Here is a 56,967-nt window from a genome sequence, read left to right on the forward strand (position 1 = left end):
ACGACACCACGATGAGCGGAACGGTCGGGAGGAATAATCCCGGCCGTTCACAGCGTCCTCGCTGATGTTTTCTTCAAAGGAACCTCGTCCCAGCCAATGAAGGCCGGAGACGGGGTATCAACATATCTGGCGTTGACTTTTAGCACGCTGTTGAGTTCTCAAGGAACGGACGCTTCCTTTGTACTCACCCTCTCGGGCTTTCCTCCGGGCGCTTCCCTTCGGTGTTTCTTTTGTACTGTGTTTCTGTGTTTCGTTCTTGCGTTTCCGACTCTATCAGACTCTTTCGTGTCCGATTTCCTCGGTGCCTTTCCGGTTCCTGCTCCGGCCTTTCGGCTTTCGCGTTTCCCTTTCCGGCGAGTCCGACTTTATCAGAAGTTTTCCGCCGGGCTGACCGGCTCAAAGTTCCGATTTATCGGGAGTGGCTTCTTGGTAAATGAAATTCAAGAAGCAGGCAGATATTAACTGCCGCCACTGGACTTGTCCAGCTCTAGGCAACTGTTTGAATCTACCTCCCCCGTCCTGCCGTGTCAACGGTTTTCTTGGGGCGTCGAGGAGACTAGCAGCTCAGCGGGGCCGTACGCACATCACGCTGCTGTCGGGACAGTGGCGCTGCGTTCCGTGGGGTCCAGGTCGCCTGTGGCGCCGGCGCGTGCCGCTCTGCCGCCCAGGACATAGACGTACACGAGGAATGCCAGCTCAGCGGCGATTCCGATGCCGATGCGGGCCCATGTCGGCAGGCCGGAGGGGGTGACGAAGCCTTCGATGGCTCCGGAGATGAACAGGACAAGGGCTAGGCCGACCGCCATACCGAGGGCCGCTCTGCCCTCCTCGGCGAGGGCTGTTCGGCGAGAGCGCGGGCCTGGGTCGATGACGGTCCAGCCGAGGCGCAGGCCCGTTCCGGCGGCTACGAAGACCGCGGTCAGTTCCAGGAGGCCGTGTGGCAGGACCAGGCCGAGGAAGGTGTCGAGGCGGTCGGCGGAGGACATCAGGCCGATGCCCACGCCTAGGTTCAGCATGTTCTGGAAGAGGATCCAGATGACCGGGAAGCAGAGGAAGGCGCCGAGGACCAGGCACATTGCCGCCGCCTGGGCGTTGTTCGTCCATACCTGGGCGGCGAACGATGCCGCTGGGTGGCTCGAGTAGTACGTCTCGTACTCGCCGCCGGGGCGGGTGAGGTCGCGCAGTTCGCTGGGGGCCGCGATGGAGGACTGGACCTCGGGGTGCGTGGCTATCCACCAGCCGATGATGGCCGCGAGGACCGTCGAGAGGAGAGCTGTGGGGACCCACCAGTGGCGGGAGCGGTAGACCGCTGCCGGGAAACCGTGGGTCAGGAAGTGCGTGACGTCCCGCCAGGAAGCGCGTCGGGTGCCTGTCACCGCACTACGCGCGCGTGCCACCAGGTGGGTGAGGCGGCCGGTGAGCTGTGGGTCGGGGGCGCTGGACTGGATCAGGGAGAGGTGGGTGGCGGTGCGTTGGTAGAGGGCGACGAGTTCGTCGGTCTCGGCTCCGTTGAGGCGGCGCTGGCGGCGCAGCAAGGCGTCGAGTCGGTCCCACTCGGCTCGGTGGGCGGACACGAAGACGTCGAGGTCCATCAGGTGGCTGCTCCTCGTACTGCGGCACGATGCTGCCTCAGCTTGGCAGACTGGCCGTTCCGAAGGCAGGGCAGGGAAGGGCGGCTGGCGTGAGTGAGCTTGTGACGGGCGAGGCGGTGGCACTCGAGCTGCGCCCCGCGAAGTTGCCGAGCCGGGCGCTCGCCATATTGATCGACCTGGTGGTGGCCTTCGCTGTCTATCTGGCGGTCACGGTGGGGGTCGTGGCCTCCACCTCATCGTTGGATGACGCCGCGGCCGCGGCGGTCGCCGTCGCCAGTTTCGTACTGATCCTGGTCGGTGGGCCGATCGCGGTGGAGACCCTCAGTCATGGGCGGTCGCTGGGGAAGCTGGCATGCGGGCTGCGGGTGGTGCGGGACGACGGGGGGCCGATCCGCTTTCGGCACGCGCTGGTGCGGGGTGCGGTGGGGGTCGTCGAGATCCTGCTGACGTTCGGGGTCGTCGCGTGCATCGCTTCGCTGGTGTCTGCGCGGGGGCGCCGTCTTGGGGATGTCTTCGCGGGGACGCTTGTCGTGCGGGAGCGGGTGCCCAGCGGGCAGACGGCTTTCGTTCCTCCGCCGCCGCCCTGGCTGGCGGGGCGGTTCTCCGGGCTCGATCTGTCCGGGGTGCCTGAGGGCCTTTGGCTGGCTATACGGCAATACCTGACGCGGATGGGGCAGTTGGATCCGCAGGTCGGCTGGGCGATGGCTGAGCGGCTTGCCGGGGATCTCGCGGAACGTACTGGGGTGCCGGCTCCGCAGGGTGTTCCACCGGCTGCGTATCTCGCCGCCGTCGTGCAGGAGCGGCAGGCGCGGGATGCTCGGCGGGCGTTCGGCGGGGCTGGGGCGCCGGCCGGGGGTGGAACTGGGGCTGGAACTGGGGCTGGGGCTGGGTATTCGGTGCCTGGTGCCGCCTATCCGGCTGCCGCGGCTGCTCCCTCGTACCCGGTGGTCCCGGTGTCCCCGGCCGCCCCGCAGGCGCCGCGCGATGCACCGCGGCCGGTGAGGCAGGAAGGTGCGGAGGCCCCGCCTCCCCGCAGCGGGTTCGTGCCGCCCGCGTAGGGCGGGGTCAGGGGAATGTCGAGGGCGGGGACTCGAGGTTCTCGAGCTCAATGCCGGGGGCGGAGAGGACTACGTCGCCAGTGATGTGGATGGCGTGCTGTTCGCCGGTGTCCAGGGCTGTGACCTGGTATTCGTCCACGGGCAAGGGGCCGTTGTCAGTGGCGTGTGCTTCTCTTTTCAGCAGGGCCCAGGACTGGTCAAGAGTGCGGGGGGCGAGGACCGGGTCCGTGAAGGCGACGAGGCGGACGCGGGTCGCGGGGGCAGCGGGGGTGAGGCGTAGGAGGCGTGAGAGCGCGATGAGGAAAGCGGGGGATGTGCCGGTGAAGGCGTGGGCGGGGGCGTTGTCTTCTGTGGCGTGAGTACCGGTGGGGTCGGTGCGGACCCAGGTGACTCCATCGATCGCCGCGGCGCGGATCTGCCAGTCCCTCGCGTGCAGTTCGAGTCGGATGGGGCGGCCCAGTTCGTCGAGGGCGAGGTCGACGGAGCCGGTGGGGTCGCCGGAGGGAGCGGTTCGCTGGGAGACGTAGCGCCAGCCGGAGGGGCCGGGGGCGCAGTGGAAGTGTTCTTCACCTAGGGGGGTGCGATCGTGCGGGTCGTGAAGCGAATAGTGGCCGCGGGGCATAGGGGCTCGGTCCTCGTCGGGGGCTGATGCTTGGCCTGGGCCAAGTCGGGGCAGCCCTGTTGGCTGTCGGCACCATGGTGGCAGTGGCAGGGGCAGTAGCGATGCCGGGGACGGCGGTGGAGGCAGCCCTGGTCCCGGGCTGGGCTGGGCTGAGGAGTTGGTCTGGCTCGCGGTGGGGTGAGCTGGACCAGGCGGGGCGGAACACGGCGGAACCTGCACTGCGCAGGTGGCGCGACCTGCACAGTGCGGGGGTACTTCCGGGCAGTGCGGGGGTACTTCCGGCCCGGTCCGTTCCGGCCTTGGCTCGGGCAGGCCAGGTCCGGGACAGGCATATCGCCTCTCGTGCGCCACCCGAGACTGCCATCGGGGCCCGCGGTCGCCGACGAGTCCGTTGGGTGGGCCGACGGGCGCAGGCCCCCGCCCGGTGGGCGAGGGCCTGCGGATGAGCGATTGCCGGGGCGGAGCCCCACGCGGCTCGGTCAGTAGCGGTAGTGGTCCGGCTTGTACGGGCCGTCCACCTCTACGCCGATGTACGAGGCCTGCTCGGGGCGGAGCGTCGTGAGCTTCACGCCGAGCGCGTCGAGGTGGAGGCGGGCGACCTTCTCGTCGAGGTGCTTGGGGAGCACGTAGACGTCGGTCGGGTACTCGTCCTGCTTGGTGAACAGCTCGATCTGGGCCAGGGTCTGGTCCGCGAAGGAGTTGGACATCACGAAGGACGGGTGGCCCGTCGCGTTGCCCAGGTTCAGCAGGCGGCCCTCGGAAAGGACGATGAGGACCTTGCCGTCGGGGAACGTCCAGGTGTGGACCTGCGGCTTGACCTCGTCCTTGACGATGCCGGGGACCTTCGCGAGGCCGGCCATGTCGAGCTCGTTGTCGAAGTGGCCGATGTTGCCGATGATCGCCTGGTGCTTCATCTTGGCCATGTCCGAGGCCATGATGATGTCCTTGTTGCCGGTCGTCGTGACGAAGATGTCGACCTTGTCGACGACCTCGTCAAGGGTCGCGACCTGGAACCCGTCCATCGCCGCCTGCAGCGCGCAGATCGGGTCGATCTCGGTGATGATCACGCGGGCGCCCTGGCCGCGCAGGGACTCGGCACAGCCCTTGCCGACATCTCCGTAACCGCAGACGAGAGCGGTCTTGCCGCCGATGAGGACGTCCGTGGCGCGGTTGATGCCGTCGATCAGGGAGTGGCGGCAGCCGTACTTGTTGTCGAACTTCGACTTCGTGACGGCGTCGTTCACGTTGATCGCCGGGAAGAGGAGGGTGCCGTCGCGGTGCATCTCGTACAGGCGGTGGACGCCCGTCGTGGTCTCCTCCGTCACGCCGCGGATCTCCGAGGCGAGCTGGGTCCACTTCTGCGAGCCATCGGTGATGGTGCGGTTGAGGAGCTGGAGGATGACGCGGTGCTCGTCGGACTCGGCGGTGTCCTCGGACGGGACCTTGCCGTCCTTCTCGTACTCAACGCCCTTGTGGACGAGGAGGGTGGCGTCGCCACCGTCGTCCAGGATCATGTTCGGGCCGCCGGTGGGGGTGTTCGGCCAGGTCAGCGCCTGCTCCGTGCACCACCAGTACTCCTCGAGGGTCTCGCCCTTCCAGGCGAAGACCGGGATGCCCTGCGGGTTGTCCGGGGTGCCGTTCGGGCCGACGGCGATGGCCGCTGCCGCGTGGTCCTGGGTCGAGAAGATGTTGCAGGACACCCAGCGGACCTCGGCGCCGAGGGCGACCAGGGTCTCGATGAGGACGGCGGTCTGCACGGTCATGTGCAGCGAACCCATGATGCGGGCGCCGGCCAGCGGCTTGGTGGCGGCGAACTCCTTGCGGATCGACATCAGGCCGGGCATCTCGTGCTCGGCGAGGGTGATCTCCTTGCGGCCGAACGCGGCCAGGGAGAGATCGGCGACCTTGAAGTCCTGGCCGGTGGTGAGAGTCGTCATTGGCGAGCTGCTCCTCGTGGGATTGATCGAGGGTGGGTGGGCATGGCTGGCTGACCTGCGACGACGGCACAGAGGTGCACCGGCGCGCAGCAGCGCAGTCCGTCGGAGGCCCTCTCTCCCTCGGCCGGTGCCCGTGCAGGCACCGCCCGACCGCCATCAGCAGCGACGTCTGGCTCGGTCACAAAGCTACACCGATTGGCCCAGCGAGCCCCAGCCCGCCTCTGCCTGCCCTTGCCCACCTCTTGCCCGTCCCTTGCTCGCCCCGGCCCGCCTCCAGGGGCGGCGGGCCGGGCGGGAGGCCCGGAACAGGACGGGCAGGGACCACGGACAGGGCCACAGACCTGCCCATTCGGGACCTTTGCGCTTTTGAACCTGCACTTATGTGTTGCAGGATGCCTTGAGATCGGGAACATTTGCGCGATCTTGTGTGACGAAGGTGTTAGGAGATCCACGTGACCCATCCGGCCGATCCCCCCATAGGCGGAGGCGACGGTGAGCAGCAGAAGAAGCTCAAGCTGCTCGCGGTGACCGCCTGTCCGACCGGTATCGCCCACACGTACATGGCCGCGGAGAAGCTCTCGCAGGCCGCGGAGCGCCTCGGCATCGACATGAAGGTGGAGACGCAGGGCTCCATCGGGGCCGAGAACGTCCTGACTGACAACGATGTCAGAGAAGCGGACGGCATCATTATCGCCGCCGACAAGGACGTCGACCGCGGCCGTTTCGCGGGCAAGCGCGTGCTGTCCGTCGGAGTGTCCGAGGGCATCAGCAACCCCGAGCGGCTGATCGAGCAGGTGCGGAGCGCGCCCGTGCACGGGGGCGGTGGCGGCGGTGCCGCTGATCCGATCTCGGGTGGCGGTGGCGGGCGTGAGCGCAGCGTCGCGTACAAGGCGCTGATGAACGGCGTCTCGTACATGATCCCGTTCGTCGTGGTCGGCGGCCTGCTGATCGCGATCTCGCTCTCGCTCGGCGGGCACACCGACCCCCAGGGCGGGCTCGTCATCCCCGACGGCTCGTTCTGGAAGCACGTCAACGACATCGGTGTCATCGGCTTCACGCTGATGGTGCCGATCCTCTCCGGCTATATCGCGTACGCGATCGGGGACCGGCCCGCGCTCGTGCCGGGCATGATCGGCGGCTGGATCGCCAACACCGGTGATCTGTACGACTCCAAGGCGGGCGCCGGCTTCATCGGGGCCATCGTGACCGGCTTCCTCGCCGGCTATCTGGTGCTGTGGATCAAGAAGGTCAAGGTCCCGAAGTTCGCCCAGCCGATCATGCCGATCATCGTGATCCCCATCGTCGCGACGACGGCACTCGGCCTCTTCTTCATCTACGTCATCGGCAAACCGATCTCGTGGGTCTTCGAGCATCTGACCGACTGGCTCAGCGGCATGACCGGGACCAGCGCGATCCTGCTCGGCGCGATCCTGGGTCTGATGATTGCCTTCGACATGGGCGGGCCCGTCAACAAGACGGCGTTCCTGTTCGGCGCGGGACTCATCGCGACCGGCAACCAGACCGTCATGGGCATGTGCGCCGCCGCGATCCCCGTCATGCCGCTCGGGCAGGGGCTCGCGACGCTCGTCCGCAAGCGCCTCTACAGCGAGCAGGAACGGGAAACCGGTCTTGCCGCCTTGTTCATGGGCTTCTTCGGGATCTCGGAGGGTGCGATTCCGTTCGCCGCCGCGAGGCCCGCTCAGGTCATCCCCGCGAACATGCTCGGTGGCGCGGTCGCCGGTGCGATCGCCGGCCAAGCAGGCGTCGAGGACGCGGTGCCGCACGGCGGGCCGATCGTGGCGGTCCTGGGTGCCGTCGGCGGCGTACCGATGTTCTTCATCGCGATCGCCATCGGCACCGTCGTCACCGCGCTTACCACCGTCACGCTGGTCGACCTCAGCGAGCGCAAGCGGCGCGGGCAGGCGATCGTCGATGTGCCGGGCGCTCCCGAGCCGGTGTTGGTGGGTGTGGGAGCAGGAGCCGTCGGCACGAGTGGTGCCGGGGCCCCGCAGAAGGCGCCCGCGCCTGCTGCGGCCTTCTCCTCCCCCACGGCCGAGGACGAAGTCCTCTCCGGCTATCTCACCGAGCAGACCGTGAAGGTCCAGCTGGACTCCGCCGACAAAGACTCCGCGATCCGCGAGATGGCGAACCTCCTCGCCTCCACCGGCAAGGTGAACGACGTCGAGGAACTCGTGCGGACCGCTCTGCGCCGCGAGGCCCAGGGCACCACCGGGCTCGGCGAGGAGATCGCCATCCCGCACGCGAAGACCGATGCGGTGACCTCTCCGGTCGTCGGGTTCGCGCGGTCGTCCGAAGGCATCGAGTGGGGTGCCATCGACGGTACGAAGGCGAAGCTCATCTTCATGATCTCCGTGCCGGAGGCGGCCGCCGGGGACGAGCACCTGCGGATCCTCGCGCTGCTCTCGCGCAAGCTGATGGACACCGGCTTCCGGGAGCGTCTTGAGGCGGCGCCCGACGAGGCGGCCATCCTTGAGGTGCTGCGCGAGGTGCGGTGAGCGGTCCGTTGGGGGCCGGTTACTAGGCTGCGGGCCGGCTGTGGCTGGTCGCGCAGTTCCCCCGCCCCTTACGTACGTCGATGGGCCCCGCACCTTCCCGGTGCGGGGCCCATCGACGTACGTACTGACCAAACGGTTACTTCGCCGGGTTCGTGCCCTCGGCCGCTGCCGTCTCGCTGTAGATGTCGGGCTCCAGGTAGATCACGCGGGCGATCGGGACCGCCGCGCGGATGCGCTCCTCGGCGGCGTTGATCGCGGAGGCGACCTCGGCGGCCGTGTCGTCGTGCTGCACGGCGACCTTGGCGGCGACGAGGAGCTCCTCGGGGCCGAGGTGGAGCGTGCGCATGTGGATGACGCGGGTGACCGTGTCGCCGTCGACGAGGGCCTTCTCGATCTTTTCGACCTCGTCCGTGCCCGCGGCCTCGCCCAGGAGCAGGGACTTGGTCTCCGCGGCGAGGACGATCGCGATCACGATGAGCAGGATGCCGATGCAGAGCGTGCCGATGCCGTCCCAGACGCCGTCGCCGGTGCCGAGCGCCAGGCCGACGCCGATCAGGGCAAGGACAAGACCGACGAGCGCGCCCAGGTCCTCCAGGAGCACGACCGGCAGCTCGGGGGCCTTCGCGCGGCGGACGAACTGCGTCCAGGTGAGGTTGCCGCGCGTGTGGTTCGACTCCTTGATGGCCGTACGGAAGGAGAAGCTCTCCGCGATGATCGCGAACACCAGGACGCCGACCGGCCAGTACCAGTACTCGATCTCGTGCGGGTGCTTGATCTTCTCGTAGCCCTCGTAGATCGCGAACATGCCGCCGACCGAGAAGAGCACGATGGAGACCAGGAAGGCGTAGATGTAGCGCTCGCGGCCGTAGCCGAAGGGGTGTTGGGGGGTCGCCTCGCGCTGCGCCTTCTTGCCGCCGAGGAGCAGCAGCCCCTGGTTGCCCGAGTCCGCGAGCGAGTGCACGCTCTCGGCGAGCATCGATGACGAGCCACTGAAGAGGAACGCGACGAACTTCGCCACCGCGATCGCGAGGTTCGCGGCGAGTGCCGCGACAATCGCCTTTGTTCCGCCTGACGCGCTCATGTGTGCCCGTTGTCCCTTCGCCTGCGTACGTTCATCGTCCACTGCCGCTTTTTGCCCGGCCTTTGCGGTGGGTCATTGTTGCAGCACGAGGCGCTGGTGGTGAGTCAGGCCATCACAGTGGCGCGGAAGACCGTGCCTTCTCCGGACACTTCGGCCTTTTCGTCCGCGGGGACGAACACGGACTGTCCGGGCGTGAGTTCCCCGGCGTCGCCGACGCGGACCGAGCCGGACACGCAGAGCAGGATCTGCGGCGTGGCAGTGGTGAGGGCGTGCGGTGCCGCGCCCTCGGGCAGGACGAAGCGGGAGAGGCGGAACTCGTCGATCGGGGTGTCGTAGACCTCTTCGCCGTCGGGTGACGCCTCTGGGCGCAGGATGCCGGGGTCGGTCGCCTCGAAGCGGACGATGCGCAGGAGTTCGGGTACGTCGACGTGCTTGGGGGTCAGGCCGCAGCGCAGCACGTTGTCCGAGTTGGCCATGATCTCGACGCCGAGGCCGTCGAGGTAGGCGTGCGGGACTCCGGCGCCGAGGAACAGGGCCTCGCCGGGCTGCAGTCGTACGTGGTTGAGGAGCATCGCGGCGATGACACCGGGGTCGCCGGGGTAGTGGTGCGCGATTCCCGCGTACGGGGCGTAGGCGCCGCCCAGGCGCTCGGCCGCGGCGGTCGTCTCGGTGACGGTCGCGGCCATACGCTCGGGGTCGGCGGTCAGGACGGCCGTCAGGACCTCGCGCAGGGCGGCCTCTTCGGGCTTGGCGTGCAGCAGATCGACGTACGGCTTCAAGGAGTCGACACCAAGACCGGCAAGGAGATCCGCGGCCTCGACCGGCGCACGGAAGCCGCAGAGGCCGTCGAACTCCGTGAGCGCGCAGATCAGTTCGGGCTTGTGGTTGGCGTCCTTGTAGTTGCGGTGCGGGGCGTCGATCGGGACGCCCCGGCTCTCCTCGTCCTCGTAACCCTCCCTCGCCTGCTCCAGGTCGGGGTGCACCTGGAGGGAGAGCGGTGCTCCCGCGGCGAGGATCTTGAGGAGGAAGGGCAGGCGCGGGCCGAACTTGGCGACCGTCGCCCTGCCTAGCTCGTGTCCCGGGTCCTCGTCGATCACCTCGTCGAGCGGGCCGCGCTCGGTGCGCGATGGCGCGCCGGGGTGGGCGCCCATCCACATCTCGGCCTGCGGCTCACCGGTCGGCTCGACGCCGATGAGCTCCGCGATGGCGGTGGTGGAACCCCAGGCGTAGGGGCGGATGGTGTTGGTGAGGCGGTCCACGGAGGGGGTCTCCCTTACGTATGTACGTGCGTACGCGCGAAGCGGGGTCTCAGGTCATGACCTGGCTGGGGTCATGATCCGTCCCTCGGGGCGAGCGCCAGGTAAACGGCGGCGAAATCCGTGACGGCGATCAGCTCCGCGAGGGTCTCCAGATCGTCGCCGTCCTCCGGCTCCAGCTCGCTGAGCGCGATGTCGTGGCCGTGGGCGAGCTCGCGGGCCGCGGGCGCGGCGCTGAGGCCTCCCGCGTCCACCGGGCGGTCGCGGAGCAGGACGACTCGGGCGCGCAGCGCCTGGGGCTCGTCCACGCGGTCGCGGAAGAAGTCGTCGCCGTCGGCGCTGGGTGCGAAGTGGCCGGCGAGCAGCGCGCCGTGCGCGGGCAGCGACTCGGGCAGCTCACCCGCGACCGCCGGGTGTCCGGCGAGCTCGGCGAGCGTGGCGGCGAAGCGTCGGCCCACGGGGCCCGCGAACTGGCCCTCGGTCCAGATCACCGGGAGAGCGTCGGCGAGCTCGGCGGCGAGTGTCTTGGCGGGGTTGCTGTACGTCGCGATGACGGGGCCGCAGCGTTCCGCGACGTGGTCGAGGCGGTCGGCGATCTTCTCCAGGGTCTCGGCCGGTGCGGTGATCAGGCCGGTGCGGTCCAGGAGGATGAGCAGGGGGGTGAGCAGGGCCCAGAGGGTGGCGGGGGCGGACGCGGCGGCCTCGTCGTCCACGCGGCGCGCCTCGTAGGCCTCGGAGGCTCTCTCGCCGTCGTGCGGGGCTTCGTACTCCCCGTACGGAGAGGTGGCCATCGCGACCGTGAGGCCGTGCGTGCCCTCGACGCCCTCGGCGAGCGGGGAGCGGGCGGGGGCGACCGCGACGACCGTGCAGCCGCGGCGGTACGCCTGCTCCGCGAGGAGTTCCAGGCCTGGTTCCGTGCCGTCCGGGGTGGCGATGAGCAGCAGGTCCACCGAGCCTGCCCAGCCCGGCAGCGCCCAGCGCAGGGCGCCTGCGGCGGGGGCTACGCCGGTGGGGGCGAGGCGGACCACGGGGCAGCTTGCCCCTGCGAGGGTGTCGAGCAGGTCGGCCACGCAGGTGGCGGCGGTGCCGGGGCCCGCGATCATGATGGCGCGGGGGCGGCCGTCCGGTTTGAGCTGCGTGAGCCCCGCCTCGGTGGCGTGCCGTACCGCGGTGCGTACGCGGGCGCCTGCCTCTGCGGCGCCGCGGAGGAGGCCGCGGCGGTCGGCCACGGCGAGAGCCTCGGGGGCGTCAAGCAGCGATTCGTCGAGCATGGGAGTCGGGCCTCCGATTCGCCGGGCCTTGTGGTCTTTGCGCCGGGCCTTACGCGGGGCGGCGGGCCTCGTCCACGAGGAGGACGGGGATGCCGTCCCTGACCGGGTAGGCGAGGCCGCAGTCCTTGCCGTCAGCGGTGCAGACCAGCTCCGCGTCCGCCTCCTTGAGGGGGGCGTGGCAGGCCGGGCAGGCGAGGATCTCCAGGAGGCCGGCTTCGAGCGGCATGGGGTGGGTCCCTTCGGGTGGTGTTGGGGTGTGCTGTGGGATGTGGCCTGGTCAGCGTACCGCTGGGCTCGGGGCCTTGGCTGTGTGTACGGGCAGGGCTTCGCCCCATGGCCCCCGGTGAGACCTACGGTCGTTGGTCATCTGCGGGCCGGTGGACGCGACCTGGGTGGGTAGGAGCGTCGGGACGGCTGCCCGTCGGCCCTGCGGGCGGGCCGGGAAGGTGGGAGTGCCTGCCCACCGTCCGGCCGTCGCCTCGGCTCAGGCCCTGATGATCGCCAGGGCCTCGTCGCGAGTCTTCTTCATCGTCGCTTCGTCCCTCGCCTCTACGTTCAGGCGCAGGAGGGGTTCCGTGTTGGAGGCTCGGACGTTGAACCACCAGTCCGTGGCCGTCACCGTGAGGCCGTCCAGTTCGTCGAGGGTGATGCCCTCCTGGTCTCCGTACGTCGCCTTGATGGCCGCCAGGCGGGCCTTCTGGTCGTCGACCGTGGAGTTGATCTCGCCGGAGCCCGCATAGCGGTCGTACTGGGCGACGAGGCCCGACAGCGGGCCGTCCTGGCCGCCGAGGGCCGCGAGGACGTGGAGCGCGGCCAACATGCCCGTGTCCGCGTTCCAGAAGTCGCGGAAGTAGTAGTGCGCCGAGTGCTCGCCGCCGAAGATGGCGCCCGTCTTGGCCATCTCCTCCTTGATGAAGGAGTGGCCCACACGGGTGCGGACGGGCATGCCGCCGTTCTCCCGCACGACCTCGGGGACCGACCACGAAGTGATGAGGTTGTGGATGATCGTGCCCTTGCCGCCGTTGCGCGCGAGCTCGCGCGAGGCGACCAGGGCGGTGACCGCCGACGGGGAGACCGGGTCGCCGTTCTGGTCGACGACGAAGCAGCGGTCCGCGTCGCCGTCGAAGGCGATGCCGAGGTCGGCGCCCTCGTCGCGCACCCGCTTCTGCAGGTCCACGATGTTCTTGGGGTCGAGGGGGTTGGCCTCGTGGTTGGGGAAGGTGCCGTCCAGCTCGAAGTACATCGGTACGACGGTGAGCGGCAGGCCTTCGAAGACCGTCGGGACGGTGTGCCCGCCCATGCCGTTGCCCGCGTCGACGACGACCTTGAGCGGGCGGATGGACGTCAGGTCCACCAGGCCGCGCAGATGTGCCGCGTAGTCCGTGAGGGTGTCGCGTTGGGAGAGCGTGCCCGGCGTCTCGGCGGCCGCCGGGGCGCCCGAGTCGGCCCAGTCCTCCACCAGGGCGCGGATATCGGCGAGGCCGGTGTCCTGGCCGACCGGGGCGGCGCCCGCGCGGCACATCTTGATGCCGTTGTACTGCGCGGGGTTGTGCGAGGCCGTGAACATCGCGCCCGGCAGGTTCAGGGCGCCCGACGCGTAGTAGAGCTGGTCCGTCGAGCAGAGGCCGATCTCCGTGACGTCGACGCCGAGCGCCGCGGCACCGCGCGCGAAGGCGCGCGAGAGGCCCGGCGACGACGGCCGCATGTCGTGCCCGGTCACGATCGCGTCCGCGCCCGTCACCTTCGCGAAGGCCGCCCCGAACAGCTCGGCCAGTGACTCGTCCCACTGGTCCGGGACGACCCCGCGCACGTCGTACGCCTTCACGATCTGGGACAGATCAGCAGTCACGGCCAACCCTCTCTGCAGGTTCTGCGAGTTCAGCGGTATCGGATGTCGGATAGCACTCGACGAGTACTCGTCGGTCACCCAAACTACCCGCAACAACTGACAACCAGCCGTGAGCCGCTCAGGCTCCCCTCACGGCAGCATCCAGCCGAGCACCACCGTGCTCTGTCCCAGCACGATCAGACACATCACCAGCAACAGGCCGATGCTCCACGGCAGCACCTTGCGCAGCAGGTCGCCTTCCTTGCCCGCGAGTCCGACCGCCGCGCACGCGATCGTCAGGTTCTGCGGGGAGATCATCTTGCCGAGTACGCCGCCCGAACTGTTGGCGGCGGCGAGCAGTTCGGGCGAGAGTCCCGACTGCTGGGCCGCCGTCACCTGGAGCGCGCCGAAGAGCGCGTTGGCCGAGGTGTCGGAGCCGGAGACCGCGACGCCGAACCAGCCGAGGATCGGCGAGAGGAAGGCGAGCCCCGCTCCCGCCGCCGCCACGTAGTTGCCGATCGTGGCCGCCTGCCCGGACAGGTTCATCACGTACGCGAGAGCGAGGACGGAGGTCACGGTGAGGATCGCGAACCGCAGTTCGTGCGCGGTCGCCGCCCATTCCCGTACCGCCACGCGCGCGTGCACCCCGATGATGGCCGCCGTGCCCACACCGGCGAGCAGTACGAGGGTCCCGCCCGTCGCCACCAGCGGCAGCGAGAAGAGATTGCCGCCGACCGGGTCCCCGTCCGGGTTGCCGACGTTCAGGAAGGGCCAGTCGAAGGTCTGTGTCGCCTTGGCCAGAAGGTCCTTCACGGGCGGGATCTGGGCGATCGAGAAGATGGCGACGATGAGGGCGTACGGGGCGTAGGCGCGCAGGATCTCGGGCCGCCGGTCGTCCTGGTCCAGGTCTTCGCTGCGTACGCCGGTGAGGACCGCGACGCGTACGGGCTCCTCGGCGGGCCTGCGCGCGCTCGGCACCGCCACCAGCGCGCCCGCGCCCGCCAACGCCGCCCCGATGTCGGCCAGCTGGGCGGAGACGTAGTTGGACGCGGCGAACTGCGCGGCGGCGAAGGCGAATCCGCACACCAGGGCGGGCACCCACGTCTCCCGGATGCCGCGCCGCCCGTCCACCAGGCCGACCAGGAGCAGCGGCACGACCAGGGCAAGCAGCGGTGTCTGGCGGCCGACGACCGTGGCGACGGTGTCCAGGGGCAGCCCGGTGACCTGCGCGAGCGTCACTACGGGGGTGCCCATGGCGCCGAAGGCGACGGGTGCGGTGTTGGCCACCAGGGCGACGACCGCGGCCTTCACGGGGTCGAAGCCGAGCGCGACCAGCATCACCGCGCAGATCGCGACGGGCGCCCCGAAGCCCGCGAGGGCCTCCAGGAGCGCCCCGAAACAGAAGGCCACGACGAGTGCCTGGATGCGGGGATCGTCGGAGAGCCGTCCGAAGGAGCGGCGCAGGATGTCGAAGTGCCGGGTGCGGACCGTCATCCGGTACACCCACAGGGCGTTGACGACGATCCACAGGATGGGGAAGAGCCCGAAGAGGGCACCTTGCGCGGCGCCAGAGGCTGTCTGGCCGAGCGGCATCCCGTATACGAGCCAGGCGACGAGGGTGGCGACGCCGAGGCCGATGAGGCCTGCCAGATGCGCCTTCATACGGACGGCACCGAGCAGGACCAGGACGGTGAGGAGGGGCAGGGTCGCGATGAGCGCGGACAGGCCGAGCGAATCGGCCACGGGTTCCAGCTGCTGCACGTACACGGGCGCTCCCCGGTTTCCGTGATGCGGAAAGTGATCTCTCACGAGTGGGGGAATGGTCGTGTCGACGACATGGGCACGTCAATGGGTTGCACAAGAGAAGTTGTTCAGCAGTAAACGACAGGGGTCCAGCGGCATATGGCCTACGGAGAGTGACGGTTCAGGAGTCCGGGTGCAACCGTCAGGAGTCCGGTGAACGCAGCACCCGCAGATGGCCGCGGCGTGCGACCTCCATCGGGTCCGCCGTGCGCCGGCCCGAACCGCCTGCCTCCGCCACGCGCTCCTGCGGGCGGGCCGCCTCGCGCACGGCGTTGGCGAGCGCTTCGAGATCGTCACCGCTGGGGCGGGCGGGACCGGAGGCGTCGGCGAGCCGGACGACCTCCCAGCCGCGGGGCGCGGTGAGGCGCTCGGAGTGCTCGGCGCACAGGTCGTAACAGTGGGGTTCGGCGTAGGTGGCGAGGGGGCCGAGGACCGCGGTCGAGTCGGCATAGACGTACGTCAGTGTCGCGACGGCAGGACGGCCGCAAGCGGTGCGCGAACAGCGACGTACAGGGCTCACGATGTTGGACGGTACCGCACTCTTGAGCGGGCCGCGACGACTCTCCGCGAGGTCACCCCACCGTGTCGTGCCGTGCTCCCCGGCCCGGCCCGCTCTCGCGGCGCCGCACTGACCTGCGGTGACGCAAAGGCCCAAGGTGGCGAGCGGTATTGAAACCGGTCACCACTTGGCGCAAATCCCGTCATTCGTCGCGAGATCGCCGGTCCTGGAGGGACCTGGAATCGAGCCCGAGGTTGGCCGGAACGGTCATCGGGCGACATGCCGTGCCCCGGACGGAAGCCGTGCGGAAAGGTCGATCTCGAGGACTACTCTTCGTCAGTGATGGACGACCCCGTACAGCCCCACACCGCAGAGCCGAGGCCCCGCCGCCGCGACCGCCATGGCAGGGGGATGCGCGGCCCCGTGGCGCCACCCCAGGTGCCGCTGTCCGCGAGCCGCGCCGAGGTCTTCACCGACCTGGTGCAGGACTCTGTGGAGCGGCTCGAGCGGCGGTGGCCGCAGCTCAGCGAGATCGAGTTCCTGGTGCTCGAGGTTCCGGCGCTCGGCCGGAGCGGGGCCGGAAGCAACGGCGACGACGACTGGAGCGAAGACGTCGTGCCCCTGGGGGGCACGATCGAGGCCGCCGACGGGCGGCCCGCCAGGGTCGTCATCTACCGGCGGCCCGTGGAGATCCGGACCAAGGGCCGGGAGGATCGCGCCGCGCTCGTCCACGAAGTGGTGGTCGAGCAGGTCGCCGAACTCCTTGGGCTCTCGCCCGAGTCCGTTGATCCCCGCTACGGGGAAGACTGAGGATCCCCCCGCTCTCAGACCCCGGCTACTTCTGCAGCACCCGCAAGTCCTGTTCCGCTTCCGGTACCGACACCGTCCCCTTGTCGTCCGGCAGGGTCTGGATCGTGAACATGGGGACGCCGTCCTCCGGGAGTGCCAACATGCGGGAGGCGTAGACCTCGCCGCCCGACACCGGTTCCACCGTGAGCGCGTAGGTGCCCTTGAGGCCGGCCGGGACGGGCGGTCTGACGTCCTGTGCCGTGCCGCCCTTGACCGTGTACGTCTTGGTCGTCGACGAGCCGCCTTCGGAGCCCGCCGATGCCGTGACCCTCACCTTTCCGGTCTTGCCGGGGGCGACCAGGGACAGCGTGGAGCCCTTCGCGCGGTTGTCGGCCACCGTCGCGCGCGAGCCGATCCCCTTGGTGCCCGGGATGAACGCCGTCTCCTGGTCGGCGCCCTCGCCCCGGGTGACGCGCAGGGCGGCCACCACCGGTGCCGCGTCGTCGGTCGGCGTCAGGACCAGGGAGCCCGCCTCGCCCTTGGTGACGTCACCGAGGTCGACAGCGGTCGTCATGCCGGACTTGACGTGCAGGTTCGCGTGTCCGGCGGGGCTGATCGAGCCGGTGGGAGAGGCCAGTTGGACCTTCAGGTCGGCGTCGGCGGTGCCCGGCGCGAAGGCGACGAGGCGCACCGAGGTCGCGTCCTTGGGGATGCCCGGCAGGATCACCCGGCTCGCCGGATCGGCGGACGAGGGCAGCCAGTCGCCGCCGAGCTTGTCGTCCGACGACTGCACGGCTGCCGCGACCCGGCCGCTGCGCGCGGTCACATGCATCGTGAGGTTCGTCTGCTCCTTGGGGGAGAGCGTGGAGAGGAGCACCGGCATGCTGGAGTGCGGCTGGACCTGGACCGCCTCCCCCACCTCGGTCTTGATGGCGCCGTCCGGGCCGTAGAGCTCGATGTCGACGACGGCCGCCGAGTCGTCCGGGTTGGTCAGGTGGACGTAGTCGCTGCGGTCCTTGGCGGTGCTCGCGCCCGGGAACCAGAAATCCGTGTCGGGCGCTGTGCAGTTGGCGCCCTGGACGCCTCGGCCGCTGCCCACGGCGTACTTGGTGGTCTGCTGGACGGTCCAGCCGGGGGCGAACTCGCCGTCGGCGGTGCCGAGGAGCGCTGGTGAATCTCCCCCTGACTCCTCACCGGTGACGGGCTTGCCCGGCGCCTTCTGGGTCAGGAAGGGCTTGGCGGCCTTCTTCTTGCCCTTGCCGCCGCCCTTCGGGGCGTCCGTCAACTCCCTCGTCGCGGGCAGCAGTTCCGCCTTGCCCGCACCCCCGGAGTCCTCACTCTTGGGGCTCTTCGGGCTCTCGGGCGTGAACGCCGTGTACGAGGTCTCGGCGAGGTCCGACGAACTGGGCACCGGGCAGAGCAGACTGGTGCGCTCGACGGGCAGCCTTGCTGCCGCCTTCGCGCCGTCGTCGCCGGTGCCGTCCGGGGCGTTGACCACGGCGAATCCGGTGACGGCGGCGAGCGCGGCCGCCGCGGCGATCAGGGACTGGGTGGTGCGGTTCACTGCTGGCTCCCGTCGGGGCGCTCACTGTCGGTGCCGTGCGGCGGCTGCGGGGGCTGGGGCGGCATCGGGGGCTGCTGCTGCCCGTACGTGGTGTCGTACGACTGGCCGTACTGCTCGCCGCCGCCCTGCGTCCCTCCGTAGGCGTACGGGTCGTACTGGCCGCCCTGGTAGGGGTCCTGGTACGCGGACTGGTCGTAGCCACCCGCCGGGTACTGCGCGTCCTGGTACTGCTGCTCGCCTTGGTACGTGCCGTAGTCGGCGCCCGGCTGAGCGGGGGCGTCCCACTCGCCGTACGACTGCGACTGCGCCTGGGCGGGCGAGTGCTGCTGGGGCACCGCCGCGAAAGCACCCTCCTCCTCCGGAGGAGGAGGCGTACCGGCGTCGTCCGGTGCCGCGGCTTCCTGCTCGGCCTGAGCGGCCCGCAGCCTGCGCGCCCTGCGTCCCTCGCCCTGGACCGGCTGGGCCGGGATGACGGGCTCGTCGGGAAGGTCGTCGTCCACGTGACGTCGGCGTCCGGGCAGGGCGAGGACCACCAGGACGACGGCGAGCGCGCCCTGCACCCACAGCCATCCCGTGTGGCTCGCAGGCGCTTCGTAGACGACGTCGAGGCGGCCACCGGACGCGGGCAGTTCGAAGCCCTGTGCCCAGCCGTCCAGCGTGGTCCTGGTCAGCGGGCGGCCGTCCAGGGTCGCCGTCCAGCCCTCGTCGGCCGCGTCGGCGAGCCGCAAGGTGCGGCCCTCCTCGCCTGCCGGGATGTTCGTGTGCAGTTCGACGGGGCCCGCGGCGACCGTCAGGGGGTCGCCGGACTCGGGCACGATCGCGGCGCGCGCGACCTGCCGGTCCACGCGCCACAGGGCGCTGCCGTCCTCCTGGCTGAGCCGGGTGAGGCCGGGCGTCGAGTCCAAGACGCGGCTCAGCTGGCGGGGCGCCCCGTCGCGTACGAGGACGTAGCGGACGGCGAAGCCGCCGAGCTGATCGGCCTGGTCGGCGCCGGAACCCGCGAGGAGCCGGGCGACGATCTTGTCGAGGCGCTGGTTCGAGCCGCCCGCGTCGGCGAGCTCGGCGTCACCGAGCCTGGCGCCGGAGCCGCGGACGAGCGTGTACGCGACCTGGGCGGTGTTCTCGCTGTCCAGGACGAGCGTGCGGGCCTGGTCCTGCGTGCCGCTCTCCTCGGCGACGAACGCGGGCACCTGCACCGGGTCGCGGCGCTCCAGGGGCCCGTCGGCGCCGCGGATCATCCACCCGGCGGCGACGAGCAGCGGCCCCGCTGCGGCGGCGAACGCGATCAGGACGGCGACCGGCTGACGCCAGCCGAAGCTCTGCTCGGCGACACGCGTGCGTGCTCCGTCGGCGCCGAGCGTGGCGGCGGCGAGCAGCGCGATTCCGTAGCCGAGGGTCGCGGGGCCTGCCCAGGCCGAGCTGTTCGAGAGTGCCGCGAAGACCAGCGAGACCAGGGCGACGACCCAGGCGGTGCGGACAGCGAGCTGCCGCTCGGTGCGCAGCAGCGCGGCAAGGGCGGCGAGCACGATGCCGATGAGCAGCAGCCCGTCCACGGTCCCGGGGCCGCCGGGGCTGCCACCGAGGAGGTCGAGCCCGGTCGCCGAGCCGGTGCCGAACTCGAGCCCCGCCTCTTTGAAGAAGCCGAAGGGCAGCAGCGAGAGCGACCACGGCGCGAGGATCAGGAGCGGGGTGCCGAGCCCGGCGAGGAAGCGAAGGCCGTACGCCGTGATGTCGCCCCTGCGCACCACCAGGAGTGCGAGGCCGAGCACCAGGGCGATGGGCCACATGATCGGCGTGAAGGCGGTGGTGAGCGTCAGGAGCAGTGCGAACGCCCACGAGGCGCGCCAGCTGCCGCGATTGCCCTCCGACAGGGTCAGACCGCTCGCCGCGATGGCCGCGCGCGCCATGAGCGGCAGGAGGATCGCGAGGACGGCGGTGCCGATGCGCCCGCCCGCGAGCGCGCCCGTGGCGGCCGGCAGGAAGGCGTACGCGACCGAGGCCCAGGCACGCAGCAGGCGCGACTCGACCAGCGGCCGTGAGGCGAAGTAGGCGGCGAATCCGGCCAGTGGCACCGAGCCGACGAGGAGCACCGTGACAGCGAGCCCGGTGGACCCGAACAGCAAGCTGCTGAGCCCGGCGACGAGCGCGATGTAGGGCGGCGCCGACTGTGTGCCGCCGGTCCCCACGGGGTGCCAGGCGTCCAGATAGCGCGCCCAGAGGCCGGCGGAGTCGGCGGGCGCGGGTAGCAGCGCGCCGCCCGCGAGCGCACCGCTGCCGAGGAGCTGGCGGCAGGCGATGAGCGAGACGAAGAGCAGCACTACGAAGAGCATCGGTCCCGGCTTGCGCGCCAGGCGCTTCAGCCGTGCGAACTGCTCGACCTGAAGGAAGTCGGCGTCGTCTCCGCCTGGGCCCGTTTCGACGGTGCCGTGCCGGCCTGCGCCGGTGACGGCCTCGGGGTCGGATCGGCCGACCACGCTGCCCGCGATCTGTTCGGCGGTGGCGCGCACGGTGGCGCCGGGCGGCGGGAAGAGCGGCCGCACCTCGGCCGGTTCGAGCGCGGGCTTGCCGCGCTTCTTACGGGCGCTGACGATCCGTCCGGGCCGCAGCAGCGTCCCCAGGAGCCCGGCGACCTCGTCGAGCGCCTGCCCGGGGGCCTTGCCGACCAGATACGCGACGGTGCGCACCAGCGTGCCGATGACGAGCCGGACGAGCACCCAGGGCAGCACGGCCGTGCGGGCGTTGACGAGCAGGGTGTAGGCGGCGCCCGCCTTGTCCACGCGGTGCGGCGACGTCGACGTACGGCCGACGCAGTCGACGGTGCGGCGCTCGCGCGAGGAGGCCTCGGCGTGCCGCACGACGGCTTCGGGGGCGATGAGGACGCGATGCCCGGCGTTCTGGGCGCGCCAGCACAGGTCGACGTCGTCCCGCATCAGCGGAAGGCGTCGGTCGAAACCGCCCAGCTGGTCGAAGACGTCACGCCGGATCAACATGCCCGCGGTGGACACCGAGAGGACCGGCCGTACGTGGTCGTGCTGGCCCTGGTCCTGTTCGCGCCGGTCGATGCCGGTCCAGCGGCGGCCGCTGTTGGCGATGGAGACGCCGACTTCAAGGAGCTGGCGGCGGTCGTACCAGCCGCGCAGCTTGGGGCCGACGATCGCGACGTCCTGGCCGGCCTCGCGTTCGCTCTCCACGACGCGGAGCAGCTCGGCGAGGGCGTCCGGTTCGGGCGCGCAGTCGTCGTGCAGCAGCCACAGCCACTGCTCGGGCTCTCCGTGCGGCAGGTCCGGGAGGTCGTAGGCGTCGTCGCGCCAGGACCGGCTGACCGGGTCCCAGCCGCTGGGTCGCTTCAGATACGGCAGCTCTTCCGGGGTCAGCACACCGGCGGTGCGGTTCGCCTCGTCGACGGCGGTGCCGAAGCCGGAGCGGCGGGCCAGGTGCAGGACGCGGTCGGGGCCGAGTGCCTCGGTGACCAGGCGGGCGGAGTCGTCCGCGCTGCCGGTGTCCGCGGCCACGGCGTTCTGCACCGGGCGCTCCTGGCCGAGCAGGCCGGCGAGGGCGTCGGGCAGCCAGCGGGCGCCGTCGTGGGAGACGATCACGGCGGTGACGACGTGCCGCGGGAACTCAGGGGCGGCAGCGGCGTCGTGGTGACTGGCTGCCGAATGGCTGTGCACGGACATCGAGGTACGGGCCCCGGTTCGATGGACTGCGGTGGACGCCTGCGCTTCATGGGGGCGCCGGGGCGTCTCGGACGGGGCCCCACACTAACGGCTGGCACCACAACAGCCCGCCGCCTGTGGATAACCCACGGGCGACGGGCTGTTCCTTACGTAAGGGTGTGTGCCGTTTGTTCGGGCGGAACCTGCGCGTGTTCACGCGGAACAGGCTCGCGTTCACCCGGAAACGACCCAGGAACCGGCTTGCGTTCACGCGCGACCGGCACGCGTTCAGACGGCGGCCTTCTTCAAGCGACGGCGTTCGCGCTCCGACAGGCCGCCCCAGATACCGAACCGCTCGTCGTTCGCCAGTGCGTACTCAAGGCATTCCGAACGGACCTCACAGGCGAGGCAGACCTTCTTGGCCTCACGCGTGGAGCCGCCCTTCTCGGGGAAGAAGGACTCGGGATCGGTCTGCGCGCACAGTGCGCGCTCCTGCCAGCCGAGTTCCTCGTCCGCGTCCTCGACCAGCAGTTCCTGAACCAGCTCGGTCATGTGCGCCCCTCGTCTGTCTGTGCGTCCCCGTCATGCTTGCCGCTACCGATTTCGGCTGAACGACACGAGTGAAATTACAAGTGCGCCGATCCGGGCCAGTCAAGCCGAGATCTGCTATTGGGTCCCTTATTCACCCTGCGGAACCAAGGTAATGCGGAAAGTGTTCAAATCGGCATAAACCCTGGCACGTGCCAGTGGCCCATCCCGAGGTGCCCCGCGACCACCCCCTCACCTGGGAAGGACGTCACGGAGATCCATCCCGTTGCGGCCGGTCCGCCGAAGCGAAAGGGATCACATTCGGGTCACGGGATCACGACGGGGTTTACGCGCCGGTTGAAGCGCGATGTGTCCCGTGAGCCGACTGCACAAACCTTTCAGCTCAGAGAACAACCGGATGAGGTGAAACATATCCCACATTGCGGACATAGAGTTGACAGGGAAAGTGTGAGGCGCTGTCCTAGTGGGCATGCTCGCAAAATTGGCACTCTCGACGACCCGCACCCGCGGGCTCCTCGGTGCTGCCCACGCGCGCTGTCGCTGTTCCTGCTCCAGCTGTTGAGCCATACCGCTTCCGGCTGTTGAGCCCGCTCCACTCTCTTCTGTTGAGCCTGCTCCACCCTCCCTCGCGACACCCCAGCACTCACGTTGAGGAACCACCGCACCATGAACAGCGACAGCGACCTCCAGATCGCCGGCGACATCCTCGAAGTCGCCCACCTCCTACAGCCCGCCCGCGAGCACCCAGCCACCGTGGCCGAGTTCGTCGGCCTGGCCCGCGGCATCGCGGCCGACCGCGCGCAATGGGCCCACCTCGTCGAGTACGACGCCACAAGCCGCTGGTACCACCGCCTGCGCACCGGGCCGGGCTACGAGGTCTGGCTCCTCTCCTGGGTGCCGGGGCAGGGCAGCGGATCGCACGACCACGGCCTCTCCTCCGGCGTACTCACGGTCCTGGAGGGCGAGCTGACGGAGCGTACGGAGCGCGGGCAGCGCGCGCTCGGCGCCGGAGCCCAGCGCGTGTTCGCGCCCGGGTACGTCCACGACGTCGTCAACGACTCCCTGGAACCGGCCGTCAGCCTGCACGTCTACTACCCCGGCCTGACCGACATGCCGATGCACGCGGCGCAGTGCGGCGTGCGGGCCACCGCCCCGGCGACCGGAGATGTCGTGACCGCCTGACGCGTTGTCGTATGTGCCTGACATGCTTGGTCCCATGCGCATTGTGGTCCTGGCCGGCGGTATCGGCGGCGCCCGTTTCCTCCGCGGGCTCAAGAAAGCCGCGCCTGACGCGGACATCACGGTCATCGGCAACACCGGTGACGACATTCACCTGTTCGGGCTCAAGGTCTGCCCCGACCTCGACACCGTGATGTACACGCTCGGCGGCGGCATCAACGAAGAGCAGGGCTGGGGTCGTACGGACGAGACGTTCAAGGTCAAGGAAGAGCTCGCGGCGTACGGCGTGGGGCCCGAGTGGTTCGGGCTCGGCGACCGGGACTTCGCCACGCACATCGTGCGGACGCAGATGCTGGCCGCCGGATTCCCGCTCAGTGCCGTCACCGAAGCGCTGTGCGAGCGGTGGCAGCCCGGCGTGCGGCTCATCCCCATGTCGGACGACCGCGTCGAGACGCATGTCGCCGTCACGATCGACGGCGAGCAGAAGGCCATCCACTTCCAGGAGTACTGGGTGCGCCTGAGGGCGTCCGTGGACGCGCACGCCGTCGTGCCCGTAGGCGCCGACCAGGCCAAGCCCGCGCCCGGCGTCCTGGAGGCGATCGCCGACGCGGACGTCGTGATCTTCCCGCCGTCCAACCCTGTGGTGAGCGTCGGGACGATCCTCGCCGTGCCGGGCATCCGTGAGGCCATCGCCGACGCGGGCGTGCCCGTCGTCGGACTCTCCCCCATCGTCGGGGACGCGCCCGTGCGGGGCATGGCCGACAAGGTGCTCACCGCCGTGGGCGTGGAGACGACGGCCGCCGCGGTCGCCGAGCACTACGGGAGCGGACTGCTCGACGGGTGGCTCGTCGACACCGTGGACGCGGGTGTCGTGGAGCGGGTCGAGTCGGCGGGCATCCGGTGCCGGGCGATTCCGCTGATGATGAGCGATCTCGACGCGACCACCGAGATGGCGCGTGCCGCGCTTGTCCTCGCGGAGGAGGTGCGGGCATGAGCTCTTCCGACGCCGGAGCCGGGGCTGCGCCGTCGTTCCGTGTGTGGGCCGTTCCCGGGCTGCCCGAGGTGCGGCAGGGCGACGACATCGCCAAGCTGATCGCCGCGGCGGAGCCGGGGCTCGCCGACGGGGACGTACTCCTCGTCACTTCGAAGATCGTCAGCAAGGCCGAGGGGCGGATCGTCGAGGCGAGCGACCGCGAGGCCGCCATCGACGCGGAGACGGTGCGGGTCGTGGCGCGGCGCGGGGCCCTGCGCATCGTCGAGAACCGGCAGGGTCTTGTCATGGCCGCCGCCGGTGTCGATGCCTCCAACACGCCTTCCGGGACCGTGCTGTTGCTGCCCGAGGACGCCGATGCCTCGGCGCGTGCGGTGCGGGACGGGCTGCGGGACACGCTGGGCGTGGACGTGGGGGTCGTGGTCACCGACACCTTCGGGCGGCCCTGGCGGACCGGCCTCACCGATGTCGCCATCGGGGCGGCGGGCGTGCGGGTCCTCGATGACCTGCGGGGCGGGGTCGACGCGTACGGGAATCCGCTGAGCGCGACCGTCGTCGCCACCGCGGACGAGCTGGCCGCCGCCGGTGATCTGGTCAAGGGGAAGGCCGAGGGGCTGCCGGTGGCTGTCGTGCGTGGTCTTTCGCATGTCGTGCGTGAGACCGATGAGGTCGTGGGTGAGACCGATGAGGGAGCCCGCGTCATGGTGCGGAGCTCGCGTGACGACATGTTCCGGCTCGGGACGTCCGAGGCCGTACGGGAAGCGGTGACGCAGCGGCGGACCGTGCGGGAGTTCACCGACGAGGCGGTGGATCCGGGGGCCGTGCGGCGGGCCGTGGCTGCTGCTGTGACCGCGCCCGCGCCCCATCACACGACGCCTTGGCGGTTCGTGCTGCTCGAGTCCGAGGGCTCGCGGGTGCGGCTGCTTGACGCGATGCGCGACGCGTGGGTCGCGGATCTTCAGGGGGACCGGAAGTCTTCGGAGTCCATTGCCAAGCGGGTGCGGCGGGGGGATGTGCTGCGTAAAGCTCCCTATTTGGTCGTGCCTTGTCTTGTCATGGACGGCTCTCATACGTACGGGGATGCTCGGCGGGATGCCGCCGAGCGGGAGATGTTCGTCGTCGCCGCCGGGGCCGGGGTGCAGAACTTCCTCGTCGCGCTTGCCGGGGAGCGGCTTGGCTCCGCGTGGGTCTCGTCGACCATGTTCTGCCGGGATGTCGTACGGGACGTTCTTGGGCTTCCGGAGTCCTGGGACCCCATGGGGGCGGTTGCCGTGGGTCATGCGGCGGGTGAGCCCCCGGCTCGGGCCTCGCGGAATGTGGAGGACTTCTTCGAGGTGCGGTGAGGGGGCTTGCCAGGGGCGTTGGGTGGGATAGGTGGGCCGGGTGGGCCGGGCCGGGTGGTGCAACTGCGGGTTGTGGGGGCTTGTCGCGCAGTTCCCCGCGCCCGTCGCGCAGTTCCCCGCGCCCCTTGACGGCCGCTGCGGGCTCGTCGTGGTTGCTCGCGCAGTTCCCCGCGCCCCTTACGGGGCTGGCTGCTCAGAGCCTGGCGATATCGCCCACCGGCATACGTGGCTCCCTGCGGGGTGGGGTGTGGCCGCTCAGGAGGATCAGGCGGGTTGCTCTGTGGCGTTGGCCCTCGTAGGGGGTCAGTAGCTTCAGCATGGCCTCGTCGTCCGCCGTGCGGTCGCCCGCCAGCGCGTAGCCGATGATTCCCGGAAGGTGGAGGTCGCCCACCGTGACCGCGTCCGGGGCGCCGTTGCTGCGCTGGACCGTCTCCGCCGACGTCCATGGGCCGATGCCCGGGATCAGTTCCAGGCGGGCCTGAGCCTGGGGCGGCCCCATCGCCGCCGCTTCCTCCAGGCGGGCCGCCACTCTTGCCGCTCGCAGGATCGTCGACGCCCGTTTGTTGTCCACGCCCGCCTTGTGCCACTCCCAGGACGGGATCAGCGTCCACGTCCTCGGGTCCGGCATGACGTGCATACGGAGCTGGGCGGGCGTCGGGCCCGGGGCCGGTTCGCCGTACTTGCGGACCAGGAGGCGCCAGGCGCGGTACGCCTCGTCCGTCGTGACCTTCTGTTCCAGGATCGACGGGATCAGCGACTCCAGGACCAGGCCCGTGCGGGTCAGGCGGAGGCCGGGGCGGCGGTGCGCTGTTGCTGCGAGCAGGCGGTGGCGGGGGGCGAAGGCCTCGGGCTCGTCGGACTCGCCGATGAGGTGCGGGAGTTGGTCCAGGAGCCAGGTGGCTCCTGGACCCCATGCCTCTGCCTCCACCGTCTTCGCGCGCAGGGCCACCCTCAGTGTGCCGGGGCCCTGAGGGGTGCGGGTCGCTCGCCAGGCCGAGCCGTCGGGGGTCGTGCGGAACGTGGGGTCCGCGGGGCCTCTTCGCAGAGGGCCCAGGGTGAGGCCCAGGTTCAGGGGGTGGGGTGGGGTCCAGGTGCGGGTCTGAGCCGCTGTCGCCTGGCGGGGCGTGCCCTGGGGGATCGCCGTTTCGCCGCCGCGCACTGTTGTGCGGGTGGGGGTGGAGCGTGGGGCGAAACGGGATGACATCTGTACGAGGGTAGGGGCTTTTTTGTCCCCTGCCCCGCCCCTTCCCGAAAACCTGCTCCGGCGCAGGGGCCTTGCTTACCGCATCACCGGCTTCGCCGAGTTCGTCCTCAAACTCCCCCAAGCTCTTAAGGAGAGCAGGGGGGACCCCCACCAAGTTCTTAAGGAGCAGGGGGGACCCCCACGACAGGCTGAATAGTCCTACTCGTCCGACGAGAACCTGACCGACCCCGCCGGCAGCCTCGCCCCGCACCACACCCGTACGCCCTCCCGGAGCTCGTTGTCGGCGCCGACCTCCGCGCCGTCGCCGATCACCGCACCCGCGAGGATCGTGCGGGCGCCCACCCTCGCGCCCGCGCCGATCAGGGAGTCGGTGATCACCGCGTTCGGTTCGATGACCGCCCCGGCCAGGACCGTGCTGCCGTCCACCCGTGCGCCCGCGCCGATCACCGCGTCGTCGCCGATCACCGTGCCGCCGGTGAGCTTCGCGTCCGGGGCGACTCCGGCGGTCGGCAGGACCAGGCGGTCGCCGCAGCGGCCGGGGACCGCGGGGGACGGTGCCCGGCCCAGGACCAGGTCCGCCGAGCCGCGTACGAAGGCCTGGGGCGTGCCCAGGTCCAGCCAGTACGTCGAGTCGACCATGCCCTGGAGGTGGGCTCCGGAGGCGAGGAGGTCGGGGAACGTCTCGCGTTCGACCGAGACCGGGCGGCCCTCGGGGATCGTGTCGATGACCGAGCGGCGGAAGACGTACGCGCCCGCGTTGATCTGGTCCGTCACGATCTCTTCGGGGGTCTGTGGTTTCTCCAGGAAGGCCTGCACCCGGCCCGTCGCGTCCGTCGGGACGAGGCCGTACGCACGGGGGTCGTCGACCTTCGTGAGGTGCAGGGAGACGTCTGCTCCCGAATCCTCGTGCGTCGTGACCAGGGCGCGGATGTCCAGGCCCGTGAGGATGTCGCCGTTGAAGATCAGGACCGGGTCGTCGGGGCCTGAGGTGAGGCGCGAGGCCACGTTGCGGATCGCGCCGCCCGTGCCCAGGGGCTCGGTCTCGGTGACGTACTCGATATGGAGGCCGAGCGCCGAGCCGTCTCCGAAGTACGGCTCGAAGACCTCGGCGAGGTAGGAGGTCGCCAGGACGATGTGCTCCACGCCTGCCGCGCGTGCCCGCGCCAGCTGGTGGGTGAGGAACGGGACGCCCGCCGCCGGAACCATCGGTTTGGGGGTGTGCACCGTGAGCGGACGGAGCCGGGTTCCCTTGCCGCCGACCAGGAGGATCGCTTCTGTCACCTGTCGTCTCTGCTTCCTGCTGGGGCCGGCCGAACTTGAGTCGCGGCCGGCCAGTGTATGCAGATGGCTTTGCAGATCGTGCAGTGCGCTGTGCGGGTCGTGCGGTACGCCGAGGGCTCAGCGGCCCTGGTAGCGGGCCGAGGTGGAACGGGCCGTGCCCAGCTTCCGATACAAGCGTGCACCGGGGCATTCCGTGGCGAAACCGTCACGGTGCCCGGAGATCACATGGAGCCGGACGTTCCTGCCTTTCGTGTACAGATTTCCACCCCCGGACTTCAGATAGGTCGATCCTCGCGGGTTGGCGCCGTACAGGCCGAGCTTCCAGGCGGTCAGCCGGGCGATGGCGTTCACGGCGGCCGCGGGCGGGTTGGAGTAGCCGAAGCTGCCGAGGACGGCGATGCCCATGCTGTTGGTGTTGAAACCGAGAGTGTGGGCCCCGAGGACTGGCTTGGCCACACCTCCGGCACGTCCTTCGTAGATGTTTCCGCACTTGTCGACCGCGAAGTTGTAGCCGAAGTCACGCCAGCCACTGCTCTTGACGTGGTAGCGGTAGATACTGCGCAGGACGGAGCCCGCCTGCGAGCAGCGGTAGTTGTTGCCGGTCGCGCTGTGATGCACGAAGGCGGCCTTCACGGTCTTCGAGTAGCCGAACTGCTTCTCGCGGAGCTTCTCGTCCGCGCCCCAGCCCTTGCGCGTGATGATGCGCGGCCGGGGCCCCACGTAGGGCCTGGCCTTCCCTGCGGCTTCCTCCGGACCGCCGCGGGCCGCGATCAGGTCGGCCTCCGTCTCCTTCTTGCTGAGCGCCGGGATGACGGCGGCGCCGAGCGGGGCGAGGTCGGCGTTGACGGCGGAGGAGGCGGCGGTCTCGGCGGTCAGGGCCGTGGAGCGGGGGCCTTCGCCCAGGGAGCCCTGCGGGGGCGGTTCGGCGCCGGGGTCGACGAGTTCGAGGCGCAGGCCCGCGGGCAGGGCGGTGCCTGCCGGGGGGCCGACCGCCCGGTGCCGCGGTTCCTCTCCCCGTACGCGGATCTCGACGGCGTCCGAGTCGCCGACCCACAGGGGGGCGGTGGAGCCGTGGACCCTGCCCGATGTGCTCTCCGGGTCGTCCGGGTCGGCGGCGTGCTCGTGGTTGTGCGTCTCCACGGCCTGCCAGCCGGACCAGGCGCCGGTGCCCGTGCCGCGCGTGCGGACCTGGACGCTGCCGTGCAGTTCGTCGTCCGGGTTGTTCCAGACGACGCCTACCAGAGAGAAGGGCCGGACTTCGCGCTGGAGCAGGCCCTGCTCGCGCGCTGACGAGCCCGCGCCGAGGGAGCGGTCGGAGCCGAGCGGGCCCAGCCGGAGCGACTGGGTGCTGCCGGGGATCTCGGCTGCGGATGACTCCGCCGGCGTCGCGGCGCGTGCGCCGGACGACGGCAGGGTGAGGGGGATGGCCAGGACGGCCGCGCACGTGACGCCGATCGAAGAAGCTAGAAATCCACGCATACATCTGATAGTTGGCATAGACGAACAAATCCGCCAATTGGGAATTGACGGACCGTTGGTTCCTGTCCGCCGAACGTCCGCCGGACGTCCGCCGAACCGGTGGCCCGCACTCCCCCGCCACGCCCGGGACGCAGGTGCGTCCGCGTACCCTTGCGCCCGTGAACGCCACCGACCGCACCCCTGCCGACCTGCTGCGATCCGCGCTCGCCACGGACCCGGGCCGCCCGCTGATCACCTTCTACGACGACGCGACGGGCGAGCGCGTCGAATTGTCCGTGGCCACCTTCGCCAATTGGGTGGCCAAGACCGCCAACCTGCTCCAGGGCGATCTCGCCGCCGAGCCCGGCGACCGGCTCGCGCTGCTGCTTCCCGCGCACTGGCAGACGGCGGTCTGGCTGCTCGCCTGTTCGTCCGTGGGGGTCGTCGCGGATGTCGGCGGGGATCCGGCCAAGGCGGATCTCGTCGTCAGCGGGCCCGATTCGCTCGACGCGGCGCGGGCCTGCTCCGGGGAGCGGGTCGCGCTCGCGCTCCGGCCGCTCGGCGGGCGCTTCCCGCATGCTCCCGAAGGCTTCGTGGACTACGCGGTCGAGGTGCCGGGCCAGGGCGACCGCTTCGCGCCGTACGCGCCCGTGGACCCGGACGAGCCCGCGCTCGTCGTGGACGGCGCCGGCGAGCTGACGGGCGCGGAACTCGTCGGGCGGGCCCGCGCCGACGCCGAAGCGCTGGGGCTCGCCGCCGGCTCCCGGCTGCTCTCCGGCCTGTCGTACGACACCTGGGAGGGCCTGAGCTCCGGTCTGTACGGCCCGCTGGCGGCGGGCGGCTCCGTGGTGCTCTGCCGCCACCTCGACAAGATCGCCGAGGGCGGCCTCGCGAAGCGCGTCGAGGACGAGCGGGTCACCGCCACCGCGAAGTAGCCCCTCCCCTGGCGTCCCCCGTTCGGCCCACACGAGCCCCTGGCCCGCAGGCCCCGAGCGTCGCGCCGGTCCATGGTCGTAGGAGCGCACCATGCACCGACGTCGCTATGAGGGGTGGACGTATCCGTGTCCGACACCGCAGGCATGGCCGCCGGGCCGGATCGTCCGGACCCGGACGGCGCCGCGCCTGATCCGCCGGCCACGTACGGGCCCGGCGCGGGCTCAAGCCCCACGGGTGCGGGCGCCGTCCGGCGCAAGCGGCGCTGGCTGCGCTGGACGGCCATGGGTGCCGCAGGCCTCGTCCTGGTCGCCGCGGGCGCCGGATGGGCGGTCTACAACAAGCTCGACGGCAACATCACCAAGGACACCGACGCCGCGGCGGAGCTGGCGCGCTACGAGAAGGAGCGCCCGACGCCGCTGGTGCACGACGCCCAGAACATCCTCCTGATCGGCTCCGACACCCGGTCGGGCAGCGGCAACAAGAAGTACGGCCGCGACCGGGGCACCCAGCGCTCGGACACCACGATCCTGCTGCACCTCGCGGCCGACCGGCAGAGCGCGACCGCGGTGTCGATCCCGCGGGACGTGATGGTGGACATCCCCAGCTGCCGCAGGCCCGACGGTTCGCGGACGCGGGCCCAGTTCGCGCAGTTCAACTGGGCGTACGAGTTCGGCGGGACGGCCTGCACCATTCGTACGATCGAGAAGATGACGAAGATCCGCGTCGACCACCACATGGTCGTGGACTTCGCCGGGTTCAAGGACATGGTCGACGCGGTCGACGGCGTACAGGTCTGCCTCAAGGAACCGATCGACGACTCCGACGCCCATCTGAAGGTCGCCGCGGGCAAGCAGACGCTCAACGGCGAGCAGGCGCTCGGTTATGTGCGCGCCCGTAAGAGCATCGGCAACGGCAGTGACACCGACCGTATGGACCGTCAGCAGCAGTTCCTCGCGGCGCTCGTCAACAAGGTGCAGAGCAATGACGTCCTGCTCAATCCGGCGAAGCTCTATCCCGTTCTCGACGCGGCCACTTCTTCGCTGACGACGGACCCGGATCTCGCGAGTTTGCGTGGTTTGTACGAACTGGTGCGCGGTATGCGCAACATCCCCACAGAACAGGTGCAGTTCCTCACCGTGCCCCGGCGGTCCTATGTCTACGACGCCAATCGCGATGAACTCGTGGAGCCCGCCGCGGAGGAACTCTTCACCCGTCTTCGTACCGACGCGCCGCTCCAAGTGACGCGCAAGGACCCCGGCACGGCCCCGCGCAGCGACCAGGCGGAGAGCGGCGACGACGACTCCGGGGACTCCGGAGACTCCGAGGAGTACAGCGACGACGAGAAGCCGGACGACCCTTCACATACTCCGAGTCCCGCTCCCACATTCCGGGGCAACACGGCCGCCGGAACGACCTGCGAGTAAAGGCGCCCTCAAGCGCAAGACCGCCTGCACAAAGAAATGGGGCGGATTGCCCAGTTGTAGGGGAGTGGAATGTGTCACCGCCGTCGTTCACCTCTGAACTGGACGGATAGTGTGAGCGATCCGGTGCGCCGAGCCCCTCGGGACCGCGCACCGCTGGACGACTGACCGAGCGCCTTGCTTGAGGGGGGAAAGGCGCCGCGTGGCCCCGACGGAGGACCAAACAACCGTGGACGCGCAAGGCCGTGGGCGGGCGGAGAACATCGACCCCGCAGACCAGTGGGTACTCAACCCGAACACCGGCGATTACGAACTGCGACTGAGCCCTTCCGCAGGGGAGTCGGCAGTGCCGGGACCGCGCAGATCATCGCGGTCCTCGCCCCGTTCGGGAACGCGCGGCCGTGGTGGCCGCCGCGACGAGCCCCGTGATGAACAGCACGAGGTACCGAACCAGCGCAGACGCCGTGCGCCGCAGCCGGAGGCTGCCGGTGGCAGGCGCAAGCAGCCGCCCAAGAAGTCCAAGGGCAAGAAGGCCCTGATGTGGACGGGCGGCGTGCTCGCCTTCGTCCTCGTCACGGGCTGCGCCGGCGCGTACCTCTACTACCAGCACCTCAACGACAACATCACATCGGTCGACGACGATGGTGCGGGCACCGGCGGCTTCAGCAAGGACCGGGCCATCAACATCCTGGTGATGGGCACGGACAAGCGCACCGGCAAGGGCAACGAGAAGTACGGCGACAAGGAGAGCGTCGGCCACGCCGATACGACGATCCTGCTGCACGTCTCCAAGGACCGTACGAACGCGACCGCGTTGAGCATCCCGCGCGACATGATCACCGACATTCCGGACTGTCCGACGAAGCAGGAGGACGGCAGCGAGAAGGTCATCTCCGGCTCGCAGAACGTCCGCTTCAACGAGAGCCTCGGCCAGAGCGAGCGCACGCCCAGCTGCACCATGCGTACGGTCACCGAGATCACCGGCATAAAGATCGACCACTTCATGGTGGCCGACTTCAACGCGGTGAAGACGCTCTCCAGCGCGGTCGGCGGTGTGGACGTCTGTCTCGCCAAGGACATCGACGACCCGGACTCGCATCTGAAGCTGCCCGCGGGCAAGCACACCATCGAGGGCGAGGACGCGCTGGCGTTCGTCAGGACGCGGCACTCCGTGGGCACCGGCGGCGACTTGAGCCGGATCGAGCTCCAGCAGCAGTTCCTCAGCTCGCTGATGCGCAAGCTCAAGTCGAACGACACGCTCACCAGCCCGAAGAAGATGATAAGTCTCGCGGAGGCGGGCACCGATGCCCTCACCGTCGACTCCAAGATCGCGGACATAATGAAACTCCGTGACCTGGGCATGGAGTTGGGCAAGCTCGACATGAAGAACCTCAGCTTCACGACCGTGCCCGTGATCGACAACCCGGCGGAGAAGGTCCACACGACGGTCGTCGTGAACAAGGGCAAGGCCGACCCGCTGTTCTCCATGATGCGCGCCGACGAATCGCTGACCGCGGTGAAGAAGCAGCAGAGGAAGGAGAAGAAGGAGGTCGCCGCGCGCCTCAAGGGGAAGAAGTCCGCGGCCGCCGACGTACGGGTCGACATCTACAACGGCAGTGGGAAGACCGGCGCCGCTCAGACAACTCTCACGTACCTGCAGAACACTGAGGGCATGTCCAAGGCCAGCCAGCTCGGCAACGCGCCGTCCGACCTCAAGAAGACGACCCTTGAGTACGCGCCCGACCAGGCCGACCAGGCCCGGCGGCTCGCCGACATCATGGGCCTGCCCGGCTCCGCGATGAAGCCCGGCAAGAGCGAGAAGAACTCCCAGGGACTTCCTGCCATCAAGCTGACGCTCGGCAGCGACTTCAAGGGCGCAGGGGTTCCGATCAGTTCACCGTCGAAGACCCCGGAGGGCATCCAGAAGGTCGAAGCGGACAAGACTGTGTGTGCCAAGTGACCTGAAGCGGCCATTCTGCGTCTCACTAGACGCAGGATGGCCGTAATTCAGTGCAGGGGCGGGGAGGGGCAAGGGGATGGGGAGAAGCAGCGTGCGTGGGGAGGGGGCGCGGGAACGCGCCCCGCACGCCAGTGACCGGGGTTCGGGCGAGAGCCCGAAGGGCGGGGAGACCCCGGAGGGCAGCGGACAGAGACACCGCCGTAGGGGCGGCGGTGACCGGCCGCCGCGCCGCAGACGTCGGGTGCTCCGCTGGTCGGCAACGATCCTGTCGGTACTGATACTTGGGACGGCCGGCGCCGGATACCTGTGGTACCAGCATCTGAACAACAATCTGGAGACCGACGATCTGAACCTCGGCGAGCACCGGGCCCCCGAGCCCACGCCGAACGCGGCGGGCCAGACCCCGCTGAACATCCTGCTCATCGGCTCGGACGCACGGGACTCCAAGGAGAACCAGAAGCTCGGTGGCGCCAAGGAGACCTTCGGGGGAACGCCGCTCGCGGACGTCCAGATGCTGCTTCACCTGTCGGCCGACCGCACCAACATGTCGGTCGTCAGTATGCCGCGCGACACGCTGCTCTCCATTCCGAAGTGCACCGATCCGGACGACGGCAAGGTGTACGAGGCGTCGACGCAGCGGACGATGACGAACCAGACGCTCGGCCGTGGCGGCCCCGGCTGCACGGTCGCCACCTGGGAGAAGCTCACCAACATCCACATCAACCACTTCATGGAAGTGGACTTCTCGGGTGTGGTCTCGATGGCCGACGCCATCGGCGGCGTACCGGTCTGCGTGGACGCCAACATCTACTCGCGCGACAGCAAGGGCCACGGCTCGGGCCTGAAGCTCGAAAAGGGCACGACAGCCGTCAAGGGCAAGCAGGCCCTCCAGTGGCTGCGCACCCGCTACGGCTTCGACGGCGGCACCGACATCAGCCGCGCCAAGGCCCAGCACATGTACATGAACGCACTCGTGCGCGAGCTGCGCGACAACGCCAACCTGGGCAGCCCCAACAAGCTGCGCAAGCTCGCCGAGACGGCCACGAGCGCGCTCAAGGTCGACGACGGACTCGGCAGCGTCAAGAAGCTCTACGACCTGAGCAACGAGCTCAAGAAGGTCTCTCCGGAGCGGACGACGATGACGACCATGCCGTACGAGTACGTGGGCGCGCGCGTCGTTCCCAAGCCGGGCGACGCCGAGCAGCTCTTCCGTCTCGTACGCGACGACGTCTCACTGGACGGCAAGGGCAAGAAGAAGCCCGCCAAGGAGAAGGCCTCCGACGACCCGGCGGCGGCGGACGGCGAGATCGCCGTGCAGGTGCAGAACGGCACCCGCACGGACGCCGAGCCACCGGTCAGCGGGCGCGCGAGCACGGTGACCCAGCTCCTCGCGGGGAAGGGCTTCACCAAGGCGACGGCCGATACGACGACGGCTCTCGCACAGGAGAAGACCGTCATCAAGTTCCCCAGTGCCGACCTGGAGGGCGACGCCCAGCGGATCGCCAAGTCCCTTGGTATGCGGCTGAGTTCGGTGGAGAAGTCGACGGACGTCTCCGGGGTCACGCTCGTCGTCGGTGCCGACTGGCGGGAGGGGAACACCTACCCCAAGTCGAAGCGGGACGACAAGACTCCCGACTCGGCCGAGGCGCTCAACGGCTCGGACAAGAAGGCGTGCATGCACGTGGACCCGGGGTACACCTGGGAGTGAGCAGGACCCCGGTCCGTCCTGCTGTGCTCAGGCCTCGCTGAGCACAGCAGGACGCCGGGAAGCGATGACCTTCTTGGCGAGCGCACGCGGGCTGGTGAGGAAGCCCCAGCCCCACGACATGTGCATGGTCGCGAGCGCCACCGGGATCTGGAGGCGCGCCTTCAGTGGAAGACCCTTGCCCGCGGGCAGCGAGCCCGCCGCGATCGCCGCGACGTATCCGGCGGGGACGACAAAGCCCCAGGGCGTCACCAGGGCGCCCACGACGATGCCCGCCGCGATCGCGCAGACGGCGGTCGGCGGCGCGAGGTAGCGGAGGTTGATGGAGCCTTCGTGGTAGCGGGCGACGACGTGCCGCCAGCGGCCGTAGTCCTTGTACTGCTTGGCGAGGGCCTTCACGCTCGGCCGCGGGCGGTACTGCACCTTCAGCTCGGGCGAGAACCAGATGAGGCCGCCCGCCTCGCGGATACGGAAGTTCAGCTCCCAGTCCTGGGCGCGGATGAACTCCACGTTGTAGCCGCCCTGCTGTTCGAGGGCCTCGCGCCGGAAGACACCGAGATAGACGGTCTCCGCCTGCTGGGCCTCGCCACCGGTGTGGAAGGCCGCGTTGCCCACGCCGATCTTCGACGTCATGGCGGCGGCGACCGCGTGCTCCCAGTCGTTCTCGCCCTCGGCGTGCATGATGCCGCCGACGTTCTGCGCGCCGGTCTCCTCGAGGAGGCGTACGGCCGTCGCGATGTAGCCGGGAGACAGGATGCCGTGGCCGTCCACGCGCACCACGATCGGGTGGCTGGATGCCTTGATGGCGGCGTTCAGGGCCGCGGGCGTGCGCCCGGTGGGGTTCGGGACCGTCTGCACCTTCGCGCGGTCGCCCGCGGTCTCGGCGACCAGTTCGGCGGCGATCTCGTCCGTACGGTCCGTGGAGGGACCGAGCGCGACGACGACCTCCATCTCGCCTTCGTACTCCTGCTCGAGGATCGCGGATACGGCAGCACGCAGATGCCGTTCCTCGTTGAGCACCGGCATGATCACGGATACGGCAGGAAGCTGCACGTCGGGCGTCGCGTTCATCGGCGCCACGTTACCGCGAATGGGGGACACCGGCGCGCGCCGCCCGGCCTGCTGCCCCGGGTCGCAGATCGTATGGGCCTACGGTTCTCGCGTCCCCCGGCCCATCCCGAGTCTCCCACCCGTCCCGGCCAGGCCGTCACCGCGGAGGTGTCCCCCCACGTGCCCACACCGCCCCGCCGCTCCCCCGCGTCGCCACAGCGCGGGCCCCGCCCCCCGCACGCGCGGCAGCCTTCGCAGCAGCCCGCGCGGCGGCCGGCCAAGCAGCGGAAGCGGCCTCGCTGGCCCATGCGGGTGGCGACGGGGTTCGCCGTGACGGTGCTCACGGCGGCCGGGATCGGGCACGGTGTCGTCACCAGTCTCGACACCGAGATCAGCCGCGTCGACGCCTTCAAGGACATGAAGAACCGGCCCAAGGGCGGCAACGGCATGAACGTGCTGCTCGTCGGCACCGACGGCCGCGACAAGATCACCAAGGCGGAGAAGCAGAAGTACCGCCTCGGCGGCGCACCCTGCCACTGCACGGACACGATCATGATCGTGCACATCTCGGAGGACCGGGACCGCGCGAGTGTGGTGAGCCTGCCCCGTGACTCGTACGCGGAGATGCCCGAGCACACCGACCAGAACTCCGGCGACAAGCACAAGGCGCACCCGGTCAAGCTGAACGCGGCCTACGCGGAGGGCGGCGCCAACCTGACCGTGCGGACCGTCGAGAACATGACGAAGGTCAAGATCGACCACTACATGGAGGTCGACTTCACCAGCTTCATGAAGACCGTGGACGTGCTCGGCGGCGTCGAGATCTGCACGGCACGCCCGCTGAAGGACTCGTACACCGGACTCGATCTGTCCGTCGGTACGCACAAGCTGAACGGCGGGGCCGCGTTGCAGTACGTCCGCACACGCCACGTCGACGGCACATCGGACCTGGGGCGGATGCAGCGCCAGCAGCGGTTCCTCGCGGCGCTGATCGCCAAGGCGACCGGCAGCGGGGTGCTGCTCAACCCGCTCAAGTTCCGCGACGTGAGCAGGACGCTGCTCGGCTCCGTCCGGGCGGACAAGGGCTTCGGTACGAACGACATGCTGGCCCTCGGCCGGGCGATGCGCGGCTTCTCACCGTCGTCGTCGGAGTTCACCACCGTGCCGCTGCTCAGCAAGGGCGTGCTGGTGCCGGGCATCGGGTCGACGCTGAAGTGGGACCCGAAGAGGTCCGGGAAGCTCTTCGACGCACTGCGCGGCGACCGTCCGCTGGCCGCGCACCACACCATGCGCAAGGCCGTCGTCGACGTGTCGCCGCAGCAGATCCGGGTGCAGGTCGACAACGCCGCGGGCACGCCGGGACTCGGCCGGCGGGTCGACAGCGGGCTGCGGTCCACGGGCTTCCGCACGACGCGGGCCCCCGGCAATGTGGCGGGCAGGCCGCTGAAGCGCACGGTCGTCGCGTACGACCCCCGCTGGGACCGCTCGGCGAAGTCCCTGGCCACCGCACTGCCCGGCAGTGAGATGCGGGCCGTGAAGGGGCAGGGCCCGACCCTGAAGGTGTTCGCGGGCCAGGACTACAAGCGCGTCAGGCCGGTGCGGGCGGAGGATGCGTACCAAGGGGAGTTCGGGGCGCTCACCGGGGACCAGGTGGTGTGCCCGTAGGACGGTCCGCGCCGGCGCCCATGAGCGCTCGGCCGTCGGGACCGCTCAGTCGTCCAGTCCCTCCGCGGCACGCGCCTGCCGCAGCTCCTTGATGGCCCGGCGCCGCGCGAGGCGGTGCGTGCGGCGGATCTGGGCCTCCTGATACCGCCGCCGGTCCCGCTCGGTCTCCGGGATGACCGGCGGCACGCCCCGCGGCTTCCCCTCCGCGTCGACGGCCGCGAAGACGAGATACGCCGACCCCACCTGCTGGGCCGGTGTCGACTCGTTCCAGCGCTCGGCGAGCACCCGCACGCCGACCTCGATGGAGCTGCGGCCGGTCCAGTTCACCTGCGCCTTCACATGGACGAGGTCGCCGACGCGTACCGGCTCCAGGAAGGCCATCTCGTCCATGGAGGCGGTGACGGCGGGTCCGCCCGAGTGCCGTCCCGCGACGGCCCCCGCCGCATCGTCCACCAATTTCATGATCACGCCGCCGTGCACCGTTCCGAGGAGGTTGGTGTCGTTGTGGGTCATGATGTGGCTGAGAGTCGTGCGGGACGCCGAAGTCGGCTTGCCCGGAATCTCCGATTCCGCGCCAGGGGCCAGGTCTGTCATGGGCTCCACCCTATGTCTGAGGAATGTCCGTGACGCGCCGAGCCGCTTTGCATCAGCTCTGCAACAGCCCTGCTCCGATTCCCCACCTGCCCTGTGAGTGGCACAGCCCAAGGCGGCACACTGGGTCACATGAGCGATTGGCCTGACGACCAGGGCAACGGCCGGGGATACGGCCGTGGCAGCGGGAGCACGCAGCCTGAGGGCGCCCGCAGGATGCGGCATGTCCAGCGCGGCGGCCCGTCCGGCCGACCGGGCCAGCAGCAGGGAGGAGTCCCGCAGCAGGGCGGGTACGACGACGGCTACGGCCAGCCGTACGGCGACGCACGCGACGACATGTTCGAGCCCCGTGCCTCCCGCCAGGACGCCCACGACGGCTACAACACCGGCCAGGTCTACGGCTCCCCGAACGGGCCGGGACAGGGCGCGGGCGGCGGTCAGGGCGGCGACGGCACCCGTGCCCCGCGCCCCGCGCCGAACTGGCGCCGCCGCATCAAGATCGGCTCGATCACCTTCGTCGTGCTGCTCCTCGCCGTCTCCATCACCACGTACTTCTGGGCCGACTCCAAGCTCAAGCGCGAGGTCGACCTCTCCAAGGTCATCGAGCGCCCCGACGGCGGCGCGGGCACGAACTACCTGATCGTCGGCTCCGACAGCCGCGAGGGCATGACCGCCGAGGACAAGAAGAAGCTCCACACGGGCTCGGCCGAGGGCAAGCGCACCGACTCGATGATGATCCTGCACGTCGCGGACGACGGCGGGAACACGATGATCTCGCTGCCGCGTGACTCGAACGTCACGATCCCCTCCTTCAAGGGCGCCGAGTCCGGCAAGCTCTACCCGAACCAGGGCCGCCAGACGAAGCTGAACGCGGCGTACGCGGAGGACGGCCCCGAGCTCCTCGTGCGGACCGTCGAGTACAACACCGGGCTCAAGATCGACCACTACGCCGAGATCGGCTTCGGCGGCTTCGCCAAGATCGTGGACTCGGTCGGCGGCGTCGAGATGGACATCCCCAAGGCCTTCAAGGACAAGTGGTCGGGCGCCGACTTCGAGGCGGGCAAGCAGACCCTGAGCGGTCAGGAGGCCCTGGCCTTCGTCCGCACCCGGCACGCCTTCTCCAGCGACCTGGACCGTACGAAGAACCAGCAGAAGTTCCTCGCGGCCCTGGCCCACCAGGTGGCCACGCCCGGCACGGTCATGAACCCCTTCAAGCTCTACCCCACGATGAGCGCGGGCCTGGACACCCTGATCGTCGACAAGGACATGGGCCTCTTCGACGTGGGCTCCATGTTCTGGGCGATGAAGGGCATCAGCGGCGGTGACGGCAAGTCCATGAACATGCCGATCTCGGGCTCGTCCGGCGGCAACCTCCTGTGGGACAAGGCCAAGGTCAAGCAGATGGTGTCGGAGCTGAACAACGACGAGAAGGTGACCGTCTCGGGCGGCTGAGGCGTTTCCTGGATACGTGGACGGGGCCCCGCCGGTGGATCGGCGGGGCCCTTCTCCATGCCGCGATCACGGCCGCGCTGCCCGGCCGGGTAACCCGAACGCGTACCCCGAACGCTTCGCCCGCCGCGAAGCCCCGGCTCCCGCATGTCACGGTGAACAGGACGGACACCCTGATACCCGGAGCAATTGCCATGGCGGACCTGCAAGACGAACTCAACGCCACCGCCGAAGCCGGAGAGCTTGACACGACCGACGCAGCGACCCCCGAGCCACCACCCATATCCGAGCCCGCAGCCACCCACTCACCGGACCACGCGCCGGACCACGTGGCGGACCCGCTCCTGCGTGCCCACGCACTGCTGGCAGCGCATCCCGTCGCCGACGGCTACAGCGGGCTGCCGTGGGCGCTGCGCGCACTGCCCTGGTACGACCTGGAGCTGGGTGACAGCGGCGTGGACGCCGATGTGCCGCGGCTGCGGGCGGGCGGTGTGGGCGCCCAGTTCTGGTCCGTGCACGTCCCTGACGGCATCACCGGGGAGCACGTACTCGGCGCGACCCTCGAACAGATCGACCTCGTCAAGCAGGTCATCGGCGACCACACCGACGGGCTGCGGCTCGCCCGCACGGCGTCCGAGACGGCCGACGCCCGCAACTGCGGCCGCATCGCCGCCCTGATCGGCCCGGCGCGCGCCGCCGCGCTCGGCGACTCGCTCGCCACCCTGCGCGCCCTGCACGCCCTCGGCCTGAGCTCCCTCACGCTGTCCGGTACGTCATGGGCGGGCCCGGGAGGGCTGAGTCCGTTCGGCGAGGAGGTGGTGCGCGAGCTGAACCGGCTCGGCGTGCTCGCCGAGCTGTCCGGCGCCTCCGAGGCCACGGCGCACCGAACACTCGCCGTCTCCAGGGCGCCGGTGCTCTTCGCCCGCTCGGGAGCCCGCGCGCTGCGCGACGCCCCGGCGAACGTCCCGGACGACCTGCTGACCGCGATCGGCACCGCCAAGGGCCTGTGCCTGGTGCCGCTCTCCGCCGAGCAGACGGGCTCCTCGATCCGTGAGGTGGCGGACCACCTCGAACACGTACGCCGCGTCGCGGGCCCGGAGTGCGTCGGCATCTCGGGAACGTACGACACCTCGGAGACCCACCCCGAAGGCCTGGCCGACGCCTCGCGCTACCCGCATCTCATCGCCGAACTCATCGAACGCGACTGGCCGGAGGCCGATCTCGCGATGCTGACGTGGGGCAATGTCCAACGGATGCTGCGCGGGGCGGACTTCACGGCGCGGGCGACGCGGGAGAGGCGGCCGCGGGCAAGCTGAGCCTGAAGCTCGGGCGCTCTCAGCAGGCGCAGAGGCAGAACGGGTGTCCGGCCGGGTCGGCGTACACCCGGAAGCTGCGGGCGCGGTCCGCCGCGTCGAGGACGGTGGCGCCGAGCGCGAGCACCTCCTTCTCGACCGCGTCCATCTCCGCCTGCGCCACATCGAGGTCCAGATGGAACTGCTGCGAGTGCGCGGCCGAAGGCCACTGCGGGGGTACGTGGTCCGGAGCGGCCTGGAACGCGAGCGGTGTGCCGCCTCCCTGGCCTTCGAGGTCCACCCAGCCTTCGCCGTCGTCCTTGGGGGTGCCGCCGATGACGGCCGCGTAGAAGGTGGCGAGGGCCAGGGGGTCGGGACAGTCGAGTACGACGACGCCGAGTTTGGCGAGGGGCATGACTACTTCTCCTCGATCGCGAAGGGGTTACCCATACAGGCCTGCTACGGGTAACTGTCGTTACTGCATACTCCCCCACTAGAGGTAACGTCGCAAGCATGAATGACAGAGCACCTGCTCCCGGGGGCCTGGCGCTGATCCAGGCGCTGGTGAACACCCTGGACCTGGAGTCGGGCGCGGACGCCCTGGACACGGCGGAGGGTCGCGCCCCGCTCGGCATCTCTCCCCGGACGGAGGAGGTGGCGGCGGCGCGGGAGCTGCGGGAGTCGCTGCGGGTCGCATGCCTGGCCCATGCGGGGCACGGGCCGCACGAGGCCGCGCCGCCGCTGGGTCAACTCCTCGCGGCAGCCCCGCTGTTGGTGAGGGTCGACGCACAGGACGGCTCGGCGTCGCTCACTCCGGCCGACGACCCGGCACCGCTGGTGTCACGGGTGGCGGCAGCCATCGCGGAGGCGGTCGCCGCCGGTACGTGGAGCCGCCTCAAGGCGTGCGAAGCCTCGGACTGCCACTGGGCGTACTACGACCGGAGCCCGGCCGGGCGGAGCCGGTGGTGCGACATGGGGGTGTGCGGGGCCCGCGCCAAGATGCGGGCCTACCGGGCGCGGAAGGGTGCGGCCGGGGAGGGGTGAGTCAGGGACGGATGAATCAGGCCGCCGGGCGGCCCATCGCGCGGTACGTCCAGCCCGCCGCGCGCCAGACCTCCGGGTCGAGCGCGTTGCGCCCGTCCAGGATGAGCCGGGCCGACGCGACATCGCCGAGGGCCTCGGGGTCGAGCTCCCGGAACTCCTGCCACTCCGTCAGGTGCAGCACGACATCGGCGCCCCGCACCGCCTCCACCGCGGAATCGGCGTACCCGAGCGTCGGGAAGAGACGCCCCGCGTTCGCCATCCCCTTGGGGTCGTACACCGTGACCTGACCGCCCTGCAGATGAATCTGCCCGGCGACGTTCAGCGCGGGCGAGTCCCGCACATCGTCCGAGTCCGGCTTGAAGGTGGCGCCCAGGACGGCGACGCGCTTGCCCAGGAAGGACCCGCCCCCCAGCGCCTCCCGCGCCATCTCCACCATCTGCCCGCGCCGCCGCATGTTGATGGAGTCGATCTCCCGCAGGAAGGTCAGCGCCTGGTCGGCGCCCAGCTCCCCCGCCCGCGCCATGAACGCCCGGATGTCCTTGGGCAGACACCCGCCCCCGAAGCCGATCCCTGCCCGCAGGAACTTCTTGCCGATCCGGTCGTCGTACCCGAGCGCCTCCGCCAGCTTCACGACATCCCCGCCGGCCGCCTCGCACACCTCGGCCATGGCGTTGATGAACGAGATCTTCGTGGCGAGGAAGGAGTTGGCGGCGGTCTTCACGAGCTCGGCGGTCGGGAAGTCCGTCACGACGAAGGGCGAGCCCTCGCCCACGGGACCCGCGTACACCTCGCGAAGGAGCTTCTCGGCGTGCGCGCTGCGTACGCCGACGACGATGCGGTCCGGGTGCAGCGTGTCCTTGACGGCGAAGCCCTCCCGCAGGAACTCCGGGTTCCAGGCGAGCTCGGCCTCCGCGCCCACCGGTGCGGCGGCGGAGAGCTCGCGCGCGAGCCGGTCCGCCGAGCCGACCGGCACGGTCGACTTGCCCACGACGAGCGCGGGGCGCGTCAGATGCGGGGCGAGCTGCGCGAAGGCGCTGTCGACGTAGCTCATGTCGCAGGCGTACTCGCCGTGCCGCTGCGGGGTGTTCACGCAGACGAAGTGGACGTCTCCGAAGTCGGCGACCTCCGCCCAGTCCATGGTGAAGCGCAGACGCCCGCTCGAACCCTCGATCCCGGCGACATGCTTGCGCAGCAGCTCCTCGAGACCGGGCTCGTACATCGGGACCTCGCCCCGCTGGAGCATCTCGATCTTCTCGGGTACGACATCGAGGCCGAGCACCTCGAAGCCGAGCTCGGCCATGGCCGCGGCGTGCGTGGCACCGAGATAGCCGGTGCCGATCACGGTGATCTTGAGGGCCATGCGGTGCTCCAGGGGTATACGGCCGTCAGTGCGGTGCCCGAGCATAGTCGGGCCCTGGCGCGGGCACGTTTCCGCCATCGCCACCCGTTCTCCCACCCGCCCCGGCGACGGCTGTCGGCAAGCTCACGTATCCCTCGCGTGAGCCGCCCTCTAAAATTTGGGTTACTTAACGGTAATTAGCACCTTGGAGCGTGAGAGACCTTGGCCGGATCGGCTGATTTCGACCTGTACCGCCCGTCCGAGGAGCACGACATGCTCCGCGACGCGATCCGTTCGCTCTCGGAGGCGAAGATCGCACCGTTCGCCGCGGCGGTGGACGAGGAGGCCCGCTTCCCGCAGGAGGCGCTCGACGCCCTCGTCTCCTCCGACCTGCACGCGGTGCACGTACCGGAGAGCTACGGCGGCACGGGCGCCGACGCTCTCGCGACGGTCATCGTGATCGAGGAGGTGGCGCGCGTCTGTGCGTCCTCCTCCCTCATCCCGGCCGTGAACAAGCTGGGTTCGCTCCCCGTGATCCTCTCCGGGTCCGAGGAGCTGAAGAAGAAGTACATGACGCCGCTCGCCAAGGGCGACGGCATGTTCTCGTACTGCCTCTCCGAGCCGGACGCCGGTTCGGACGCGGCCGGCATGAAGACGAAGGCGGTCCGTGACGGGGACTTCTGGGTCCTCAACGGCGTGAAGCGCTGGATCACGAACGCGGGTGTCTCCGAGTACTACACGGTGATGGCCGTGACGGACCCCGAGAAGCGTTCGCGCGGCATCTCCGCGTTCGTCGTGGAGAAGTCGGACGAGGGCGTCTCCTTCGGCGCCCCGGAGCGGAAGCTCGGCATCAAGGGCTCGCCGACCCGCGAGGTCTACCTCGACAACGTTCGCATCCCCGCCGACCGCATGATCGGCGAGGAGGGCACCGGCTTCGCCACGGCGATGAAGACCCTGGACCACACCCGCATCACGATCGCGGCCCAGGCACTCGGCATCGCCCAGGGCGCCCTCGACTACGCGAAGGGCTACGTCAAGGAGCGCAAGCAGTTCGGCAAGCCGATCGCCGACTTCCAGGGCGTGCAGTTCATGCTCGCGGACATGGCGATGAAGATCGAGGCGGCACGTCAGCTGACGTACGCGGCGGCGGCCAAGTCGGAGCGCGGCGACAGCGACCTGACCTTCGCGGGCGCGGCAGCCAAGTGCTTCGCGTCGGACGTCGCGATGGAGGTCACGACGGACGCGGTCCAGCTGCTCGGCGGCTACGGCTACACCCGTGACTACCCGGTCGAGCGGATGATGCGGGACGCGAAGATCACGCAGATCTACGAGGGCACGAACCAGGTCCAGCGGATCGTGATGGCGCGGAACCTTCCGTAGCGGGGTTTTTGCAGGTCAGATGCTGTTTCGGCGGGCCGGGGAGACGGTTTCGGGTTCCAGCCCGTTGAGGCCCGTTCTCGCCTGTTCCTGAGCATCCTGCTGGGGAAATCCTGGGTGGGAGCTGGGCTGAAAACGACCACTGACCTGCACAAACAAAGCAGCCCCCGGCGTGATGCCGAGGGCTGCTGTCGTATGCGGATCAGGCGAGCCCCGACGCCTCCGCGGGGTCGTCGGCGCCGGGCAGCATCGCGCGGTATCGGGGCGGAGCGGCATCCAGCATCGCCAGGACTTCCCGTCCCTGAACGCGGTTCCTCCTCAGGGAACTTGGCGGCCACGGATGCCAGCGCGTCAGGGGTCATGTCCCGCCGCGTGGCAGGGTCGGCCGTGTCGTACACACGCCAGGGCCCCGCCGCGTTCTCCGGGTCCTCCGGTGCCACCACACCGGGGATGCCCAACTGCCTCAGCACGGCATCAACTTGCCGGGCCTGCTCAGCGTCCACACTTCCGCCTTCCGTCTGCTCGCGGCCAGCCTGGCTACCGCCACCACCCGAGCAGTGCGAAGCACACTTGCCTGGATTGATCGGGCCGCAGCCGCCCGGCTTGGGAGTGTGGGAGCAGTTCGCCGCCACCGACACCAGGGCCTTGGTCGGGTCCGTCCGATCCGCGAGGCGGCGGCTGCGCCTTCGTAGCTGTCGTAGGGAAAGGCTCTCGTGTCAGATCCGATATGGCAGAAGTCCAGCTTCTCCGGCAGTGACGCGGGGCAGGAGTGCGTGGAGGTGGCCACCACAACTCCCTCTCCCCAGGCGGGGGCGGGCGGGTGGGGGAAGGGGCGAGCCGGAGCGTGGCGCGGTCAGGTGTCGGCTGCCGGGGAGGTGCGGCCGAGCACCGGCGGGGTCCCCCACGGAGTTTCCAGTGCCGCCCGCAGCGCGTCCGCCGTTTGCTGGCCGATGCGTTCGGCGAGCGTCTCCTCCAGCCTTCGCAGGACGCGGCCCGCCTCGCGGTGCGTGCGTTCGCCCTCCGCGGTGCGGCGGATCAGCCTCTGCCGCGCGGAGGAGGGGTCGGGGACCTGTTCGAGCAGGCCCGCCGCCACCAGGCCGTGTACCGCCTGGTGGGCGGTCTGCCGGGTGACGCCCATCCTGCGGGCCAGCTCCGAGACCGTCGTGCCCTGCTCGTCCAGGACGGCGAAGAGGCCCGCCTGGGTCGGGGACACATGGGCCTCCCCTGCCTCCTCCAGGGTCGCGAGGAGCGCGTCCTCGAACCAGCGCCGGGCGTCGCCGAGCAGTTGCGGGAGGTTGCGGCCGGTGTCGTGCATGTCGCGAGCCTATGGGTTCGGGGGCGGTCGCTCGCCCGCGGTCTTGCCCGCGGTGGGACTACTATGTCAGGCTACCTGACGTTTGCGTTCAACGTCACTGTTCCTCAGACTTCCCCCCGGGAGAGCCCATGACGATCGAGTACGCCACCCGCCACCGGCGCTCCTCCCGCATCCCCGCCGGTCCGGGCAAGCCCTACGTCATCGAGAAGGGCGAGGGCGACCGCGCCCATCTGTTCGGGGACCTGGTCACGATCTACGCGGGCGGCGAGCAGACGGACAACGCCTTCAACTTCTTCACCGTCGAGGGCCCCAAGGGCGACATCATCCCGGCCCACCTGCACACCGACACCTACGAGGTCTTCTACGTCACCGCAGGCGCCGTACGGCTCTTCGTCGAGGACACCGAAGGCGCACAGCAGGAGAAGCTCCTCACCCCCGGCGACTTCGGCTTCGTACCGAAGAACTGTCCGCACGCCTACCGCATGGAGCGCCACCACAGCCAGGTCGTCGGCGTCGCCGCCGGGCCCGGCGGCACCTTCGAGCGGTTCTTCGAGAACCTCGGGGCGCCCGCCACGGACCTCGGCCTGCCGCGGACACCCGTCGTACCCACGCCCGACAAGTTCGCCACCGTTCCCGAGCGGTACGACGTGCGCTTCCTTCCCGAGCACCAGTGGCACACCCGGTGAGCGACGCCCTGCGGGCGCTGATCGCCGCGCCCCACCCGGATCTCGCGCCGCTGCCGCCCGCCGCGCTCCCGGCACCGGGCCTGCGGCTGCTGCGGGGTGTCCCGTACGGCGAGACAGAGGGCGGGCGACCGCTCGAACTCGACCTCTGGCTGCCGGACGCATCAGACGCACCGGCCGCCGCCCCGCTCGTCCTCTTCGTGCACGGCGGTGCCTGGCGGCGCGGGCGGCGTGACGACATGGGGCCGCGGACCCGCCACTGGGCTCCGGGTCCGTTCGCGCGCATCGCCGCGGCCGGTTTCGCCGTCGCCTGCGTCGACTACCGGCTCAGCGGCGAGGCCCTCTTCCCCGCCCCGCTCGACGACCTGCGCACCGCCCTGCGCTGGCTCACGCTCCGTGCGGCGGAACTCGGCGTCGACACCGGGCGGATCGTGGTGTGGGGCGAATCGGCGGGTGGTCATCTCGCCTCCCTCCTGGCACTCGACCCCGCGAGCACCACCGCCGGAGCCGTGGTCTGGTACGCGCCGAGCGATCTGACCGTCCCGTGCGGTGCGTACGACCCGGGGAACCCCACGACCCCCGAGGCCCTGCTGCTCGGCGCCGCCCCATCGGCCGTGCCGGCGGCGGCCCGCGCCGCCAGCCCCGTCGCCCAGGTGCACCGCGACGCCCCGCCCTTCCTCCTGGTCCACGGCGAGCAGGACACGATGGTCCCGAGCACGCACAGCGAGGCACTCGCCGCCCGGCTGCGGGACGTCGGCGTACGCGTCGAGCTGCGTACGGTGCCGGGCGCCGACCACGGCTGGTACGGCGCGTCCGACGGCGCGATGGAGGACGTCTTCGCCCGCTCGTTGCGCTTCGCGAGGCAAGAGATCGCGGACTGAGAGCAAGAGCGGACTGAGAGCACGAAGGGACTGAGAGCACGAAGGGCGGGGCGGCAGCCGATCGGCTGCCGCCCCGCCCTTTGTGCCCGACTCCGGCCCTCAGCAGTCCAGTTGCTGGAGCGTCGCGTTCGAAGGACCGCGCCGGAACTGCTCGTCCCGTGCCACATCCTCCGCCGCGCCGAGTACCCGCACCGCGTTCTGCCACGTCAGCTTGGCGAGGTCACCCCGAGACCAGCCGCGACCGATGAGCTCCGCGATCAGGTTCGGGTAGCCCGATACGTCGTCGAGGCCGTCCGGAGTGAACGCCGTGCCGTCGTAGTCGCCGCCGATGCCGATGTGGTCGACGCCCGCCACCTCGCGCATGTGGTCGAGGTGATCGGCGACCGTCGACGCCGTGGCGACGGGGCGCGGGGTCGACTCCTCGAAGGCCGCGTGCACCTTCATCGCGTCCGGCGTCGTGTCCAGGTGGTGGAACCCGTGCGCCCGCATGTTCTCGTCGGCCGCTGACGTCCAGTCAACTGCCGCCTGGAGGACGAACTTCGGCACGAAGGTCGCCATCGCCACGCCGCCGTTCGCCGACAGGCGCTCCAGGACGTCGTCCGGGATGTTGCGGGGGTGGTCGCAGACCGCGCGGGACGAGGAGTGGGAGAAGATCACGGGCGCCACGGACGTGTCCAGGGCCGCCCGCATCGTCGTCGCCGCCACGTGGGACAAGTCCACGAGTATGCCGGTGCGGTTCATCTCCCGGACCACCTCGTGACCGAAGGGGGAGAGGCCCCCGACGCCCGGCTCATCCGTTGCCGAGTCCGCCCACGCGATGTTGTCGTTGTGCGTCAGCGTCATGTAGCGGACACCGAGCGCGTGCAACGACCGCAGCGTCGCGAGGGAGTTGTTGATCGAGTGGCCGCCCTCCGCGCCCATCAGGGACGCGATGCGGCCCTCACCCCGCGCCTCCTCCATGTCCGCGGCCGTCAGCGCGCGGCGCAGGTCGGACGGGTAGCGGGTGAGCAACTGGTCGACGCAGTCGATCTGTTCGAGCGTCGCGCTGACCGCCGCGTCGCCGGTCAGGTCCGTGCGGACGTACACCGACCAGAACTGGGCGCCGACCCCGCCCGCCCGCAGGCGTGCGATGTCCGTGTGGAGGCGGCCCGTCTGGTCGGATGCGATGTCGAGGCGGTCGATGTCGTAACCCGCCTTCTCGCGCAGCGCCCAGGGCAGGTCGTTGTGGCCGTCGACCACGGGGAAGTCGGCGAGAAAGGCACGGGCTTCAGCGAGAGCGTCACTGCCGGGAGAAGTCATGCCGCCTACTTTCCCGAGCCGAAGCCGAAACCGGAACCCGTGCCTTCGACCTTGGCCCGGAGCCGCTTGCCCTTCTCCGTGGCCTGCTCGTTCAGTTCTTGCAGGAACTCCTGCATACGGGTGAGGAGTTCGGGGTCGTGAACGGCCAGGATCCGCGCCGCGAGCAGGCCCGCGTTGCGCGCGCCGCCGATCGAGACCGTCGCCACGGGGATGCCGGCCGGCATCTGCACGATGGAAAGGAGCGAGTCCATGCCGTCCAGGTACTTCAGGGGGACGGGCACGCCGATGACCGGGAGCGGGGTCACCGAAGCCATCATGCCGGGCAGGTGTGCCGCGCCGCCCGCGCCCGCGATGATCGCCTTGATGCCGCGGTCGGCCGCTTGATCGCCGTACGCGATCATCTCGCGCGGCATCCGGTGCGCGGAGAGGACGTCGACCTCGTAAGGGATCTCGAACTCGTCGAGCGCCTTGGCCGCGGCCTCCATGACCGTCCAGTCGGAGTCCGAGCCCATGACAATGCCAACTACAGGTGCGGTCATTCTGTAATCGTTCCTCTGAGATATCCGGCCGCGTGACGCGCGCGCTCGAGCACGTCGTCCAGGTCGTCGCCGTAGGTGTTGACGTGGCCGACCTTGCGTCCGGGCTTCACGTCCTTGCCATACATGTGGATCTTCAACTGCGGGTCACGCGCCATGCAGTGCAGATACGCCTGGTACATGTCCGGGTAGTCGCCGCCCAGGACATTGGCCATGACCGTCCACTTCGCCCGCGGGCGCGGGTCTCCGAGGGGGAGGTCGAGCACGGCACGCACGTGGTTCGCGAACTGGGACGTGATCGCCCCGTCCTGCGTCCAGTGGCCCGAGTTGTGCGGGCGCATCGCGAGCTCGTTGACCAGGATGCGGCCGTCGCGCGTCTCGAAGAGCTCGACCGCCAGGTGGCCGACCACGCCGAGTTCCTTGGCGATGCGGAGGGCCAGCTCCTGCGCCTGACCCGCGAGGTCCTCCGAGAGGCCGGGGGCGGGCGCGATCACCGTGTCGCAGACGCCGTCGACCTGCTGCGACTCGACTACGGGGTAGGCCACGGCCTGGCCGTGCGGTGAGCGGACGACATTCGCCGCGAGCTCCCGTACGAAATCGACCTTCTCCTCGGCCAGGACGGGGACACCGGCCCGGAAGGGATCTTCGGCGTCCTCGACGGAACGTACGAACCACACCCCCTTTCCGTCATAGCCGCCACGCACCGTCTTGAGGATCACGGGGAAGCCGTCGCCGTCCGAAGAGCCTTCGGCCGCGAAGGCCGCCACCTCCGCCGGATCGCGCACGATCCGGTGGCGTGGACACGGCACGCCGATCTCCATGAGCTTCTCGCGCATCACGCCCTTGTCCTGGGCGTGCACCAGCGCGTCAGGCCCCGGACGGACGGGGATGCCGTCCGCCTCCAGGGCCCGTAGATGCTCGGTGGGTACGTGTTCGTGATCAAAAGTGATCACGTCGCAGCCCCTCGCGAACTCACGCAGCGTGTCGAGATCGCGATAGTCGCCGATGACGACATCGCTGACGACCTGCGCCGCGGAGTCCTGAGGGGTGTCACTGAGGAGCTTGAATCTGAGGCCGAGGGGGATGCCCGCCTCGTGGGTCATGCGGGCGAGCTGACCGCCGCCGACCATGCCGACTACCGGGAACGTCACACCCCCAGGGTATCGGCCTGTATCGGCCACCCCGGAACGGCCGGTTCTCCCCGCCCCGCACGGCCGATCCCGTCACAGAGCCGCCACAGTGTGGAGGCGCGCACGCGCGAGCGGCGGGGTCGCTGGTTAGCATGGCTGGGTTGACGCGACCGAATCACCACCTACGTCGACATGACCGATACGAATCGACGGAACGACGGGGGTTGGGGCGACCACCATGAAGGAACGTGGCGCACTACGGGTGCGACTGGACCAGCTCGCGCGCGAAGTCGCCAAGTTCGGAGCCGTGGGGGCGCTGGGCACGCTGGTGAATTTCGGCGTCTCCAACCTGCTGTGGCACACCACTGATCTGCAGGCCGTGCGCGCGAACGTGATCGCCACGGTCGTCGCCATCGCCTTCAACTACGTGGGCTTCCGTTACTTCACGTACAGGGACCGTGACAAGAGCTCCCGCACCAAGGAGCTCACGCTGTTCCTGATGTTCAGCGCGGTCGGCCTGGTGATCGAGAACGGCGTTCTGTACGCGGCGATCTACGGCTTCGACTGGGACAGCCCGCTCCAGCGCAACGTCTTCAAGTTCGTGGGCATCGGCATCGCCACCTGCTTCCGCTTCTGGTCCTACCGCACCTGGGTCTTCAAGTCACTGCCCGCGCGGGAGACCGTGGCCCATGCGGAATCGTTCCTGGACGAGCCGGTGGACGTGACGGCCGACACGAAGCGGGCCGCGGCTGCGGCTACGCAGCGGGCCAGCTGACCAGCTCTCCCCGTACGGGCCGTACGGGCCGCCTGACGGCCCTCTGGCGGCCCTCGGCAGCTATCTGACCGTCTCCTCGGAATCCGCCGCTGCCCGCTTCTGCGGCGGCGTACGCGACAGGAACAGGCCGAACACCGGCGGCTTGGTCTGCAGCATTTCCAGCCTGCCTCCGTCCGCCTCGGCCAGATCCCTGGCCACCGCGAGGCCGATACCCGTCGAGTTGCGGCCGCTGATGGTGCGCTCGAAGATCCGGGCGCCGAGATCGGCGGGGACGCCGGGGCCGCCGTCCGTGACCTCGATCACCGTCTGGTTTCCCGTGACGCGGGTCCGCAGCGCCACGGTGCCGCCGCCGTGCATGAGCGAGTTCTCGATCAGCGCCGCGAGGACCTGCGCGACGGCGCCCGGTGTGCCCACGGCCCGCAGCTGCCGCTTGCCCGAGCTGACGATGGCGCGGCCCGCGCTGCGGTAGGCCGGGCGCCACTCCTCCAGCTGCTGCTTGATGACCTCGTCCAGGTCGAAGGAGACGGCGGAGCCGGTGCGCGGGTCACGGGAATTGGTGAGCAGCCGCTGTACCACGTCGGTGAGGCGCTCGACCTGCGCGAGCGCGATCGTCGCCTCCTCCTTCACCGTGTCCAGGTCGTCGGTGACGGTGATCTCCTCCAGGCGCATGGAGAGGGCCGTGAGCGGCGTACGCAGCTGGTGCGAGGCATCGGCCGCGAGGCGCCGCTCGGCGGTCAGCATCCGGGCGATCCGCTCGGCGCTGCCGTCGAGGACGTCCGCGACGCGGTCGAGCTCCGGCACGCTGTACCGCTTGTGGCGGGGCCTCGGGTCGCCCGAGCCGAGGCGTTCCGCGGTCTCGGCGAGGTCGGTGAGCGGAGAGGTCAGGCGGTTGGCCTGGCGTACGGCGAGGAGTACGGCGGCGATGATCGCCAGCAGGGCCACGGCGCCGATGATCAGCAGGGTGCGGCCGACCTCCTGGGTGACCGCGGTGCGCGGCTCCTCGACGGTGACCTTCTCGCCCTCCTCGCCCTTGGCCGTGTCCCGGATGACCTCGCCGGTGGGGCGGGTGCCGATCTCGATGGGGGCGCGGCCCTGGATCTCGATGCGGGCGTAGCGGTCGGTGTCGACGGCGGCGATGTCGCGCAGGATCTCGGCGTTGATCCGCTCATCACTGATGAGCCTGCTGTCGACGATGCTGGCGAGGCGGAGCGCCTCGGAGGTGACTCGCTCCTGGGCGCTGCTGCTGATGGTTCTGGTCTCGACGATGACGAGGCTTACGCCGAAGACGGCGATGACGACGAGGACCACGGCGAGGGTGGAGTTGATCAGGCGGCGGCGCATTTACCCAGTGTCCTGGATGCGGGCCCCGTCAGGGGCGCGGGGAAGTGCCCCGTCAGGGGCGCGGGGAACTGCCCCGTCAGGGGCGCGGGGAACTGCCCCGTCAGGGGCGCGGGGAACTGCGCGAGCAACCACGGCGTGCCCGCACGGGCCTGGCGGACCGTTGAAGGCAGACGCGTCTGCCATCGACCCACTTCCCGCAGGTGCGGGCCGTCGACGGCTGGTCGCGCAGTTCCCCGCGCCCCTACGGGGCACTTTCCAGCGCCCCCAGGCGAGAGATCAGCTCTTCTCGAAGCGGAAGCCCACACCCCGCACCGTGGCGATGTACCGCGGATTCGCCGCATCATCGCCCAGCTTCTTGCGCAGCCAGGAGATATGCATGTCCAGCGTCTTCGTGGAGGACCACCACGTCGTGTCCCAGACCTCCCGCATCAGCTGGTCGCGCGTCACTACCCGCCCCGCGTCGCGGACCAGGACCCGGAGCAGGTCGAACTCCTTGGCCGTGAGCTGGAGCTCCTCCTCGCCCATCCAGGCGCGGTGCGACTCGACGTCGATCCGCACGCCGTGCGTGGCCGGCGGCTGCTGCGGCTCGGCCGCCCCGCGCCGCAGCAGGGCCCGGACGCGGGCCAGCAGTTCGGCCAGGCGGAAGGGTTTGGTCACGTAGTCGTCGGCGCCCGCGTCCAGGCCGACGACGGTGTCCACCTCGTCGGCGCGTGCGGTCAGGATGAGGATCGGCGCCGTGTGCCCCTCGGCACGGAGGCGGCGGGCCACCTCAAGGCCGTCCATGCCGGGCAACCCCAGGTCGAGTACGACAAGGTCGACGCTGCCCTGGAGTCCGGCGTCGAGGGCGGTCGGGCCGTCCTCGCGGACTTCGACCTCGTAACCCTCCCTGCGCAGGGCACGGGCCAGCGGCTCCGAGATGGACGCATCGTCCTCGGCGAGCAGTACACGGGTCATGAGGTGATGGTAGTCCGCGTCGGACGACCATCGTGGGGTGATCGCCTCATGATCGTTGAAGCCTGCGGCTCTGGGGTGCGATCCTGAGAATCACCTTTAAATGTGGGCTGTTGGTTCCAACATCACCTGTGATCCATGTCTCAAGTCCTTCCATATGCCGCCTTGACGTGGCGTATGGTGACCCAACGCCTGATGCACTACGCAAGGACCTTTGGCCCACTGTGCGGCCTGAGGTCACTTTTATGTGCGGGTCGGTTTCTGCCGGCCCTGGAAGGAATGACCTGTGGTCGGGCCCTGAACGCGTAGTGACGCGCCCAGGGCGTGGATCTCGGAGTCACCGCCCTGCGCCTTCCCCCATACGGAGCGCGAAACTCCCCCCGGGCGTGGGGGTGTGGACGGAATGACCCCGGTGCCGACCGCCCCCCACCGGGCGCGCACACGCTCCTGCCGCGCGTCCCGAACTCACGAGGATCGACCCATGGCGTCCAGCCTGACGAAGGACTCAGCCGGTACCCCTGGCTCTGAGAAGACCTTCTTCGGCCACCCCCGCGGACTGGCCACACTCTTCATGACCGAAATGTGGGAGCGCTACAGCTTCTACGGCATGAAGGCATTGCTCCCGCTGTATCTGATCGCCCCCGGCGGCATGAACATGAGTGCCACGACGGCGACGGCGATCTACTCCGTCTACATGTCGATGGTCTACCTGCTCGCCATGCCCGGCGGCTGGGTCGCGGACCGCTTCTGGGGACCGCGCAAGACCGTCGCCATAGGCGCCGGTGTCGTCATCCTCGGCCACATCACGCTCGCGCTGCCGAGCTCGGTGTCCTTCTTCGCCGGCCTCGCACTCGTCGCGCTCGGATCAGGCCTCCTGAAGGCGAACATCTCCACGATGGTCGGCCACCTCTACGACGGCCCGGAGGACCCGCGCCGCGACGGCGGCTTCACGCTGTTCTACATCGGCATCAACATGGGTGCCTTCCTCGCCCCGCTGACGATCGGCACCGTGGGCGAGAACGTCAACTGGCACTTCGGCTTCGCGCTCGCCGCGATCGGCATGGCGCTCGGCCTCGGCCAGTTCATGCTCGGCTCGCGCCACCTGAGCGGCGAGAGCAGCGTGGTCTCCAAGCCCGCGACCGCCGAGCAGCGCAAGTCCGCCCTGCGCACCGGCCTGATCTGGCTGATCGTGGCGGCGGCGCTCTACACGTTCCTCGCCGTGACCGGCAACTTCGCCGACTGGGCGCTGATGCCGCTCACGATCGCCGGTCTGGTCATCCCGATCGCCGTCCTGGTCCGCATGAAGCGCGACAAGGAGCTGACGAACCTCGAGCAGTCCAAGCTCTCGGGCTACGTCTGGTTCTTCGTCGTCGCCGCCGTCTTCTGGATGATCTACGACCAGAACGGCTCGACCCTGTCGATCTTCGCCGAGGGCAAGACGACGAACAGCCTGCTCGGGTTCGACTTCCCGACCTCCTGGTACCAGTCGCTGAACCCGATCTTCATCATGGCGCTCGCCCCCGTGGTCGCCTCGGCGTGGCTCTGGCTGAACAAGCGGGGCAAGGAGCCGAGCACGGCGGTCAAGTTCGCCTCCAGCCTCACGCTGATCGGCATCTCCTTCGCCGTCTTCCTGATCCCGCTGATCGACACCGCCAACAACGGCGGCAAGGTCAGCCCGATGTGGCTGGTGTCGATCTACTTCATCCAGACCGTCGGTGAGCTCTGCCTCTCCCCGGTCGGCCTCTCGGTCACCACGAAGATGGCGCCGGCGAAGTACACCGCCCAGATGATGGGTGTCTGGTTCCTCGCGGTCACCGCGGGCGACTCCGTGACCGGCCTGCTCACGTCCCCGCAGCTCGGCATCAACCTGGATACGTCGGGTGCGGTCGCCGTCGAGGCGGTCATCGCCGTACTCGCGGGCTTCGGTATCTGGATGAACCGCAAGAAGGTCAAGGAAATGATGGGTTCCGTCAACTGAGTCGGCTGGGCTGACAGACGACGCGACGAGGGCCGCCGCACCCGAGGGTGCGGCGGCCCTCGCGTTCGTCCACTCGCGCGAACAGAGGATCGTCCGCTAACCCGTGGCGGTGACGCGGAACGTTTCTGTGCCGGTGGCGGGGCCTGGCGGTGGAACATCTGGCCATGCGTCGTACGTTGCTGACCCTCGCCGTGTGCGGGGCGCTGCTGTCGTCCAGTGCGGTCGCCGATGCGACCCCCGAGTCCTCCCCGTCCGGACAGCGCTTCTCGTACGGGACCCATGCCCGCCAGAAGATCACCGTGTACGGGACCGGGTCCCACCGCCCCGCGCTGCTGATCCTGCACGGCGGCTCCTGGGTGCGGGACACCGACTGGAGCGGGTGGGCGCGGTGGTTCGCGGCGCGGGGGTTCACCGTCTACGACACCGACTACCGGCTGGCATCCGACGCGGCCTGGCCCGCACAGCGCGACGACGTGCTCGCGGCTCTGCGGTGGGTGAAGCGGCGCTCCGGTGAGCGGCCCGTGGTGCTCGGGTCGTCCGCCGGTGGGCATCTCGCCGTCAGCGCCGGGGCCTACGGAGCGGGGCGCAAGCGGGTACGGGCCGTGGTGGCACTCTCCCCCGTCGCCTCGCCCTACCGGGCCTGGGTGGACGGCGGAAGCTCCGCGGCCTCCCCGGCACAGCGCGGACTGCGGCGATCGGCCGAGCGCCTCGCGGGATGCTGGCCCGACCGGGGCGGGCAGAAGTGCTGGAGGCAGTGGGGAGACCTCGCCGC

The 56,967-nt window shown here is 70.0% G+C and carries 46 protein-coding genes and 1 pseudogene (1 of these 47 only partly in view); 21 read left to right on the forward strand and 26 right to left on the reverse strand.

From position 1 onward, the window contains the following. Nucleotides 1-584: 584 nt before the first annotated feature. Nucleotides 585-1,592, reverse strand: a complete 1,008-nt coding sequence (locus ACGFSB_RS24110) for a stage II sporulation protein M (protein WP_393402820.1) — start codon at nucleotides 1,590-1,592, stop codon at nucleotides 585-587. Nucleotides 1,593-1,681: 89 nt separating this feature from the next. Here ACGFSB_RS24110 and ACGFSB_RS24115 point away from each other — a divergent pair, with 89 nt between their 5' ends. Then, complete coding sequence (locus tag ACGFSB_RS24115) at nucleotides 1,682-2,650, forward strand: RDD family protein (RefSeq protein WP_393402823.1); 969 nt, start codon at nucleotides 1,682-1,684, stop codon at nucleotides 2,648-2,650. A gap of 7 nt (nucleotides 2,651-2,657) precedes the next feature. Here ACGFSB_RS24115 and ACGFSB_RS24120 read toward each other — a convergent pair whose 3' ends face one another. Further along, complete coding sequence (locus ACGFSB_RS24120) at nucleotides 2,658-3,272, reverse strand: hypothetical protein (protein WP_393402825.1); 615 nt, start codon at nucleotides 3,270-3,272, stop codon at nucleotides 2,658-2,660. A 479-nt stretch (nucleotides 3,273-3,751) separates the two neighbouring features. Next, the gene (gene ahcY / locus ACGFSB_RS24125) at nucleotides 3,752-5,209 is read right to left on the reverse strand and encodes an adenosylhomocysteinase (RefSeq protein ID WP_393402827.1); all 1,458 of its coding nucleotides are present in this window, start codon (nucleotides 5,207-5,209) and stop codon (nucleotides 3,752-3,754) included. Nucleotides 5,210-5,661: 452 nt separating this feature from the next. Here ahcY and ACGFSB_RS24130 point away from each other — a divergent pair, with 452 nt between their 5' ends. After that, on the forward strand, nucleotides 5,662-7,725 hold the full coding sequence (locus ACGFSB_RS24130) for a fructose-specific PTS transporter subunit EIIC (protein ID WP_393402830.1): 2,064 nt from the start codon (nucleotides 5,662-5,664) through the stop codon (nucleotides 7,723-7,725). A 136-nt stretch (nucleotides 7,726-7,861) separates the two neighbouring features. On the opposite strand, the gene ACGFSB_RS24135 is transcribed toward ACGFSB_RS24130, so the two are convergent. The 7 genes from ACGFSB_RS24135 to ACGFSB_RS24165 form a co-directional block, all read right to left on the reverse strand. Further along, nucleotides 7,862-8,806, reverse strand: a complete 945-nt coding sequence (locus ACGFSB_RS24135; RefSeq protein ID WP_393402833.1) for a cation diffusion facilitator family transporter — start codon at nucleotides 8,804-8,806, stop codon at nucleotides 7,862-7,864. A 104-nt stretch (nucleotides 8,807-8,910) separates the two neighbouring features. Next, the gene (gene manA, locus ACGFSB_RS24140) at nucleotides 8,911-10,065 is read right to left on the reverse strand and encodes a mannose-6-phosphate isomerase, class I (protein WP_393402836.1); all 1,155 of its coding nucleotides are present in this window, start codon (nucleotides 10,063-10,065) and stop codon (nucleotides 8,911-8,913) included. Nucleotides 10,066-10,136: 71 nt separating this feature from the next. Further along, nucleotides 10,137-11,333, reverse strand: a complete 1,197-nt coding sequence (locus tag ACGFSB_RS24145; protein ID WP_393402839.1) for an SIS domain-containing protein — start codon at nucleotides 11,331-11,333, stop codon at nucleotides 10,137-10,139. Nucleotides 11,334-11,382: 49 nt separating this feature from the next. Continuing rightward, a complete protein-coding gene (locus ACGFSB_RS24150) occupies nucleotides 11,383-11,559 on the reverse strand; it encodes a Trm112 family protein (protein WP_393402841.1) in 177 nt (58 codons plus the stop codon). 258 nt (nucleotides 11,560-11,817) lie between these two features. Further along, nucleotides 11,818-13,182: a phosphomannomutase/phosphoglucomutase gene (locus ACGFSB_RS24155; RefSeq protein WP_393402844.1), complete on the reverse strand. Its 1,365-nt coding sequence runs from the start codon at nucleotides 13,180-13,182 to the stop codon at nucleotides 11,818-11,820. 129 nt (nucleotides 13,183-13,311) lie between these two features. Beyond that, nucleotides 13,312-14,928: an L-lactate permease gene (locus ACGFSB_RS24160; protein ID WP_393402846.1), complete on the reverse strand. Its 1,617-nt coding sequence runs from the start codon at nucleotides 14,926-14,928 to the stop codon at nucleotides 13,312-13,314. Between the two features lie 178 nt (nucleotides 14,929-15,106). Then, the gene (locus ACGFSB_RS24165) at nucleotides 15,107-15,484 is read right to left on the reverse strand and encodes a DUF3499 domain-containing protein (protein ID WP_393402849.1); all 378 of its coding nucleotides are present in this window, start codon (nucleotides 15,482-15,484) and stop codon (nucleotides 15,107-15,109) included. A gap of 321 nt (nucleotides 15,485-15,805) precedes the next feature. On the opposite strand from ACGFSB_RS24165, the gene ACGFSB_RS24170 reads away from it, so the two are divergent. After that, a complete protein-coding gene (locus ACGFSB_RS24170; RefSeq protein ID WP_393402851.1) occupies nucleotides 15,806-16,273 on the forward strand; it encodes a metallopeptidase family protein in 468 nt (155 codons plus the stop codon). A gap of 25 nt (nucleotides 16,274-16,298) precedes the next feature. On the opposite strand, the gene ACGFSB_RS24175 is transcribed toward ACGFSB_RS24170, so the two are convergent. From ACGFSB_RS24175 to ACGFSB_RS24185, 3 genes are all read right to left on the reverse strand, one after another. After that, nucleotides 16,299-17,816, reverse strand: coding sequence for a DUF5719 family protein (locus ACGFSB_RS24175; protein ID WP_393402853.1), 1,518 nt, complete (start codon nucleotides 17,814-17,816; stop codon nucleotides 16,299-16,301). Further along, the gene (locus ACGFSB_RS24180) at nucleotides 17,813-21,493 is read right to left on the reverse strand and encodes a glycosyltransferase family 2 protein (RefSeq protein WP_393402856.1); all 3,681 of its coding nucleotides are present in this window, start codon (nucleotides 21,491-21,493) and stop codon (nucleotides 17,813-17,815) included. Before ACGFSB_RS24180 ends, ACGFSB_RS24175 begins: the two co-directional genes overlap by 4 nt. Before the next feature lie 267 nt (nucleotides 21,494-21,760). Continuing rightward, nucleotides 21,761-22,024, reverse strand: a complete 264-nt coding sequence (locus ACGFSB_RS24185) for a WhiB family transcriptional regulator (protein WP_016642094.1) — start codon at nucleotides 22,022-22,024, stop codon at nucleotides 21,761-21,763. Nucleotides 22,025-22,687: 663 nt separating this feature from the next. Between ACGFSB_RS24185 and ACGFSB_RS24190 the strand changes: the two genes are divergently transcribed. From ACGFSB_RS24190 to ACGFSB_RS24200, 3 genes are read left to right on the forward strand one after another with little or no spacing between them, the layout of a single operon-like run. Further along, nucleotides 22,688-23,203, forward strand: coding sequence for a cysteine dioxygenase (locus tag ACGFSB_RS24190; protein ID WP_393402859.1), 516 nt, complete (start codon nucleotides 22,688-22,690; stop codon nucleotides 23,201-23,203). A 34-nt stretch (nucleotides 23,204-23,237) separates the two neighbouring features. After that, nucleotides 23,238-24,194 carry a 2-phospho-L-lactate transferase gene (gene cofD, locus ACGFSB_RS24195; RefSeq protein ID WP_393402862.1) on the forward strand — a complete coding sequence of 319 codons (957 nt, stop codon included), beginning with the start codon at nucleotides 23,238-23,240 and terminating at the stop codon, nucleotides 24,192-24,194. Continuing rightward, nucleotides 24,191-25,534: a coenzyme F420-0:L-glutamate ligase gene (locus tag ACGFSB_RS24200; RefSeq protein WP_393402864.1), complete on the forward strand. Its 1,344-nt coding sequence runs from the start codon at nucleotides 24,191-24,193 to the stop codon at nucleotides 25,532-25,534. The genes cofD and ACGFSB_RS24200 overlap by 4 nt, the downstream gene beginning before the upstream one ends. A gap of 193 nt (nucleotides 25,535-25,727) precedes the next feature. On the opposite strand, the gene ACGFSB_RS24205 is transcribed toward ACGFSB_RS24200, so the two are convergent. The 3 genes from ACGFSB_RS24205 to ACGFSB_RS24215 form a co-directional block, all read right to left on the reverse strand. Further along, complete coding sequence (locus ACGFSB_RS24205; RefSeq protein ID WP_393402866.1) at nucleotides 25,728-26,738, reverse strand: DNA-3-methyladenine glycosylase family protein; 1,011 nt, start codon at nucleotides 26,736-26,738, stop codon at nucleotides 25,728-25,730. 198 nt (nucleotides 26,739-26,936) lie between these two features. After that, on the reverse strand, nucleotides 26,937-28,019 hold the full coding sequence (locus ACGFSB_RS24210; protein ID WP_393402869.1) for a sugar phosphate nucleotidyltransferase: 1,083 nt from the start codon (nucleotides 28,017-28,019) through the stop codon (nucleotides 26,937-26,939). A 117-nt stretch (nucleotides 28,020-28,136) separates the two neighbouring features. Further along, nucleotides 28,137-29,498 (reverse strand): N-acetylmuramoyl-L-alanine amidase, encoded by a 1,362-nt coding sequence (locus tag ACGFSB_RS24215; RefSeq protein WP_393402871.1) that lies wholly within the window; start codon nucleotides 29,496-29,498, stop codon nucleotides 28,137-28,139. Between the two features lie 158 nt (nucleotides 29,499-29,656). Here ACGFSB_RS24215 and ACGFSB_RS24220 point away from each other — a divergent pair, with 158 nt between their 5' ends. The 4 genes from ACGFSB_RS24220 to ACGFSB_RS24235 all read left to right on the forward strand — a co-directional run bounded on the left by ACGFSB_RS24220 (nucleotide 29,657) and on the right by ACGFSB_RS24235 (nucleotide 35,502). Continuing rightward, the gene (locus ACGFSB_RS24220) at nucleotides 29,657-30,412 is read left to right on the forward strand and encodes a TIGR03089 family protein (RefSeq protein WP_393402874.1); all 756 of its coding nucleotides are present in this window, start codon (nucleotides 29,657-29,659) and stop codon (nucleotides 30,410-30,412) included. A gap of 126 nt (nucleotides 30,413-30,538) precedes the next feature. Further along, on the forward strand, nucleotides 30,539-31,837 hold the full coding sequence (locus tag ACGFSB_RS24225; protein WP_393402877.1) for an LCP family protein: 1,299 nt from the start codon (nucleotides 30,539-30,541) through the stop codon (nucleotides 31,835-31,837). 226 nt (nucleotides 31,838-32,063) lie between these two features. Next, nucleotides 32,064-33,794: an LCP family protein gene (locus tag ACGFSB_RS24230; RefSeq protein WP_393402879.1), complete on the forward strand. Its 1,731-nt coding sequence runs from the start codon at nucleotides 32,064-32,066 to the stop codon at nucleotides 33,792-33,794. A 76-nt stretch (nucleotides 33,795-33,870) separates the two neighbouring features. Next, entirely contained in the window at nucleotides 33,871-35,502 is a 1,632-nt protein-coding gene (locus ACGFSB_RS24235) for an LCP family protein (protein WP_393402881.1), read from the forward strand. Nucleotides 35,503-35,529: 27 nt separating this feature from the next. On the opposite strand, the gene ACGFSB_RS24240 is transcribed toward ACGFSB_RS24235, so the two are convergent. Continuing rightward, nucleotides 35,530-36,570, reverse strand: a complete 1,041-nt coding sequence (locus tag ACGFSB_RS24240) for a glycosyltransferase family 2 protein (RefSeq protein ID WP_393402883.1) — start codon at nucleotides 36,568-36,570, stop codon at nucleotides 35,530-35,532. 285 nt (nucleotides 36,571-36,855) lie between these two features. On the opposite strand from ACGFSB_RS24240, the gene ACGFSB_RS24245 reads away from it, so the two are divergent. Beyond that, a complete protein-coding gene (locus ACGFSB_RS24245; RefSeq protein WP_393403501.1) occupies nucleotides 36,856-38,214 on the forward strand; it encodes an LCP family protein in 1,359 nt (452 codons plus the stop codon). A 45-nt stretch (nucleotides 38,215-38,259) separates the two neighbouring features. On the opposite strand, the gene ACGFSB_RS24250 is transcribed toward ACGFSB_RS24245, so the two are convergent. After that, complete coding sequence (locus ACGFSB_RS24250) at nucleotides 38,260-38,808, reverse strand: acyl-CoA thioesterase (RefSeq protein WP_393402886.1); 549 nt, start codon at nucleotides 38,806-38,808, stop codon at nucleotides 38,260-38,262. Between the two features lie 129 nt (nucleotides 38,809-38,937). Here ACGFSB_RS24250 and ACGFSB_RS24255 point away from each other — a divergent pair, with 129 nt between their 5' ends. Both ACGFSB_RS24255 and ACGFSB_RS24260 read left to right on the forward strand, forming a co-directional pair. Continuing rightward, nucleotides 38,938-40,257, forward strand: coding sequence for an LCP family protein (locus ACGFSB_RS24255; protein WP_393402888.1), 1,320 nt, complete (start codon nucleotides 38,938-38,940; stop codon nucleotides 40,255-40,257). A 191-nt stretch (nucleotides 40,258-40,448) separates the two neighbouring features. Further along, nucleotides 40,449-41,570: a dipeptidase gene (locus ACGFSB_RS24260; RefSeq protein ID WP_393402891.1), complete on the forward strand. Its 1,122-nt coding sequence runs from the start codon at nucleotides 40,449-40,451 to the stop codon at nucleotides 41,568-41,570. Nucleotides 41,571-41,589: 19 nt separating this feature from the next. On the opposite strand, the gene ACGFSB_RS24265 is transcribed toward ACGFSB_RS24260, so the two are convergent. Continuing rightward, nucleotides 41,590-41,961, reverse strand: coding sequence for a VOC family protein (locus tag ACGFSB_RS24265; RefSeq protein WP_393402894.1), 372 nt, complete (start codon nucleotides 41,959-41,961; stop codon nucleotides 41,590-41,592). A gap of 98 nt (nucleotides 41,962-42,059) precedes the next feature. Here ACGFSB_RS24265 and ACGFSB_RS24270 point away from each other — a divergent pair, with 98 nt between their 5' ends. Next, a complete protein-coding gene (locus tag ACGFSB_RS24270; RefSeq protein WP_393402897.1) occupies nucleotides 42,060-42,590 on the forward strand; it encodes a CGNR zinc finger domain-containing protein in 531 nt (176 codons plus the stop codon). 16 nt (nucleotides 42,591-42,606) lie between these two features. Here ACGFSB_RS24270 and ACGFSB_RS24275 read toward each other — a convergent pair whose 3' ends face one another. After that, the gene (locus tag ACGFSB_RS24275; RefSeq protein WP_393402900.1) at nucleotides 42,607-43,950 is read right to left on the reverse strand and encodes a UDP-glucose dehydrogenase family protein; all 1,344 of its coding nucleotides are present in this window, start codon (nucleotides 43,948-43,950) and stop codon (nucleotides 42,607-42,609) included. Nucleotides 43,951-44,151: 201 nt separating this feature from the next. On the opposite strand from ACGFSB_RS24275, the gene ACGFSB_RS24280 reads away from it, so the two are divergent. Next, complete coding sequence (locus ACGFSB_RS24280; protein WP_393402903.1) at nucleotides 44,152-45,309, forward strand: acyl-CoA dehydrogenase; 1,158 nt, start codon at nucleotides 44,152-44,154, stop codon at nucleotides 45,307-45,309. Nucleotides 45,310-46,019: 710 nt separating this feature from the next. Beyond that, nucleotides 46,020-46,094: pseudogene (locus tag ACGFSB_RS24285) on the forward strand (DUF397 domain-containing protein); the annotation flags it as partial. A 65-nt stretch (nucleotides 46,095-46,159) separates the two neighbouring features. On the opposite strand, the gene ACGFSB_RS24290 reads toward ACGFSB_RS24285, so the two are convergent. Then, nucleotides 46,160-46,621 (reverse strand): MarR family winged helix-turn-helix transcriptional regulator, encoded by a 462-nt coding sequence (locus tag ACGFSB_RS24290; protein WP_393402906.1) that lies wholly within the window; start codon nucleotides 46,619-46,621, stop codon nucleotides 46,160-46,162. Nucleotides 46,622-46,749: 128 nt separating this feature from the next. On the opposite strand from ACGFSB_RS24290, the gene ACGFSB_RS24295 reads away from it, so the two are divergent. Continuing rightward, a complete protein-coding gene (locus ACGFSB_RS24295) occupies nucleotides 46,750-47,307 on the forward strand; it encodes a quercetin 2,3-dioxygenase (protein WP_393402908.1) in 558 nt (185 codons plus the stop codon). After that, nucleotides 47,292-48,185, forward strand: a complete 894-nt coding sequence (locus ACGFSB_RS24300) for an alpha/beta hydrolase fold domain-containing protein (protein ID WP_393402911.1) — start codon at nucleotides 47,292-47,294, stop codon at nucleotides 48,183-48,185. The genes ACGFSB_RS24295 and ACGFSB_RS24300 overlap by 16 nt, the downstream gene beginning before the upstream one ends. Before the next feature lie 99 nt (nucleotides 48,186-48,284). Here the strand turns inward: ACGFSB_RS24300 and ACGFSB_RS24305 are convergent, their stop codons facing one another. The 3 genes from ACGFSB_RS24305 to ACGFSB_RS24315 are packed head-to-tail and all read right to left on the reverse strand — an operon-like array spanning nucleotide 48,285 to nucleotide 51,171. Continuing rightward, nucleotides 48,285-49,484, reverse strand: a complete 1,200-nt coding sequence (locus tag ACGFSB_RS24305; protein WP_393402914.1) for a dipeptidase — start codon at nucleotides 49,482-49,484, stop codon at nucleotides 48,285-48,287. A 5-nt stretch (nucleotides 49,485-49,489) separates the two neighbouring features. Beyond that, on the reverse strand, nucleotides 49,490-50,023 hold the full coding sequence (purE, locus tag ACGFSB_RS24310; RefSeq protein WP_393402917.1) for a 5-(carboxyamino)imidazole ribonucleotide mutase: 534 nt from the start codon (nucleotides 50,021-50,023) through the stop codon (nucleotides 49,490-49,492). Continuing rightward, nucleotides 50,020-51,171: a 5-(carboxyamino)imidazole ribonucleotide synthase gene (locus ACGFSB_RS24315; RefSeq protein ID WP_393402920.1), complete on the reverse strand. Its 1,152-nt coding sequence runs from the start codon at nucleotides 51,169-51,171 to the stop codon at nucleotides 50,020-50,022. The genes purE and ACGFSB_RS24315 overlap by 4 nt, the downstream gene beginning before the upstream one ends. Nucleotides 51,172-51,388: 217 nt before the next feature. On the opposite strand from ACGFSB_RS24315, the gene ACGFSB_RS24320 reads away from it, so the two are divergent. Beyond that, nucleotides 51,389-51,925 carry a GtrA family protein gene (locus tag ACGFSB_RS24320; RefSeq protein ID WP_393402922.1) on the forward strand — a complete coding sequence of 179 codons (537 nt, stop codon included), beginning with the start codon at nucleotides 51,389-51,391 and terminating at the stop codon, nucleotides 51,923-51,925. A gap of 60 nt (nucleotides 51,926-51,985) precedes the next feature. Here the strand turns inward: ACGFSB_RS24320 and ACGFSB_RS24325 are convergent, their stop codons facing one another. Both ACGFSB_RS24325 and ACGFSB_RS24330 read right to left on the reverse strand, forming a co-directional pair. Next, nucleotides 51,986-53,266, reverse strand: coding sequence for an ATP-binding protein (locus ACGFSB_RS24325; protein WP_393402925.1), 1,281 nt, complete (start codon nucleotides 53,264-53,266; stop codon nucleotides 51,986-51,988). A 276-nt stretch (nucleotides 53,267-53,542) separates the two neighbouring features. Next, nucleotides 53,543-54,220, reverse strand: coding sequence for a response regulator transcription factor (locus ACGFSB_RS24330; protein WP_351163139.1), 678 nt, complete (start codon nucleotides 54,218-54,220; stop codon nucleotides 53,543-53,545). A 478-nt stretch (nucleotides 54,221-54,698) separates the two neighbouring features. Between ACGFSB_RS24330 and ACGFSB_RS24335 the strand changes: the two genes are divergently transcribed. Both ACGFSB_RS24335 and ACGFSB_RS24340 read left to right on the forward strand, forming a co-directional pair. Beyond that, the gene (locus ACGFSB_RS24335) at nucleotides 54,699-56,195 is read left to right on the forward strand and encodes a peptide MFS transporter (RefSeq protein WP_393402927.1); all 1,497 of its coding nucleotides are present in this window, start codon (nucleotides 54,699-54,701) and stop codon (nucleotides 56,193-56,195) included. Between the two features lie 164 nt (nucleotides 56,196-56,359). Beyond that, on the forward strand, nucleotides 56,360-56,967 hold the 5' portion of the coding sequence (locus tag ACGFSB_RS24340) for an alpha/beta hydrolase (RefSeq protein ID WP_393402930.1). Its footprint extends 226 nt past the window's final position; only the first 608 of its 834 coding nucleotides appear in the window; it begins with the start codon at nucleotides 56,360-56,362; the stop codon falls past the right edge of the window.

Origin of the sequence: Streptomyces sp. NPDC048441 (assembly GCF_043200235.1) — a bacterium.
GTDB lineage: Bacteria > Actinomycetota > Actinomycetes > Streptomycetales > Streptomycetaceae > Streptomyces.

What these genes read in the sequence shown, in the direction of transcription:
- ACGFSB_RS24110 (WP_393402820.1), bottom strand. Translation starts at nt 1,592, where the DNA reads ATGGACCTCGACGTCTTCGTGTCCGCCCACCGAGCCGAGTGGGACCGA.
- ACGFSB_RS24120 (WP_393402825.1), bottom strand. Translation starts at nt 3,272, where the DNA reads ATGCCCCGCGGCCACTATTCGCTTCACGACCCGCACGATCGCACCCCC.
- ahcY (WP_393402827.1), bottom strand. Translation starts at nt 5,209, where the DNA reads ATGACGACTCTCACCACCGGCCAGGACTTCAAGGTCGCCGATCTCTCC.
- ACGFSB_RS24135 (WP_393402833.1), bottom strand. Translation starts at nt 8,806, where the DNA reads ATGAGCGCGTCAGGCGGAACAAAGGCGATTGTCGCGGCACTCGCCGCG.
- ACGFSB_RS24145 (WP_393402839.1), bottom strand. Translation starts at nt 11,333, where the DNA reads ATGCTCGACGAATCGCTGCTTGACGCCCCCGAGGCTCTCGCCGTGGCC.
- ACGFSB_RS24150 (WP_393402841.1), bottom strand. Translation starts at nt 11,559, where the DNA reads ATGCCGCTCGAAGCCGGCCTCCTGGAGATCCTCGCCTGCCCGGCCTGC.
- ACGFSB_RS24170 (WP_393402851.1), top strand. Translation starts at nt 15,806, where the DNA reads ATGGACGACCCCGTACAGCCCCACACCGCAGAGCCGAGGCCCCGCCGC.
- ACGFSB_RS24180 (WP_393402856.1), bottom strand. Translation starts at nt 21,493, where the DNA reads ATGTCCGTGCACAGCCATTCGGCAGCCAGTCACCACGACGCCGCTGCC.
- ACGFSB_RS24185 (WP_016642094.1), bottom strand. Translation starts at nt 22,024, where the DNA reads ATGACCGAGCTGGTTCAGGAACTGCTGGTCGAGGACGCGGACGAGGAA.
- ACGFSB_RS24190 (WP_393402859.1), top strand. Translation starts at nt 22,688, where the DNA reads ATGAACAGCGACAGCGACCTCCAGATCGCCGGCGACATCCTCGAAGTC.
- cofD (WP_393402862.1), top strand. Translation starts at nt 23,238, where the DNA reads ATGCGCATTGTGGTCCTGGCCGGCGGTATCGGCGGCGCCCGTTTCCTC.
- ACGFSB_RS24200 (WP_393402864.1), top strand. Translation starts at nt 24,191, where the DNA reads ATGAGCTCTTCCGACGCCGGAGCCGGGGCTGCGCCGTCGTTCCGTGTG.
- ACGFSB_RS24205 (WP_393402866.1), bottom strand. Translation starts at nt 26,738, where the DNA reads ATGTCATCCCGTTTCGCCCCACGCTCCACCCCCACCCGCACAACAGTG.
- ACGFSB_RS24215 (WP_393402871.1), bottom strand. Translation starts at nt 29,498, where the DNA reads ATGCGTGGATTTCTAGCTTCTTCGATCGGCGTCACGTGCGCGGCCGTC.
- ACGFSB_RS24235 (WP_393402881.1), top strand. Translation starts at nt 33,871, where the DNA reads ATGGGGAGAAGCAGCGTGCGTGGGGAGGGGGCGCGGGAACGCGCCCCG.
- ACGFSB_RS24240 (WP_393402883.1), bottom strand. Translation starts at nt 36,570, where the DNA reads ATGAACGCGACGCCCGACGTGCAGCTTCCTGCCGTATCCGTGATCATG.
- ACGFSB_RS24245 (WP_393403501.1), top strand. Translation starts at nt 36,856, where the DNA reads ATGCGGGTGGCGACGGGGTTCGCCGTGACGGTGCTCACGGCGGCCGGG.
- ACGFSB_RS24250 (WP_393402886.1), bottom strand. Translation starts at nt 38,808, where the DNA reads ATGACAGACCTGGCCCCTGGCGCGGAATCGGAGATTCCGGGCAAGCCG.
- ACGFSB_RS24255 (WP_393402888.1), top strand. Translation starts at nt 38,938, where the DNA reads ATGAGCGATTGGCCTGACGACCAGGGCAACGGCCGGGGATACGGCCGT.
- ACGFSB_RS24260 (WP_393402891.1), top strand. Translation starts at nt 40,449, where the DNA reads ATGGCGGACCTGCAAGACGAACTCAACGCCACCGCCGAAGCCGGAGAG.
- ACGFSB_RS24265 (WP_393402894.1), bottom strand. Translation starts at nt 41,961, where the DNA reads ATGCCCCTCGCCAAACTCGGCGTCGTCGTACTCGACTGTCCCGACCCC.
- ACGFSB_RS24270 (WP_393402897.1), top strand. Translation starts at nt 42,060, where the DNA reads ATGAATGACAGAGCACCTGCTCCCGGGGGCCTGGCGCTGATCCAGGCG.
- ACGFSB_RS24275 (WP_393402900.1), bottom strand. Translation starts at nt 43,950, where the DNA reads ATGGCCCTCAAGATCACCGTGATCGGCACCGGCTATCTCGGTGCCACG.
- ACGFSB_RS24290 (WP_393402906.1), bottom strand. Translation starts at nt 46,621, where the DNA reads ATGCACGACACCGGCCGCAACCTCCCGCAACTGCTCGGCGACGCCCGG.
- ACGFSB_RS24295 (WP_393402908.1), top strand. Translation starts at nt 46,750, where the DNA reads ATGACGATCGAGTACGCCACCCGCCACCGGCGCTCCTCCCGCATCCCC.
- ACGFSB_RS24305 (WP_393402914.1), bottom strand. Translation starts at nt 49,484, where the DNA reads ATGACTTCTCCCGGCAGTGACGCTCTCGCTGAAGCCCGTGCCTTTCTC.
- purE (WP_393402917.1), bottom strand. Translation starts at nt 50,023, where the DNA reads ATGACCGCACCTGTAGTTGGCATTGTCATGGGCTCGGACTCCGACTGG.
- ACGFSB_RS24320 (WP_393402922.1), top strand. Translation starts at nt 51,389, where the DNA reads ATGAAGGAACGTGGCGCACTACGGGTGCGACTGGACCAGCTCGCGCGC.
- ACGFSB_RS24325 (WP_393402925.1), bottom strand. Translation starts at nt 53,266, where the DNA reads ATGCGCCGCCGCCTGATCAACTCCACCCTCGCCGTGGTCCTCGTCGTC.
- ACGFSB_RS24330 (WP_351163139.1), bottom strand. Translation starts at nt 54,220, where the DNA reads ATGACCCGTGTACTGCTCGCCGAGGACGATGCGTCCATCTCGGAGCCG.
- ACGFSB_RS24335 (WP_393402927.1), top strand. Translation starts at nt 54,699, where the DNA reads ATGGCGTCCAGCCTGACGAAGGACTCAGCCGGTACCCCTGGCTCTGAG.